Below are 54,333 nucleotides of genomic sequence, written 5' to 3' on the forward strand. Positions count from 1 at the left end.
CACACGCGTCGCGGGCCCGGTCATCATAACGGGCTGATCGGCACCTGCCCACTCGATGGTCAGCTTGCCCCCAGGCAGCTCCAGCTGGACTGGCGAATCCATCCAGCCCTGGCTGATGGCCGCCACCGCCGCTGCACAGGCGCCGGTGCCGCAGGCCTGGGTTTCTCCGGCGCCGCGCTCCCACACGCGCAACTTGGCGCGCTGGCGGTCGAGGATCTGCAGGAAGCCGACATTGACCCGCTGGGGGAAGCGCGGATGGTGCTCAAGCTTCGGTCCCAGTGTCTGCACGGGGGCTCGGTCGACATCATCGACGCGCAGCACCGCGTGTGGGTTGCCCATGGAAACAGCGGCCAGCTCGACCGTTTGTCCGTCGACCTCGACGGCATAGCTCAGCGCCTGCTGCTCGGCCTGGAACGGGATCTGCGCTGGGGCGAGACGGGGCGCGCCCATGTTGACCCGCACCTGGCCATCGGAGCGCACGTCTAGTTCGATGATGCCGCCCTTGGTTTCCACGCGGATCTGCTTCTTCACCGTCAGGCGCTTGTCCAGCACGAAGCGGGCGAAGCAGCGTGCGCCGTTGCCGCACTGTTCCACTTCCGAGCCGTCGGCATTGAAGATGCGGTAGCGGAAATCCACATCCGGGTTGCTCGGCGGCTCGACCAGCAGCAGTTGGTCGAAGCCGACGCCGGTGTGGCGATCGCCCCACTGCTTGGCGTTTTTCGGCTGGATGTGCGCGTGCTGGCTGACCAGGTCGAGGACCATGAAGTCGTTGCCGAGGCCGTGCATTTTGGTAAAGCGCAATAGCATCGGGGTGCCCTTATGCTGGCAGACGGCTTTCGCCCGCAAAGAGTTCGCTGAGCGTTTCGCGGCTGCGCACCTCGAAGGCCTGTTCGCCATCCACCATCACCTCGGCGGCGCGGCCGCGGGTGTTGTAGTTGGAACTCATGACGAAGCCGTAGGCGCCGGCCGAGCGAATCGCCAGCAGGTCGCCTTCGGCCAGGGCCAGTGGGCGATCCTTGGCGAGAAAATCGCCGGTCTCGCAGATCGGCCCGACGATGTCGTAGTGGCGCGGTGCGCTGTCACGCGGCTGCACGGCTACCACGTCCATCCACGCCTGATAGAGCGCCGGGCGGATCAGGTCGTTCATTGCCGCGTCGACGATGGCAAAATCCTTGTGCTCGGTGTGCTTGAGGTATTCGACCTGAGTCAGCAGCACGCCGGCATTGGCAACGATGGAGCGGCCCGGCTCGAACACCAGGGCCAGGTCGCGCCCGGCAATGCGCTCGCGCACGGCCTGAATATAGTCGCCCGCTAAGGGCGGTTGTTCGTCGCGGTACTGCACGCCGAGGCCGCCGCCCAGGTCCAGGTGCTTGATGCGGATGCCGCGTTCGGCGAGGTCGTCGATCAAGGCCAGCAAGCGGTCAAGGGCATCGAGAAACGGCGGCAGCGTGGTCAGTTGCGAACCGATGTGGCAATCGACCCCGACCACTTCAAGGTTTGCCAGCTCGGCAGCGCGGGCATAGACCGCCGGCGCGTCGGCGATGGCGATGCCGAACTTGTTTTCTTTCAGCCCGGTGGAGATATACGGGTGGGTACCTGCGTCGACATCCGGGTTGACCCGCAGCGATATCGCCGCAGTCTTGCCCAGCTCGGCGGCGACCATCTGCAGGCGTTCCAGTTCGTCGGTGGATTCGACGTTGAAACAGTGCACGCCCACTTCCAGCGCGCGGCGCATGTCGTCACGGGTCTTGCCGACACCGGAGAAGACGATCTTGCCCGGCTCGCCACCGGCGGCCAATACGCGCTCCAGTTCACCCCGGGAAACGATGTCGAAACCGGCACCCAAGCGCGCCAGCACGTTCAGTACGCCGATGTTGGAGTTGGCTTTGACCGCAAAACAGACCAGATGCGGCATGCCCTGCAGGGCATCGGCGTAGGCGCGGTACTGCGCTTCGATGTGGGCGCGCGAGTAGACGTAGGTCGGCGTGCCGAAGCGCTGGGCGATGGCGGACAAGGCCACGCCTTCCGCGAACAGCGCGCCGTCGCGGTAGTTGAAGGCGTTCATGAGCTGTCCTTATTCGGCTTGCGCAGGCGCGGGCTTGCTTTCTTCCGGAAGGTACAGCGGGCCTTTCTGGCCGCATCCGGCGAGTAGGGTGCTGACGGCGACAAGCGCGATAAGGGCAGTAAACAGCCGCTTCATGGTGGAATCCTTGTAAAAAAGCATGATTGCGCCGGAGTATACCGACCCCCCGACGGCTTGCCTATGCGCCAGGATTCCCGTCCGGCGGGGCTTTGCCTGTATCTTTCAGCCATCAACGGTCAGTTCGACGGAGCCCGGATGGATAATCCCGCGCCACTTGCCAGCTCGGTCTCGGTTGCCTATCTGCAGGGTCTGCTGGACTACCTGGCGCGCCATGGCGTCGACACCGATGCGTTGCTGCGCCGGGTGCCGCTCAGCCCGCAATTGCTTGCCCAGCGGGATCAGCGCATCGCCGCCAGCCTGTACCTCGACCTGCTCGGCCAGGGCGTGCGTCTGTGCGACGACGACAACCTCGGCCTGCACCTCGGCGAGTCCGTACGGCCGGGGTACTACGGCGTTCTCGGTTACCTGATCATGAGCTGCGCGACCCTCGCCGACGCGCTGCACCGGCAGGCACGTTATGCCGCTCTGGTTGGCAATCTCGGCCAGGTCGACCTGGCTGACGAGCCGGCCAGGCCCGGCATGGAGGCGCAGGTGGCGCACAGCTGGCAACCACTGTTGCCGCAACAGCAGCGTCAACTCAGCGAAGAAACCCTGGCCGGCTGGGTGACGTTCGGCCAGTGGATCAGCGGGCAGAATATCGCGCCGACCGAGGTGCGCTTTCAGCATGCGGCCCCGGTCGATGTTCGCGAGCATCAACGGATCTTTCGCTGCCCGGTGCTGTTCGGTCAGGCGGATAACGCCCTGGTATTTCCCAAACGGCTGCTGGCGCTGCCGCTCGGTCAGGCCGATGCACAGGTGCGGCGAATGCTCGACGGTTACGCCGACCGGCTGCTTGGCGAAATCAAGCAGGGTCACAGCGTGCTTGATCGCGCGCGTGTGGAGCTGGCGCGGCAACTGCCGGAGACCGGCGCCGACCTGCAGCAGATTGCCGCGAGGCTGGCCCTCAGCCCGCGTACCCTGCAGCGGCGGTTGCGCGAGGCCGGCCTGTCCTTCAACCAGCTGGTGGACGAGACCCGCCAGCAATTGGTGCTGCACTACCTGCGCGATCCCGCACTGGAACTGGCCGAGATTGCCTTTCTGGTCGGCTTCGGCGAACCGGGCTCACTGGCGCGCGCGTTTCGCCGCTGGACGGGGCAGAGTCCTGGCGAATACCGCCGACGCCTGGCCGGGCAGGTCACCGCGCCCGACGATTCAGCTTGACCTGATGGCCTGTCCGGCGGCGCGCCGGTGGAATGCTCATGTACACTTCGGCTCTTTCGCCGCGCCGGATGATTGGCCGTTTGCTCTGCGCGGCGCCTCCACCACCGGTTGTGGCTGTCGCTGAGAATCTTGAGGAACCCGTAATGAGTTTGACCGAAGCCCGCTTTCACGACCTGGTTGATGCTACCCAGCAGGCGGTAGAAGATATTTTCGATGACAGCGACCTCGACCTCGATCTGGAAAACTCCGCCGGCGTGCTCACCGTGCGTTTCGAGAACGGTTCGCAACTGATCTTCAGCCGTCAGGAGCCGATCCGTCAGCTGTGGCTGGCGGCCCGTTCCGGTGGCTTCCACTTCGATTACGACCAGGCCAGCGAGCGCTGGATCTGCGACAGCAGTGACGAACAACTGGGCGAAATGCTGGCGCGCATCACCTTGGAACAAGCGGGCGCTGACCTTGATTTCGAAGAGCTCTGACAAGGTCAGCGCGACTTCGGACGAAGTCAGCTCGCCGTGCCGACGTCAATGCTGCCTGGACGACCATGAGGTGTGCCTCGGCTGCGGTCGCTCGCTGCAGGAAATCCTCGAGTGGGGCAAGGCTGACAGTCAACGCCGTCGCGGGATTTGCCAGGCGGCCCAGGATCGCCTGCAGCAGCGCGTCTGACCAGACGGTCTTGTTTATTTGATCGGCTGTGATACGGTCGGGCCAACAACTGAAAAAACCCCGCCTCATTGGTGGGGTTTTGTTTTTTTTGACCCTATATTCCAAGGAGCGCTGCTTTCACCATGACCAGTACCCCACCGATCACCATCACCCGACTCGACCTGCAGCGCCTGGAGCGGTTGCTCGACAGCCTGAGCGATTTCAGCCCTGGTGCCGTCGCGTTGCAGGCCGAGCTGGACCGCGCCGAAGTCGTCGGTCATGACCAGGTGCCGGCCGGCGTGGTGACCATGAATTCGCGGGTGCATTGCCGCGAAGAAAGCAGCGGCAAGGATTACCACCTGACCCTGGTCTACCCGCAGGATGCGGGCGCGGAAGGTTGTGTATCCATTCTCGCGCCAGTCGGCAGCGCGCTGCTCGGGCTCAGCGTCGGTCAGCATATCGACTGGGCCGCGCCAGGCGGCAAGGTGCTGCAGTTGACGCTGCTGGCGGTGGAATACCAGCCTGAAGCCGCTGGCGAATACAGCCGCTGAGCCGAGATGCGTCGGCAGCGTTCCGCTCGAGAGGTTCTGGTCTAGATCTGGTCTAGAGTAGAGGCAGTTCGTTTCGGCAAGGAGGCCCGTATGCCCAGCTTACCCCTGTACTTCCCCCAAGGTTTTTCCCTGTCGCAGGCGCTGCTCTGTGCCCAGCTGGTCAGCGCCGCCTACGCTCAGTACGGGCAGTGGCTGGCCCAGCATCGGCCGCGGCGCCCGCAGGATTTCCAGTGGCAGGCGCCAACCATGCCCGGCTGGCGTTTTTCTGCTCCGGTGTGGAGCATCCTCAGCGAACTGCATTTTCTCAACGAGTCGGAGCCGTTCGGGTTCGCCGCGCGTGACCCCCAAGGCGAGGTCTACCTGGTGTTTCGCGGCACCGACACGGTGCAGGACTGGCTGGACGATCTTGACGTCGATCAGCGCGACTATCCCTGGCAGGCAGGGTTGGGCAAGGTCCATGACGGCTTCCTCAAGCTGTACACCTCGCTGCGCGATCTGGCGTTGCATGAGGTCGATGGCCTGCAGCCGAGTGGGCCGCTGTGGGTCTGCGGTCACAGCCTGGGCTGCACCTTGTCGAGTCTGGCGGTGCTGGATATACGCGAGCGCTGGCCGGACCTGCCGTTGCAGCATTACAACTTCGCCAGCCCGCGTCTGGCCGCGCCGGATTTCGCAGGGCATTACAACGGCCTGCAGGTGCCGACCTACCGGGTGGTCAATGACAGCGACGTAGTACCCGAGGTGCCGCCCGCAGTCACGGATGTCTGGCTGTATCAGCACCTGGGCCTGCCAGTGACCTTCACCGCCAGTTACAACGGGATCGGCGCCAATCACAGCCTGGCCGATTGCTACCTGTATGCGCTGGAGAACCCCCAGACGCCGATGCGCGGCTGAGACGCCGCTCTCCGCGCAGCCGCGCAGACGCGCTCCTGCCGGCCGCGGCCCGTGTTGTTTCTTCGCCTCAATCCTGATAAACGTCCGGCAGCCGCCGTCGACAGGATGGGCAGAACAATAGGGGATTCAAATGCCTGAGCAGAGCGACGACCGCCGCGCAGCTGCCATTGCGGAGCAACTGCGTCTGCATCGCCTGATCGCCCTGAGCTGGCTTCTCGATGGCGTGCTGCTGGCTGCACTGGCGGTCCTTGACGGCATCGGCGCGTTCCTCCCGTTGGTGTATCTGACGATCGGACTTGGCAGCGTTGCCGCCGGCTATTGGCTGACGACCAGCGGCTATTCGGGCCGCTTTGCCGACCCGACGATGTCCTTTCCGTTGATGCTGGTGGCCGTCGCCAATCAGTGCCTCGGCTTGTGGCTCGCGCCTACGGTGGGCGTGTTCTTTCTGATCAATATCTTTCAGGTATTCGCCTACGGCCTGATTTCCCTGAATCTGCGCCATTTTCGGTATTTGGTCGGCGTAGCTGCCGCTCTCTCGGCGGTACCGATCATGGGCGCCGGAAACCTGATCGCGTTTCCGCTCGAAGCCTGGCCTGGGCGGCTGCTGCTGTTTCTCGTGCTGGTGCTGTGCCTCGCGCGCTTCGTCGGTGTCGGCGTGTTCGTCGGCAAGCTGCGCAGGCGGATCGAGCATAAAAGAGCCGAGCTGGAGGACAGCGAAGCGCGCTTCCGCAGCCTGACCGAGCTCTCATCGGACTGGTACTGGGAGCAGGATGTCGATTACCGGTTCATTCGCCTGGCCACTGGCAACCGCAACCGTGGCTTGAACGATGGCGTGCTGCTCAATCGCGCGCCCTGGGAGGTGGGTTTCATCGTTGAAATGGAAGGCGGTTGGGACGCCTACCGCAGCTTGCTCGCGCGCCATCAGCCCTTCCACGATCTGGTCATGAAGCTGCAGCTGGACGGTCGGCCCGAGTACGTTGCCAGCTTCAGCGGCGGCCCGGTGTTCGACCGCTGCGGCAGTTATATCGGCTATCGCGGCGTCACCCGGGAAATCACCGAACGGCGCCTGGCCGAGGAGCGCATTCAGTACCTGGCGACCCACGACGGCCTGACCGGTTTGCCCAACCGCATGCTGTTCAACGAAATGATGGGAACCGCCATTCAGGCATCGCGCCGCTACGCGCGGCCGTTTGCCGTGTTGTTTATCGATCTGGACGGCTTCAAGGGGATCAACGACAGCCTCGGCCATGACGCTGGCGATGCGCTGTTGCAGGAGCTTGCCGCGCGCTTTCGCCACTGCATGCGTGCCAGCGATCTGGTCGCCCGGCTCGGTGGTGACGAGTTCGTGGTGATTGCCAATCAGCTGGAAAACGATCAGCAAGCGGGCGTTGTCGCGCAAAAGCTGGTGGACGCCGCCAGCGCGCCGGTAGTCCTGTGCGAGGCGCAGTACAGGGTTTCTGCCAGCATCGGCATTGCGCTTTTCCCGCGCGACGCGCAGGACGAGCAGGGCTTGCTGAAAATCGCCGACAGCGCCATGTACCAGGCCAAGCAGACCGGCAAGAATCGCTGGCGATTTCATACGGCTACCGACGGCAACGCGCAGTAGCGCCAGAGCAGACTGGCCCTAGGCTTTCTGCAACGCGGTGTTCAGGGCCTCTTCCAGGCGTGCCTTGTGGCGCAGGTAGTGAATGGTCTGCGCCTGACCCTCGGCAAGCACTGCCGACAGATCCAGGTCGGTGATGTAGCACGGATAGCGCTCGCCTTCGCGGCGCTGGGCGAGGATGTGTTCCGCCACGGCGGCGTACAGGTCGCCACCATATTCCAGCTCGGAAAACTCCCGGTGGTTGCAGTAGAGCGTGACATGTACCTGCTTGCCGCCGGCCGGCTCGACGATCGCCTGCACGTCGTAAAACGGGTAGTTCACCGACGACTGCGGCGGCGACCGACGCTCCAGGCGCTGCGCCCGCGATGGCGGTTGCGGCAGCACTTCGTAATAAAGCACCTCGAGCGCCAGCGGCTGCGCGCTATCGAGCGGCAACAGGGCATTGCGCCGGTATAACAGCGACTGGATGAAGCGCTGCAACGGCGTCAGCAAACTGTGTTCGTCATGGAACGGCAACTGCTGGCGCCACAGCGCATTGTGCTCGTCCAGAATGGTCAGCTCGGCAGTGCCAGTGGCCTCGTTCAGTCGATAGAACACTTGAATGCAGCCGGGCCGGCCAAGGGGCAGGATCAGCGCCAGGTCGTCGCCGTCGAGCGCGTTGCGGTCCAGGTGCAGCATGCTGAACTGCGGCTGGTCCGTGCCCAGGTGTTCGAGCAGCGCTGGCAGATTGTGCAGGGCCGTGTGGCTGACCTGGCCGGGCGTCAATTCGAGCACGTGGTAGTGATGTTTGATCTGTAGCAGATAGCGGTTGCGCTGGGCGTTGCCGAAGTTGCTCAGGGTGTCGCGAAACAGCTCTTCCACGCGCTCGGCTATCGCCGTGGCGCGGTTGCGGCAGAAGCAGCGCACCCGCAGGTTGGGTTTGCGGCCGGCCAGCGGCAGACTGTTGAGAAAGTCGCGCAGGCAGTCGAGCAGCGCGTAAGGGCCGTCGTAGCGGCTGATCAGCAACTCGTTCCAACTGTTCAGGCTGACCTGGTCGACGGTCAGGATCAGGTTCTCCCGCACCCCCGAGTAGCCCAGCGCATCGATACGGTCGGTGGTCATGTGCACGTTCATCTGGCTGTGTTGCTTGAGCGGGTCGATGCCCACGTTGACCAGCAGCAGCACTTCGCTTGGCGTGCTCGGGTGCAGCAGCGCGGCTTCGGCAACCGGCGGCAAAGGCAGCGGTATGGCCTGCTGCAGACTGCCAAGCAGATTGGACAGCTCGAACTCGCTGAGGTCGCTGCCGCCCGGGTGCAGCGACAGACGAGTGCTGCTGTCGATCACGCCGTTGCGGTGGCACCAGGCAAGTAGCTCGATCAGCTCGCGGGCGCGCTTGAGCGGTGCAAAATCCTGCCACTCCTGGGCGTTCAGGCTGCCGTTGAACAGCGCCCACTGGGTTTCATGCGGCGCTTCGGGGCTTGGGCACTGCACCAGGGTCAGGGTGTCTTCGGCGATGTCCGGGGCAATGCCGGGGTTGATGAATTCGATCTTGCCGGCCTTGCGCTCGAATGCGGCATACAGGCGCCGGCCCAGCACGCCCAGGTCGCGACTGTTAAGCGAGCTGCCGGCCTGCTCGGTGCGGGCGAACTGCGACAGGAAGCGATAGCTGTAGGTCAGCTCGTTGACCAGTGCGCGGCGTTCTGCGCTGACCTGACGCACCTTCCACTGGCTGCGGCTGTCGAGCATCGCCAGTTGCCGTTGGTCCCAGCGCCAGTCGGCGGTCAGCCGTTCCAGCAGCAGGCGTTGCCAGCTTTTGCTGCGGTTGCGCGGCGGACGGCTGAGCTTCTTGCCGATCTTCAGATACAGGCAGCGGCGGATCAGTTCCAGGCGCTCGGTCTCGCCGCGGGCGATCAGGTACTCCTCGAGACGCCGGTACACGACGATGTAGGGGTCGAGTTCGTCCAGATCGACGCAGCCCTCGAACACCGTCTGCTTGAAGCGCAGCGACAGGCATTCGACGTTCGGGTGTTCGCTGGCGTAGACCTCGGTGAGCAACAGCTTGAGCACCGATTTGTAGGGCGACTCGATGCCCTTGAACAGCTGCCACATGCCGGCGCCGATGAATTCGCTTGGCGGGATTTGCGCCAGATGACCGAGGTCGAGCACATCGTCGGCGCGGATAAAGCGCTTGTTCAGCAAGGTTTCGGTGTAGTGCTGGTAGCGCTGCTCCTCGTACACCGGTACCAGCCACCACAGCGGAGTACGCCCGGCCAGCCAGATCGCCGTGCGATAGAACTCGTCGAGCAGCAGATAATGCTGGGTGGTGCCACAGTCATCGGAGGTCAGCTGCGCTTCACGATCGCCAACGGTGAAACGGCTGGGGTCGATCAGAAAGAAGTGCGCCTCGGCGCCCAGCGTCGCGGCCCATAACTCCAGCAAGTCGCATTTTTTGCGCAGCTCGGCGAGGGCCTGGGCGCCGAGATCGGGCGCGTGACATACCCAGACATCCATGTCGCTTTGCTCATCCTGGGCCAGGGTGCCGAGGCTGCCCATCAGGAACAGGCCGTGGATCGGCAGCACCGGCTTGCCGTGGCGGGCCTTGTAGACGAAGGAGCGGGTCAGACGCTGGGCTTCGGCGAGTAGATCGTCATCCGGCTCGAAGCCGCTCAGACCCGCGGGCGCCAGACCGGACACGTAGCCCGGCAGCAGCGGGTGATTGACATGAAACAGCAGCGGCAGCAGACGCAGCACCAGTTGCTGACGTGTCGACAGCGCCTGCATGGCGCGTTGCAGGCGACCTTGATTAATCGTCAGGAAACGCGCCCGCAGTTGGGTCAGCACCTTGCGGTCGATGCCCTCATCGATATTGGGACGAATTTCCTGGGTACGGCTCATGCTGGGGCTCGGCGCGGCAAACAACGGTCAGGCGGAGGGGGCTGTGTCAGGACGTTCAGGGCAGCGCTGCAATGCCGCCTGGCTGATAGCCTTGTATCGCCCGCGTCGGCCGTCACTTGAGTGGCGACGCAGGCGATTTTGCCGGTCAGGCTGTTTCGCTGACCGTGAGGATCGTCAGCAGACTCTGGGCATGCTCGGCGGCGTCGATGCCGAGGCTGGTCAGGTAGCCGCCATCGGCCTGGGTGATCACACCTTTTTCATGCAGGCGCTTGGCTGCCGCGATGGCCTCGGGCGCGGCAACCTGGTGAACCTTGAGACCTTCCTTGGTATTGGCCAGGTTGTAGAGGGAAAGAAGTTCCAGTTCAGCAACCAACTCAGGGGTAAATGACATAGGTGCTCCGGGTTCTTGGCGAAGGATGGGCGCTGGGCGCCCGATTGGCGTAGCCGGTGTGATCGATCGGATCAGGGCTGTTTGCAGTGTAGCGAGCCATCGGCGCTTGTGCTGCTTTCAACGACCAAGGTCGGGGCTGGGTTCATTCTGCCTCGTCGGGTAGCGACGGTAATGCGCGCAACAGAGCCTCGTAGCGGGCGTTATCGAATGGCCGCTGGTCATCCAGCATGGCCTGGATTTCATCGGCCAGGACCATCGCCATCAGCTGCAGGATCTCGTCGCGCTCGTAACCGACCAAGGTCAGTTTGTTCAGGGTGGCCTGGGCCGCCGCAGGTTCGCCGCTGGCGAGCTGGTTTTCGATGGCCTCGATCAGTACGCCTTCGGCAAAGGTTTCGTCGGTGTCTTCATCCTGCTCGTGCATGGTCGGTCCTGGGTTGCGGGTTGCGGGTTGCGGGTTACGGCGTTGCCGGTTGGCCGACCCTAGCACAGCCGCCGCTCAGATTAACCTGGCGAGGCGGCCGCAGGGTTCAGCGTTTGAGGGGGGTAGAAGCGCTCGGTTAGCGCCTTGCCGTGACGGCGGTTGAGCAGCCTGCGCAGGCTGCCGTCGGCGATCATGGCGCCGATGTGCTGGTGCAGCCAGTCGATGGTCGGCTGCTCCAGCGTCATGCGCGACAGGTACAGGCCGACGGCGAAACCGTCGGACTCCGGAACCTCAATGATCCGCACCTGATTGTTCATCGCCAGATCATCCAGTTCCTTCTGATACAGGCCCGCAGTCATCAGCGTCGCCTGGATGCGTCCGGCCTGCAGTTTGAGGAAGATGTTGCGCGGTTCGGTGGACAGCTCGATGCGTGGGCTGGACGCCAGCGCCTGCAGGCGACGGTCGAAATAGGCACCATTGGCGTGGCCGCGAACCAGACCGATTTTCAGCGTCGGGTCGGCGAGCAACTGCTCGATGTTGTGTATGCGCGGGCTGAGGTTGCGGTGCACGATCAGGTCGTTGCGGTTGCGAAAATACTCGATGAAGTAGCCGTGCTTGTCGCGTTCGGCAGTGCGGATGGTTGGCGAGATGATGTCCAGCTGGCGCAGCTCCGCGTCGTGCCAGGCGCGTACCCGCGGCAGTGGCGACAGCTCGAAGGTGCAGCCGCTGCGCTGGCTGAGTTCGGCATAGAAGTCAAACGCCGAACCTGCCGGCGTGCCATCGGCCTGCACGTAGTAGCTGTAGCCGATCGACGATATGCCGACGCGCAACGGTTGCGGGCAGGGCGCTGCTGCCAGCAGCGAGGTGCTGGCCAGCAGGCAGAGCAGCAGGAAAATCGAGCGCATGGGCACGTTCAGCAAGAGGCGGGAGGGCGGCCGCAGACGAATGAACAGCCGTCCCGTCGCAACGTGCTTAACGACCAGCCAGCAATGCCTGGCCGCGCTTTACCGCGGCGCGCACCTGATTCGGCGCGGTGCCGCCGATGTGGTCGCGGGCGTTGACCGAGCCTTCCAGGGTCAGTACGGCGAAGACGTCCTGTTCGATCTGCTCGCTGAACTGGCGCAGTTCTTCCAGGCTCATCTCGGCCAGGTCCTTGCCGGACTCGACGCCGTATTTCACCGCATGGCCGACGATCTCGTGGCAGTCACGGAACGGCAGGCCCTTGCGCACCAGGTAGTCGGCCAGATCGGTGGCGGTGGAGAAACCGCGCAGCGCCGCTTCGCGCATGATCGTATGTTTGGGTTTGATTGCCGGGATCATGTCGGCAAAGGCGCGCAGCGAGTCGCGCAGGGTGTCGGCGGCGTCGAACAGCGGCTCCTTGTCTTCCTGGTTGTCCTTGTTGTAGGCCAGTGGCTGGCCTTTCATCAGGGTCAGCAGGCCCATCAGCGCGCCGAACACGCGACCGCTCTTGCCGCGCACCAGCTCGGGCACGTCGGGGTTTTTCTTCTGCGGCATGATCGATGAACCGGTGCAGAAGCGATCCGGCAGGTCAATGAACTGGAACTGCGCGGAGGTCCACAGCACCAGCTCTTCGGAGAAGCGCGACAGGTGCATCATGGCAATCGAGGCGGCGGCGCAGAATTCGATGGCGAAGTCGCGATCCGACACGCCATCCAGCGAGTTGCCGCCAACGGCGTCGAAACCCAGCAACTGAGCAGTGACTTCGCGCTGAATCGGGTAGGTGGTGCCGGCCAGCGCCGCCGAGCCCAGGGGCATGCGATTGGTGCGCTTGCGGCAATCCACCAGGCGTTCGTAGTCGCGGCTGAGCATTTCGAACCAGGCCAGCAGGTGATGGCCGAAGGTGACTGGCTGAGCGGTTTGCAGGTGGGTGAAGCCGGGCATGATGGTCTCGGCTTCCCGCTCGGCCTGCTCCAGCAAACCCTGCTGCAGACGGGTGATCTCGGCCAGGATCAGGTCGATCTCGTCACGCAGCCACAGGCGGATATCGGTGGCCACTTGGTCGTTGCGGCTACGGCCGGTGTGCAGCTTCTTGCCGGTGACGCCGATGCGGTCGGTGAGACGCGCTTCGATGTTCATGTGCACGTCTTCCAGATCGACGCGCCAGTCGAACTGGCCGGCTTCGATCTCACGTTGAATCTGCGTCAGACCGTCGATGATCGCATCGCGCTCGGCGTCGCTCAGTACGCCGACCTTGGCCAGCATGGTGGCGTGGGCGATCGAGCCCATGATGTCGTGGCGATACAGGCGCTTGTCGAACTCGACGGAGGCGGTGAAACGGGCCACGAAGGCGTCGACCGGCTCGCTGAAGCGGCCACCCCAGGATTGGTTGGTTTTCTCGGTGCTCATGATTTCGCTCGGCTGATGCGCTAAAACAGGCGGGTCGAAAGCAGGCTTGAGCGGCTCTATGGCTGTTCAGCGCCCGGGACGACCGGCAAGGCGGAAAAAGTCGGCCGATAATAGCAGGCTGACGGGCAAAATCGCCCGCTCGGTTCGCCAGCCGCCAGCCTGGCTGTATCTGGGCAATGTTGCGCCCATCACAGTTTGCTCGTCCTGGCGGCATTTCGGCGCTTTATTTTGCCCGGCTGGAGCGGTCTGCCTTGCCGCTGGCACGGGCCACGGGGAAACTGCAGCGATGAATATAAAAAGTCTGATCGCAGCACCTGCCATCACCCCAGGCGACGATTTCTTCGTTCCCGAACTGTGCCAACCCGAAGCGTTGCTGAGCATGGTGTTGCTGGCCGAGTTGCTGGTGCTAGTGCTGGTGCTGTCCGAACCCATGCTGCCAGGGTTCGACTGGGTGCGCCTGGCCCTGACGTCGCTCTTCGTGCAGTGGATCGTGTTGCTGTCGGCCGCTCTGCTCTGCCGCCTGCGGCCGTTCATGGCGCGGATGCGCGCGGCCTCGGCGGGCACCCTGTGCTGTCTGATCGTGGTCGGCCTGACCATGGCCTGCACCCTGGTGGCGGACTATTACGAACTCGGTGGAACCCTGCCGCGTCTGGGCGAGGTCAACCTGTACCTGCGGCACGCGCTGATCAGCTTGATCATGTCGGCGTTGCTGCTGCGTTATTTCTACCTGCAAAGCCAATGGCGTCGTCAGGAGCAGGCTGAGTTGCGTGCGCGCATCGAATCGCTGCAGGCGCGCATTCGCCCGCATTTTCTGTTCAACAGCCTGAACAGCATCGCCAGTCTGGTGGTGATCGACCCCTACAAGGCCGAGCAGGCGGTGCTCGATCTTTCCGATCTGTTTCGCGCCAGCCTGGCGAAGCCCGGCAGCCTGGTGTCGTGGAGCGATGAGTTGGAACTGGCGAAACGTTATTTATCGATCGAACACTATCGCCTTGGTGAGCGTCTACAGTTGCAGTGGGAGGTTGACGGTGTCCCGGAGGATTTGCCGATTCCTCAGCTAACGCTGCAACCGCTGCTGGAGAATGCCCTGATCTATGGCATCCAACCGCGCATCGAGGGTGGCCTGGTGCGTATAGACGCAACCTATGTCGATGGAGTGTTTCAGTTGTGTGTGAGCAACCCCTATACCGATCATGCTGAGCCGCAGCCCTCGCGCGGCACCCATCAGGCCCTGGCAAATATTGATGCCCGTTTAACGGCACTTTTCGGGCCGCGCGCCAGTCTCAGCGTAGAGCGCCGTGACGGCCGCCACTTCACCTGTCTACGCTATCCTTGTGCGAGACTCACGCAGGAAGCCAGAACAATATGAATGTCCTCATCGTCGATGACGAACCCTTGGCCCGTGAGCGCCTAAGCCGAATGGTTGGCGACCTCGATGGCTACCGTGTGCTCGAACCCGCTGCGAGCAACGGCGAAGAAGCGCTTGTACTGATCGATAGCCTCAAACCCGATGTCGTCCTGCTCGATATCCGCATGCCGGGTATGGATGGTCTGCAGGTTGCCGCCAAACTCTGCGAGCGCGATGCGCCCCCGGCCGTGATTTTCTGCACCGCCCACGATGAATTTGCCCTGGAAGCGTTTCAGGTCAGCGCCGTGGGTTATCTGGTCAAACCGGTTCGCTCCGAAAGCCTCAGCGAGGCGCTGAAAAAAGCCGAACGCCCCAATCGTGTACAGCTCGCCGCCCTGACCCGGCCGGCTGCGGATAGCGGCGCAGGTCCGCGCAGCCACATCAGTGCGCGTACCCGTAAGGGCATCGAACTGATCCCGCTGGATCAGGTGATCTATTTCATTGCCGACCATAAGTACGTGACCCTGCGCCACGCCGGCGGTGAGGTATTGCTGGATGAGCCGCTGAAGGCGTTGGAAGACGAATTTGGTGATCGCTTCGTGCGCATCCACCGTAATGCGCTGGTTTCCCGCGAGCGCATCGAGCGCCTGCAGCGCACGCCGTTGGGCCACTTCCAGCTGTTTCTCAAGGGCTTCAATGGCGATGCATTGATCGTCAGCCGCCGGCACGTCGCGGGCGTGCGCAAGTTGATGCATCACCTGTAACAGCTGGCGACACGCGAAGATTGCGACGGGGCAGGGTGACTTTCCAGGTCTTGCAGCTTGAGGCCCGCGGCGGGTGACCCTGTTATGATCCCCGGCAGTCCGTTTTCTGGAAGTGTCCATGTCCCGCGAAATTCGCATCGCCACCCGCAAAAGTGCCCTGGCCCTGTGGCAGGCCGAACATGTCAAAGCCCGTCTTGAGCAATCCCATCCAGGGTTGAAAGTCAGCCTGGTGCCAATGGTTAGCCGAGGCGACAAGCTGCTCGATGCGCCATTGGCGAAAATCGGTGGCAAGGGTCTGTTCGTCAAGGAGCTGGAAACCGCGCTGCTGGAAAATCAGGCCGACATCGCCGTGCACTCCATGAAGGATGTGCCGATGGACTTCCCCGAAGGCCTGGGCCTGTACTGCATCTGCGAGCGGGAGGACCCGCGCGATGCCTTCGTTTCCAACCGCTTTGCCAGCTTCGCCGACCTGCCTGCGGGCAGTATCGTCGGCACCTCCAGCCTGCGCCGTCAGGCTCAGTTACTGGCCCGTCGGCCGGACCTGAAAATCCAATTCCTGCGCGGCAACGTCAATACGCGCCTGGCCAAGCTGGATGCCGGCGAGTACGACGCGATCATTCTGGCCGCGGCCGGTCTGATCCGCCTGGGCTTCGAGAGTCGTATCCGCGCGTCCATCAGCGTCGACGACAGCCTGCCCGCCGGCGGCCAGGGTGCGGTGGGGATCGAATGCCGCAGCGCCGACAGCGAAATTCATGCGTTGCTGGCGCCGCTGCATCACCGCGAAACGGCGCTGCGGGTTACTGCCGAGCGCGCCTTGAACAAACACCTGAATGGCGGCTGCCAGGTGCCGATCGCCTGCTACGCGGTACTCGAAGGCGAGCAGCTGTGGCTACGCGGCCTGGTGGGTCAGCCGGACGGAACACTGCTGCTCAGCGCAGAGCGCCGTGGCCCTGCCGAGGAGGCCGAGCAGCTCGGCGTCGACGTCGCCGAGGCCCTGTTGGCCCAGGGCGCGGCGGCGATTTTGCAGGCGGTGTACGGCGAGGCCGGCAGCGAGTGAACCCGTGGCGCCTGTTGCTGACGCGTCCGGAGCAAGAGTGCCAGGTGCTGGCGACGACCCTGGCGGAACAGGGCATCGCGAGCAGCAGCCTGCCGTTGCTAATGATCGAGCCGCTGGCGGAAACCGCCGAGCAGCGTGCGACCATCCTTGAGCTGGATCGCTACTGCGCTGTCATAGCGGTCAGCAAGCCGGCCGCTCGCTTGGGTATCGAGTTGCTTGATCGCTACTGGCCGCAACCATTGGCGGAGCAACCCTGGTTCAGTGTCGGTGCCGCCACCGCCGAGCTGCTCCGCGACTATGGTTTAAGCGTTTATTTCCCGGCCGATGGCGATGACAGCGAGGCGCTGCTGGCGTTACCCGAGCTGCGCGACGCATTGCAGGCGGCGCTCGTTCCCAGGGTGTTAATCCTGCGTGGCGACGGCGGGCGCGAGTTGCTGGCCGAGCGTTTGCGCGAGCAGGGTGTGCAGGTCGACTACCTGGCGCTTTACCGCCGCGCACTGCCGGAGTACCCGGCGGGCGAGCTGACGCGGCGGATACAGGCGGAACGCTTGAATGGCCTGGTGGTCAGCAGTGGGCAAGGATTCAACCATATGCTGCAACTGGCGGGTAATGATTGGCCGACGTTGGCGCGGCTACCCTTGTTCGTACCGAGCCCGCGGGTCGCCCAACTGGCCCTGGCGGCGGGTGCCAAGCATGTTGTGGACTGTCGTGGTGCGAGTGCCGCGGCGTTGCTGGCGGCTTTGCAGACGCAGGCCGCTTTCGAACTCTGATGTAAAGGATGGACACGTGAGCGAAGCAACCTCCCCGAAAGAGCAAGAAACCCTCGTGCAGGACACCACCGCTACTCCTGCGAGCCCGCCGGTTGCCCCCGCACCGGTCGCTTCGCGAGGTAACGGCCTGGCGGTGCTGGCGCTGCTGGTCGGCGCCGCCGGTGCGGCTGCCGGCGGTTGGGGGTTGTGGCAGCTGCAGTCAGTGGAGGAGCGGGATCGGCTACACGCCGAGCAATTGGAGAGCATTCGCGGGCAAGCGCAAACGCTGGACCAGGGCAATCAAGCGCTGAACACGCGGCTGCAGGCGCTGCCCAGCGCAGACGAACTGGAAAGCCGACGTCGGCAGCTTGCGCAGTTGCAGGGCGATCAGCAGTTGCTCAATCAGCGGCTGGAAACCGTACTCGGCGCCAGTCGTCAGGACTGGCGTCTGGCGGAAGCCGAGCATCTGCTGCGCCTCGCCAGCCTGCGTCTGTCCGCTCTGCAGGACATCAATAGCGCGACGGCGCTGGTGCAGGCCAGTGACGAAATCCTGCGCGATCAGGACGACCCGGCCGCCTTTGCCGCCCGCGAACAGGTTGCCAGAAGCCTCGAGGCGTTGCGTGCGACTGTCGACCCGGACCGTACCGGGCTGTTTCTCCAGCTCGGTGCGCTGCGTGAGCAGGTGGCGCAGCTGAATGCCCAGGCGCCGACCTTCGATGGCGAGGGTGGCGTGCTCAATGAGCTGGCTGCCAGCAACGGTGCTGAGCAGCAATGGTGGCAGCGCTGGTTGGAAACCCTGTCGCAGTATTTCCGTCTCGACTTCAACGCGGACCGGAATATCCGGCCAATGCTGGCCGGCCAGGCCCTGACGCAGGTGCGTCTGGCCTTGAGCCTTGCGCTGGAGCAGGCGCAGTGGGCGGCTCTGCACGGGCAGACCCAGGTGTACAACCAGGCCCTGCAACAGGCTCGCGACGTACTCGACGCCCATTTCGATTTGGATAACCCGAACAGCCGCGCCCTGCGCACGCGCATCGACGAACTGGCCGAGCGACCCATCGAAGTCAAGGCGCCGGACCTGAGCCAGACGCTCAATGCAGTGCAGGCCTACATTGAAAGCAAGCAGTCGGCCCGCGCGCAGTTTGACGACGAAGCGCAGGCCGAGCAGGCGCTTGATGTGGAGGACGCTCGCCCATGAAGCGTGTTTATCTGCTGCTTGCCCTGTTGCTGATCGTCGCGGCCGTGGCCGGCCTGGTGCTGTTCGGCGTGCCGACGCCCGAGCACAAGGGCTATGTGCTGATCGCATTCCAGGGCTTTCGCTATGAGTCCAGCCTGTGGGCATTCCTGGCACTGTTACTGGTGCTGTGCCTGACCGTTTACCTGGTGCGGCTGCTGATGCGCGTGTTGTTGACCTCCAGTGCGCTGGTTAATCCCTGGTCGCGACTGCATCATCGCCGACGTGTGCGTCAGGCCTCGGAGCAGGGCTTTGTCGACCTGGCCGAAGGCCGCTGGGCACGCGCGTTGCGCCATCTACGCCGCGCTGCTGCTAGCGACCCGCAACCCTTGAGTTATTACCTGGGTGCCGCACGAGCGGCCAATCACCTTAGCGAGTACGGAGAAAGCGACGCGCTTCTTGAGCAGGCCCTCAATCGTCAGCCGCAAGCCGAGCTGGCGATCGCCCTGACCCACGCCGAACTGCAGCTGGCGCGCGGGCAGAGCGACGCGGCGCTGGAAACCCTGCAGGCCATGCGCGCCCGTCATCCGCACCATCATCTGGTGCTTCGTCAGTTGCAGCGCCTGTATCTGCAGGCGGGGGACTGGACGGCGCTGCTCGATCTGCTGCCTGAGCTGCGCAAGGAAAAGGCGCTCGGCAATGCCGAACTGGCCGAGCTGGAGCGCCAGGCCTGGCACGGCCGCCTCCTGCAGGGCGGACACGCTCGATCCGACGACGGCCTGACGGATGTGGCAGCCCTGCAACTGACCTGGAAAGCCATGGGCGCCAAACAGCGCCAGGAACCCGAGTTGCTGGCCCTGTATACCGAGCGACTGCGCATCGGTGGTGCCGAGCAGGAAGCGGAAGAGTTGCTGCGTGGCGCTTTGAAGCAGCAATACGACAGCCGCCTGGTGCGGCTATACGGATTGCTGCATGGCAAGGACCCTGCGCTGCAGTTGCAGACCGCTGAAGGCTGGCTGAAGCAGTACCCGGAAGATGCGGGCCTGCTGCTGACCTTGGGGCGGCTGTGCATGCACAATCAGCTCTGGGGCAAGGCCAAGGGTTACTTCGAAAGCAGCCTGGCGTTCGAGCGTCATCCGGAAACCTGCGCCGAGCTGGCGCGCCTGCTCACCCAGCTCGGTGAGGTCGAGCGCAGCAATGGTCTGTTCCAAGAGGGCTTGAGCCTGCTCGACCAACGGTTTGGCAGCGCCACCTTGCCGGTCGTTTCCGCTCGCTGAATCAGGGTTAACGGGATTGATCGGCAGCGCGTCCGCAGCGGCAGACGCCTGATCCCCGATAGGCGCTGGCGACCCATGAGCATGGTGGTTTGCCTTGAAAGGCCGAGGCGCTTTCCACTACCGTAAGCGACCTCATCGCCACCCCCGGAAACACCATGCCGCTGGCCAGTTCCCGCACCCTGTTCCTCGCCGCTTTTCTTGGTTGCATGATGCTTATGGGCGCCGCGATGTACCTGCAATATGGCGTTGGCCTGAAGCCGTGTCCGCTTTGCGTCATCCAGCGGGTATGCGTGATTGCGTTCGGGCTGATCTGCCTTGCGGCTGCGGTGCATGTACCGCAGCGTACCGGGCGGCGCCTGTACGCGCTGCTCGGGCTGGTATTCGCGGGCGTCGGCGCCGCCATCGCAGTCCGTCAGATCGGATTGCAGCGCATCCCCGCCGACCAGTTGCCGGGCTGCCTGCCCAGCATTGGCTATATGCTCGAAACCCTACCGCTGCATGATGTCGTCCGGCTGCTTCTGCAAGGCACGGCGGCGTGCGCGGAAATAAGGTGGACACTGTTCGGCCTTAGCGTTCCGGAGTGGAGTCTGCTCGGTTTCGTGGCGATGCTGGGCTTTGCCTTGCTGCTGTTGCTGCGCCGTACCTGAATCGTTTGTACTTCGCGGCTGCAGATTGGCACGTCTGCCGTGCCGATTTTTACAAGCCAGGCGTGGTAAGGGCTGCCGATTAAACGGTCGTATGAAATTTATCGGTGCAGTGTCTTGAAGGCATTGGCCAGCGGGCATAATCTGGCTCGCACGCACCGCCGGAAAGTCGCCGTTGAGCGGTTGCCTTCCCAAAACTATGCTCCGACCGACAAAAAACTGTCTCGGTGCAGATGTATAACAGCAATACCGATAAGGGAAGTGAGGGTCATCATGCTCGAGAGTTGTCAGAACGCCCAAGAACGCTGGGGTGGAGTTCACCTGCTGATAGACCGCTGGTTGCAGGAACGCCGTGAGTTGATCGCTGCGTATGCCAGTTTGAAGGGCTCGCCTCAGGCGCCTATCGACACGCAAGGGCTGCAGCCGTTCTGCGAAATTCTGGTGGACTATGTTTCCGCCGGCCACTTCGAGGTTTACGAGCAACTCACCAACGAAGCCAAGGCTTTTGGCGATCAACGCGGCCTCGACCTGGCCAAACAGATTTACCCGCGTATCGAGGCGATCACCGAGGTCGCACTGGCGTTCAATGACCGTTGCGACAACGGCGACTGCACAGACAGCGCGTCCTTAAGCGATGAGCTGAATCGCCTGGGTCAATTGCTGCACGAGCGCTTCGAGCTGGAAGATTGTCTGATCGAAGTGCTGCACAACGCGCACCAGCAACAAGCCGCGGCTACCAGCGCGGTTTGACGCCTGCCCGTTACTTCCTGGTGTCGAGCAGCTCCAGCTCGAACACCAGGGGCGCATAAGGCGGGATCAGATCCCCGGCGCCTTCTTCGCCATAAGCCTGGGCTGATGGTACAACCAGCCGCCAGTACGACCCGACCGGCATCTCCACCAGTGCCGTACGCCACCCGGCAATCACGCTATCCAGGCGATACCACTGCGGTGTCTGGGTTTCATCGAATTGGCTGCCGTCAGCGAGATAGCCGATATAGCGCACCTGAATCCGGCTCTTGGGATCAGGTTTGGCGCCATCACCCTTGCGCAATTCCTGCACCAGCACCCCGTTCTTCAGTACCCGCACGCCCGGCTTGGCTTTTTCGTTGGCGAGGAAACGCTTCTCTGCCGCTATTGCCTGTTCGATTTTCTGCGGGGCGGCCGCCAGCAGCGCTTCATGTTCGGCGAGCAGGCTTTCGATACGGGCTTCGTTCACCTCCAGGGTTTGGTTCAGATACGACTGGCGCAACCCATCCAGCAACGCTTGCACCTCGAGATCAGGCACCTCGTCGCGCAGCCGCTCGCCCAGGCGCACGCCCAAGCTGTAGGCCAGATCATGGGCATCATCGGCCGCCTGAGCAAAGGGGGCGATGGCCAGCAAAAACAGAACGGCGAGGCGCGACATAACGAGTCTCCAGTGAAATATGCGGCGGATTATGCCAGGCGCGGCGTCGGGCTCAATGTGCTAACTGGCGACCGACGAGTCAGGCGTCTAGTATGGGCGTCATCTTCAACCGCCAGGAGGCGCGCTATGTCGGCCACCAAGAACGCAAAAAAGAAATCGGTCACCACGCCATTGCATCTGCTCCAGCAACTTTCCGGCAGCCTTCTCGAACATCTGGAAGATGCCTGCTCGAAAGCCTTGACCGATGCCGAGAAACTGCTCGCCAAGCTGGAAGCGCAGCGTGGCAAGGCCCAGGAAAAACTGCACAAGACCCGTAGCAAAGTGCAGGAGGCCGCCACAGCCGGCAAGACCAAGGCCCAAGGCAAAGCCAAGGGCGCAGTCGCTGAACTGGAAGAGCTGCTGGATACCTTGAAAGCCCGCCAGAGCGAGACGCGCAACTACATTGCGGGCCTTAAGCGCGATGTACAGGAAAGCCTGAAGCTCGCCCAGGGCGTGGGCAAGGTCAAGGAGGCAGCCGGCAAGGCACTGACCAGCCGCGCCAGCAAAGCCGCAACCGCGAAACCGGCGGCAAAACCTGCCGCCGCCAAGACCTCCGTAGCCAAGCCCGCGGCGAAAGCCGCACCGACGAAAACGGCCACTATCAAAACCGCCGCGAGCAAGACAGCCCCGAAAGCTGCGGCCAAGCCGGCCAGCAGAACCACCGCCAAACCGGCGACCGTCGCGGCGGGTAAACCAGCTGCCAAGCCGGCCGGTGCTGCCGGGAAAACCGCTAGCAAGGCAGCTGCCAAGCCTGCGGCGACATCAGCTGCAGCGAGCGGTGCCAAACCAGCAACCGGCAAAGCTGCAGGCAAAGCACCGGCGGCCAAGCTCGCTGCGAAGGCGCCGGCTAAACCGGCAGCGAAGAAGCCGGCGGCCGCTGCTGGCAAACCCGCTACGGCGAGCAAGCCCACCGCGGCCAAGCCAGCGGCGAAAGCAGCTGCCAAACCGGTTGCGAAGCCTGCAGCGGACAAGGCTCCAGCAGCCAAACCCGCTGCCAAGCCAGCTACCCCAAGCGCAAAGCCCGCAGCGAAAAAGCCGCACGTGGCCAAGCCTGCTGCAACCAAGCCTGCGGCCAAACCGGTTAGCGCGCCGGCAAGCCCTGTTGCGGCGACCAGCAACGGCAGCACCCCGCCCAGCGCGTCCTAAGGCGCAAGACGGGTCGCCGCGACGTGCAGCTCTTCCAGCGCGTTGCGGTTGGCGGCAGGCGGGGCCAGTTGCTGTAGCCACTGCGCCCGGCTCGCGGATGGAGCGCTCGGCCAGTCCTGGCTGTGCGCTGCCAGCCGCTGCAGCAATTCACGCTCGGCATCCAGTTCAAGTTGTTTGACCCGCTCGCGCAAAAGCGCGAGCGCCGGATCATGCTGAGCCTGTTCACGCCAGCCTTGACGCAGCTGCCGGAGCGGCACGATTACCTGTGTTTGCCAGGGTTGTGCCAGGCCGCGCAGTGCTTCGGCGCGAGTAACGCTGCATGCCACCTCACGGCTGTCGAGCCAGGCCGCGCAGAGCAGCAGGCAGATATCGGCGCCCTGTTCCTGCAACAGCAGGCATGCCGCTTCGACGCCAGGTTGTTGGTAAAGCGCTTCGGCGAATCGCCACAGATCAGGCTGCATGGTGCTTTCCGAGAATCCCAAAGGGGAGTCTGATAGACTCCGCCGCCATTATGATCCGACTCCAGAACCTGACTTTACAGCGTGGCCCTCAGCGTCTGCTAGAAGATGCCGAGCTGACCCTGCATCCCGGCTATAAAGCGGGCCTTATTGGTGCCAATGGCGCCGGCAAGTCCAGCCTGTTCGCCCTGTTGCGTGGCGAACTGATCGCGGATGGCGGCGACTGCCTGATTCCTGCCGACTGGCGCATTGCTCACATGCGTCAGGAGATCGATGCCGTCGAGCGCCAGGCGGTGGACTACGTACTCGATGGCGATGTGCAGCTGCGCAAGGTGCAAGTCGAACTGGCCACCGCCGAGGCAGCCCACGACGGCGCGGCCATCGCCCGCCTGCACACCGAGCTGGATAACCTCGATGGTTACACCGCCGATGTTCGCGCGCGCAAGCTGCTCGCGGGCCTGGGCTTCGACAGTGCGCAGATGGATCGCCGGGTCGGCGACTTCTCGGGGGGCTGGCGCATGCGCCTGAACCTGGCGCAGGCGCTGATGTGTCCATCCGACCTGTTGCTGCTCGACGAGCCGACCAACCACCTCGACCTCGATGCGATCCTCTGGTTGGAAAGCTGGTTGAAAGGTTATCCCGGTACCCTGTTGCTGATCTCCCATGACCGCGACTTCCTGGATGCCGTAGTGGATCACGTCGCTCACCTCGACCAGCAGAAACTGACCCTCTACCGCGGCGGCTATTCGGCCTTCGAGCGCACCCGTGCAGAACGCCTGGCGCAGCAGCAGCAGGCGTACGAGAAGCAGCAGGCGCAGCGTGCGCACATGGAAAAGTACATCGCCCGCTTCAAGGCCCAGGCGACTAAGGCCCGCCAGGCGCAGAGCCGGATCAAGGCCCTGGAACGCATGGAGGAATTGTCCGCGGCGCACGTCGATTCACCGTTCGATTTCAGCTTCCGCGAAGCCGACAAGATTTCCAGCCCGTTGCTCGATCTGAGCGAAGGTCGCCTTGGCTATGGCGAGAAAGTGGTGCTGGAACAGGTCAAGCTGCAGTTGACCCCCGGCGCTCGGCTTGGCTTGCTGGGGCCGAACGGCGCGGGCAAATCGACCCTGATCAAGAACCTGTCGAACGAGCTGCAGCCCATCAGCGGTCGCCTGCAGCGCGGCGAGAACCTGGTGGTCGGGTACTTCGCCCAGCATCAGCTCGATGCGCTGGATGACAAGGCCAGTCCTTTGCTGCACTTCCAGCGTCTGGCGCCGACCGAGCGCGAGCAGACCCTGCGCGATTTCCTCGGCGGTTTCGACTTCCGTGGCCCGCGTTGCGACGAGCCAGTGCTGAATTTCTCCGGTGGCGAAAAGGCTCGCCTGGCGCTGGCGCTGATCGCCTGGGGCAAGCCCAACCTGCTGCTGCTCGACGAGCCGACCAACCACCTCGACCTGGAAATGCGCCTGGCGCTGACGATGGCATTGCAGGAGTTCAGCGGCGCGGTGGTGGTGGTGTCGCATGATCGCCATCTGCTGAAAAGCACCACCGATGAGTTCCTGCTGGTCGCCGATGGACGTGTGCAGTCATTTGACGGTGATCTGGACGATTACGCCCGCTGGCTAGTCGATTATCGCGCGCGCCAGGCCCCCGTGAGCAGCAACGACGGCGATCCGGACAAGACCGACAAGCGCGCCCAGCGTCAGGCGGCGGCAACCTTGCGGCAGCAACTGGCGCCGCACAAGCGCGAGGCCGACAAGCTGGAGAAGGAACTCGGGCAACTGCAGGCGAAGCTGGCAGCCGTGGAAACCGACCTGGGCGACAGCGCACTCTATGAGGCGTCGCGTAAAGCCGAGCTGCGCGATCTGCTCGCCGAACAGGCGAAACTAAAAAGCCGCGAAGCCGATCTAGAGGAGCGTTGGTTGATCGCGCTGGAAACCCTAGAAGCGCTACAGGCTGAGCTGGAGGCCGCCAGTTGAAATTGGATTTTTTTACCCATCAATGGTTGCTCGCCTATAGCGAGCCGCTGATCCGAGGAGGCCAGGTTCTCCTCATCGTGTTGCTGGCTTGGCTGCTGCAGCGCCTGTTGGCGCGCGGCCTGACCCGCCTGGGCGAACGCTATCCACAACTGCCGGTGCAGGTACTGCTGCCGTTGCGTGGCGTGTTGCGCTGGCTGATCATGGGCAGCGCCTTCATGCTGGTGCTGGAACGCCTGGGCGTGTCGGCGCAGGTGCTGTGGACGGCCCTGACCGGTTTTGTGGCCGTTGCCGCCGTCGCGTTCTTCGCCATCTGGAGCGTACTCTCCAACCTGTTCTGCGCGCTGCTGATCGTGACCCTCGGGCCGTTTCGCATCGGCGACTGCGTCGAGGTCATCGAAACGGCCGACAAGCCCGGTGTCCGGGGTCGCGTGCTGTCGATCAACCTGTTCTATACCACCCTCGAGGATTTAAGCGAGGAGGGGCTCGGCACCTGGGTTCAGGTACCGAACAGCTTGTTTTTCCAGAAAGCCGTGCGCCGGTGGCGCAGTGGCGAATTTCCAACACTACGCAAGACTGAGGTTTAACCCTTTATGGAATGGCTCACCAACCCGGAACTCTGGGTCGCATTTCTTACCCTGACAGCCCTAGAGATCGTCCTGGGCATCGATAACATCATCTTCATTTCGATTCTGGTCAGTCGCCTGCCCAAGCATCAGCAACCCAAGGCCCGCTTCTTTGGTCTGGCGCTGGCAATGGGTACCCGGATCCTGCTGCTGCTGTCGATCAGTTGGGTCATGCGCCTGACCACCGACCTGTTTCATGTGTTCGAGCAAGGCTTCTCGGGGCGCGACCTGATCCTGTTCTTTGGCGGCCTGTTCCTGCTGTTCAAGAGTACTGCCGAGATCTACAACAGCCTGGAAGGCGAGGAAGAGGCCCATGGTGGCGGTGGCAAGACCTATGGCTTCATGGGCATCATCATCCAGATCGCCATCATCGACATCGTGTTCTCCCTCGACTCAGTGATTACCGCAGTGGGTCTGGTGGACAACGTTCCCATCATGGTCGCGGCTATCGTCATCTCGGTCATCGTGATGATGCTGTCGGCTGGCACCATCAGCGCATTCATCGACAAGCACCCGAGTCTGAAGATCCTCGCGCTGTCGTTCCTGATCGTGGTGGGTACCATCCTGGTCGCCGAAGCGTTTGGCGTGCATGTGCCCAAGGGTTACGTCTACTTCGCCATGGCGTTCTCGCTGGCGGTGGAAGCGGTAAATATCCGCATGCGCACTGCGCGTATGGCCAAGCAGGGGCTGGAGCAGGACGCGGTGCAACTGCGCAAGAACACACCGGATTAAACCTCCGGCTGTGCCTGTGACATCCAAGGGGGTAGGCTGACAAGCCTGCCCCTTTTCAATTCAGTTGAGGTACCGCGATGGCACTCGAAACCTGGCTTGCTTTCCTGGTCGCCTGTTGGCTGATCAGCCTTTCACCGGGGGCTGGCGCGATTGCGTCCATGTCCGCCGGCCTGCAGTTCGGATTCTGGCGTGGCTACTGGAATGCCGTGGGCCTGCAGCTCGGGCTCGCCCTGCAGATCGCGATTGTCGCCGCCGGCGTTGGCGCGATCCTCGCCACCTCTGAATTGGCCTTCAGCCTGATCAAGTGGTTCGGCGTGGTTTACCTGCTGTACCTCGGCTACCGCCAATGGCGTGCCTTGCCCAGCGAGCTGGCGACTGAAACGACGCGGCCGATCGGCCGCCCGCTGACGCTGGTATTGCGCGGCTTTCTGGTGAACTTCAGCAACCCCAAGGCGATTGTCTTCATGCTCGCGGTACTGCCGCAATTCATCGATCCGCAGGCGCCGCTGCTGGGCCAGTATCTGGTGATCGGCGTGACCATGGTGTGTGTCGACCTAATTGTCATGGCGGGTTACACCGGGTTGGCGGTGCGCGTGCTGCGGGTGCTGAGTTCGCCGCGACAGCAGCGGCTCATGAACCGCAGTTTCGGCGTGCTGTTCATCGGCGCCGCGGCCTTGCTGGCCACGGTGCGCCGCGCCCCGGCCTGATTCTCGCCATCTGAGTTTCACCAGATGATGGGGTTGCCATCCCAGCCATAGAAGCTGCCGGTGTGCTTGGGGCCGTGGCGATCGATCTGCTCGAGCAGGCATTGCGCGGCAAAGGCCGGGGCAAACAGTTTTTCCGTCGGCACGTTGGCCTGAAAGGGTTTCGACAGGTCGGTATCGGTGGTGCCCGGGTGCAGGCTGAGTACGCAGCTGTTCGGGTTGAGGCGAGTCAGTTCGATGCTGGCGGTGCGCAGCAACTGGTTCAGCGCCGCCTTGCTGGCGCGGTAGCTGTACCAGCCGCCGAGACGGTTGTCGCCAATCGAGCCGACCCGCGCCGACAGCGCCGCCACCGTGCAGGGGTGGCGGCCGCGCAGCAGTGGCAGCAGGTGCTTGAGCAGTAGGATCGGCGCGAAGCTGTTGCTTGCAAAGGTGGCCTGCAAGCCTTGCAGGCTAAGCTGGGCCAGGCCTTTCTCGGCTTTCGCGGCGCCCGTTTGCAACACGCCGACCGTGCACAGTAACAGGTTCAGCTGGGATGTCGCCTCACGCAGACGACTCGCCAGCTGCGCCAGCGCTGTTTCATCGCATACATCCGCGTCATGCACGCGCAGGCGTTCGCCGTGGGCGCGGGCCAGCGTCTGCAATTCGCTGCATGAGCTGGCGTGGCGGGCGATCGCCCAGACCTCGGCCACCTCGCTACGCGCCAACAGCTGCGTCGTCAGCGCCAGGCCGATACCGCGGCTGGCGCCGCAGACGGCGACCACTGCAGGTTGTTCGAGACGTTGCCAAAACCCCATGACGATGACTCCAGCGACACGGCCCCGCATGCGGGTATACGCGGCGGGAGGCCAGCGGGGCGATGATTGGGCATACTAGCCGGCTTAATTCTGCGGAAACAGCGCCATGCGTGTGTGGATCGACGCCGATGCCTGCCCCAGGCCGGCCAAGGACCTGGTGATCAAGTTTGCCCTCAAGCGACGGTTCGACGTGGTCCTGGTGGCCGGGCAGGGCCTGAGCAAGCCAAGTTATGCCTGCGTGCAGCTGATCGTGGTGCCGAGTGGCCCGGATGCGGCCGATGATTACCTGGTGGCGCACGCGCAGCCCGGCGAGCTGGTGATATGCAGCGACATCCCCCTGGCCGACCGGCTGGTGAAAAAGGGCGTTGCGGCCCTCGACCCGCGCGGCCGCGAGTTCGATGAAAACAACATGGGCGACACGCTGGCGGTGCGCAACCTGTTTACCGAGCTGCGCGAACTGGGGCAGCTCGGCGGCGGCCAGGGACCCTACGGCGAGCGTGACCGCCAGGCGTTCGCCAATGCGCTGGACCGTGTACTGACCCGGTTGCAGCGCACCTGACGCTATTGTCGCGCGATTAGCCGCATAGGTAAGTGCCAGTGCCGACGGCGACCAGGGTGCCGTCGTTACTATGCAGCTCGGTGCGCACCACCGCCACCTTATTGCCCGAGCGCAACAGCACCGCGCTGGCGGTGAAGCGCTGTCCCCGGCCGGGGCGCAGGTAATCGATACGCAGGTCGATGGTGCCGAGTTTGGACAGGCGCGCCATACGCTCCTGACCCGGCAGGTGCTGGTGCTTTTCGAATGCGCCGATCAACGCCATCGCCCCGCCCGCGACGTCCAGCAACGATGAAATAACCCCGCCATGCAGGATGCCCTGAACGAAATTGCCGATCAGTTCAGGTTTCATTGGCAGGTGCATGGTGACCCGCTGCGGGCTGAGTTCATCGAGTTCGATGCCGAGCATCTGATTGAACGGGATGCGCTGGAAGAAGCTGCTCACCGCCTGATGCAGCTCGGCGCTGAGTTCGAAGGGTTGCTCGGTCATTGGCCACGACGCCTGTGCGGAAATACCAGCAACCTGCCGTACTGGCACCGGTTTGACCAGAGGCGCGGCTGGAGCGCGGTGGCCATTGGCGGGATTGGCCTGTCGCCGGCGCAGGCGAGTCGCGTGCGCCGGCCTGATCGGCTTCAGGTCGTGTGGGTAAGTTCCAGCACCCGGTCGACCAGTTTGTTGATCCCGGATGCGGCCTCGCTGATCGACTGGGCAAGCATGTAGGCCGGCGTGCTGACCAGTTTGTGCGCTTTATCCTCGACGATTTCGCTGACCACGCATTCGTGATGCTCCACGCCCATCTGGGTCATCGCGTCGGCGGTGTCCGGGTCGTTGCCGATCGTGCAGATGACCCCGCTGCCGAATATCTTCGCGGCGAGCGCCGGGGCGATGCACATCAGCCCGACAGGTTTGCCGGCGGCGGCAAAGGCCTTGGCTGCCGTTAGCACGTCAGGCTGCACGCTGCAGTTGGCGCCGCTGAGGGCGAAGTCGGAAAGATTCTTCGCCGCGCCGAAGCCGCCGGGCAGGATCAATGCGTCGAATTGCTCGACGTGTAACTCCTTGACGTCCTTGATGTTGCCGCGGGCGATCCGCGCGGACTCCACCAGCACGTTGCGCGTTTCGTCCATTTCGTCGCCGCTGTAGTGGTCGACCACGTGCAGTTGCGGCACATCGGGCGCGAAGCACTGAACCTGGGCGCCGCGCTGATCCAAGCGCAGCAGGGTAATCACGCTTTCATGGATTTCCGCGCCGTCGTAGACACCGCACCCGGAAAGAATCACTGCGACTTTCTTGTTCATCCACTTCTCCTGATCTTTGGGTGAGCCTGTTTGGGCATCGTCCGAGGGCGAGCCCATCTGCGGTGACTGAGGGCGTCGACCGCTGTCGTCATATGCCCCTCAGGTTGTCATGGCGCGCCGCGAACGCCTGAAACGCCTGGGCTAGCATCCTGCCCAGCAATCCTAGTCCTTGCCTACGCACAACGATATGGCGCCGATATGAATTATCTTCTCTACGCCGTACCGGCCTTTTTCCTGCTGATCGGCTTCGAGCTGCTGGTGGGTCGCTACCGCGGCATCAGCACCTACCGTTTTGCCGATTCGATCAACAGCCTGAGCACCGGGGTGCTGTCCACCACCCTGGGATTATTGACCGCTACGCTGGGGCTGCTCACCTACACGGTGGCGTGGCAGCACGCAGCGCTTTTCGAACTGCCTGCCCAAGGCCTTGCGGTCTGGGTGTTCGCCTTTCTGTTCTACGACCTCTGCTACTACTGGAACCACCGCCTCGGCCATGAGCGCAATGTGCTGTGGGCGGCGCACTCGGTTCATCATCAGAGCGAGGACTACAATCTCACCACGGCGCTGCGCCAGCCGAGCATGGGCTTCCTGTTCAACTGGCTGTTCTATCTGCCGATGGCCCTGGCCGGCATTCCGCCAGTGGTTTTCCTCACGGTTGCCGGGCTGAACCTGCTCTATCAGTTCTGGGTGCATACGCGCCATATCCCCAAGCTGGGCAGGTTCGAATGGCTGTTTATCTCGCCGTCCAATCACCGGGTCCACCATGCGCGTAATGCTGTTTATATGGATCGCAATTACGGCGGCGTGTTCATTGTTTGGGACCGTCTGTTCGGCACCTTTCAGGAGGAACTGGACGATCAGCCGGTGGTGTTCGGGGTGACCACGCCGCTGGCCAGCTGGAATCCGCTGTGGGCTAACCTGCAAGGCTATGCGCAGCTCTGGCGCGACGCGGCCAGGTCAGCGTCCTGGTGGGATCGCCTGCGCATCTGGTTTATGCCTACGGGGTGGCGCCCGGCGGATGTCGACGCGCGCTACCCACAGTGCAAGGCGTACGCGCCATTTGCGGCGCCGCTGAGCCGGCCGCGGCAGATTTATGTGGCCGTGCAATTCGCCAGCTACGTGCTGGGCGGCAGTTACCTGCTGGCGGTCGGTGCGAGCCTGAGTACCCTGCAGTTACTGGTCGGCTTGCTGTGGGTGGCGTTCGGGCTCTACGTGATAGGCGCCTGGCTGGAGAACCGTTCATTCGCCACGCGCCTGGAAGTGCTGCGAGTGCTGGCCAACCTGCCGGTTGCATGGCTGGTCGCCGAGCAGACTGCGCTGCCGCTTCAGCCGCTGCTGGGCGCACTGGCGGCTTACAGCCTGTGCAGCCTGGCGGCGCTGTGGTGGTTGCCGGGCGAAGGCCATACGCGCGCCATGGAGCAGGTTGTAGCAACGCCCGAGGCATAGGTATTTAGCCCCAGGCATGGCCGCGGCCGTTGCGGCACAGGGTCGCAGCGTTGGTGCGCTGTCATACTTTGGTCATAATGACGGACTATAACGTCACACTCGCCCGTCAAACCGGGCTACGGAGTCCGTCGTGAGTTTCACCCCTGCCAACCGCCTGTTTCCCGCTACCCGTCTGCGTCGCAATCGCCGCGATGAATTTTCCAGGCGCCTGGTGCGCGAAAATCAGCTGAGCGTCGACGACCTGATCCTCCCGGTGTTCGTGCTCGACGGTGAAAACCGTCGCGAACCCATCGCCTCGATGCCTGGCGTAGAGCGCCTGTCCATCGACCTGCTGCTGCAGGAAGCGCAGACCTGGGTTGCGCTGGGCATTCCCGCCCTGGCGCTGTTCCCGGTAACGCCGCTGGAAAAGAAATCCCTGGATGGCAGCGAGGCCTGGAATCCGGACGGTATTGCCCAGCGAGCCATTCGGGCGCTGCGTGAAGCCTTTCCCGAGCTGGGGGTGATCAGCGACGTGGCGCTGGACCCGTTCACCACCCATGGTCAGGACGGCATTCTCGATGCCGATGGCTATGTGCAGAACGACATCACCGTCGATGCGCTGGTCAGGCAGGCGTTGTCCCATGCCGCCGCCGGTGCCCAGGTGGTGGCGCCGTCGGACATGATGGACGGCCGCGTGCAGGCGATCCGCGAAGCCCTGGAGCTGGCCGATCACAGCAACGTGCGGATCATGGCCTATTCGGCCAAATATGCCAGCGCCTACTACGGCCCGTTCCGCGACGCGGTGGGTTCGGCAGCCAACCTGGGCAAGGCGAACAAGGCCAGCTACCAGATGGACCCGGCCAATGGCGACGAAGCGCTGCATGAAGTGGCTGCAGATCTGGCTGAAGGCGCCGACATGGTCATGGTCAAGCCGGGCATGCCGTACCTGGACATCCTCTGGCGGGTGAAGGACGCTTACCGCGTGCCGACGTTCGTTTACCAGGTCAGTGGCGAATACGCCATGCACATGGCCGCGATCCAGAATGGCTGGCTCGGTGAAGCGGTGATCCTCGAATCGCTGACCGCCTTCAAGCGTGCGGGCGCCGATGGCATCCTTACCTATTTCGCCGTACGTGCGGCAGAACTGTTGAAGCAGGGGCGCTAGCCCCTCCGGGAAAGGCAATGAGCACCGAAGCATCCAGCAGCACCGAGTCAACCGACATCCTTCCGCTGGCCGACGAGGTCATGCAGGAGGTCGAGGTCGTGGAAAGCCCGCCGGTTGAAGCTCCAGCGCCGCCGCCTGCTCCGCCGCTGGTGGTGCCGAGCCTGGACGACAGCAGCCTGTACATCCACCGCGAACTGTCGCAGCTGCAATTCAACATCCGCGTGCTGGAACAGGCGCTGGACGAGTCTTATCCGCTGCTGGAACGGCTGAAATTCCTGCTGATCTTCTCCAGCAACCTTGACGAGTTCTTCGAGATTCGCGTCGCCGGCTTGAAGAAGCAGATCAACTTTGCCCGCGAGCAGGCCGGTGCCGACGGCTTGCAGCCGCACCAGGCGCTGGCGCGTATCTCCGAGCTGGCGCACGAGCAGGTCGGCCGTCAGTACGCAATTCTCAACGACGTGCTGTTTCCCGAACTGGCCAAGCACGGCGTCAACTTCATCCGTCGCCGCTATTGGACCACCAAGATCAAGGCCTGGGTGCGGCGCTATTTCCGCGACGAGATCGCACCGATCATCACCCCGATCGGCCTCGACCCGACCCATCCGTTCCCCTTGCTGGTGAACAAGAGCCTGAATTTCATCGTCGAGCTGGAAGGCATCGACGCCTTCGGCCGCGATTCCGGTCTGGCGATCATCCCAGCACCGCGTCTGCTGCCACGCATCATCAAGGTGCCCGAGGAGGTCGGTGGCCCCGGCGCCAATTACGTGTTTCTGTCCTCGATGATCCATGCCCACGCCGACGACCTGTTCCAGGGCATGAAGGTGAAGGGTTGCTACCAGTTCCGCCTGACCCGCAACGCCGACCTGTCGGTGGACACCGAAGATGTCGAAGACCTGGCACGCGCGCTGCGTGGTGAGCTGTTCTCCCGGCGCTACGGCGATGCGGTACGTCTCGAGGTGGTCGACACCTGCCCGCGGCCGTTGCTGGACTACCTGCTCAAGCAATTCAACCTGGGCGAAACGGAGCTGTACCGGGTCAACGGTCCGGTCAACCTGACGCGGCTGTTCAGCATCACCGGCCTCGACAGCCATCCGGAGCTGCAGTACACGCCGTTCACCCCGGTAATCCCCAAGCTGCTGCAGAACAGCGACAACATTTTCAACGTGATCAGCAAGCAGGACATCCTCTTGCTACACCCGTTCGAATCCTTCACGCCGGTGGTCGACCTGCTGCGCCAGTCGGCGAAGGACCCGCACGTACTGGCGATCAAGCAGACGCTGTATCGCTCCGGGGCCAACTCGGAAATCGTCGATGCGCTGGTCGAGGCTGCCCGTAACGGCAAGGAAGTAACCGCGGTGATCGAACTGCGCGCACGCTTCGACGAGGAATCCAACCTGCAGCTGGCCAGTCGCCTGCAAGCAGCCGGCGCGGTGGTGATCTACGGCGTGGTCGGCTTCAAGACCCACGCCAAGATGATGTTGATCCTGCGTCGCGAGAATGGCGACATCGTGCGTTACGCCCATCTCGGCACCGGTAATTATCATGCCGGCAACGCCAGGCTCTACACCGACTACAGCCTGCTTACCGCCGACGTGGCGCTGGGCGAAGACGTGTCTAAGATGTTCAGCCAGTTGATCGGCATGGGTAAAACCCTGCGCATGAAAAAGCTGCTGCATGCGCCCTTCACCCTGAAGAAAACCCTGCTCGATATGATCACCCGCGAAACCAACCTGGCCGCCGAGGGCAAGCCGGCGCATATCATCGCCAAGTTCAACTCGCTGACCGACCCGAAGATCATCCGCGCGCTGTACAAGGCCAGCCAGACTGGGGTGCGCATCGATCTGGTGGTACGCGGCATGTGCTGCCTGCGCCCCGGTATACCGGGCGTTTCGCACAACATTCAGGTGCGTTCGATCATCGGTCGCTTCCTTGAGCACACGCGGGTGTTCTACTTCCTCAACGAGGGCGAGGAAAAGATCTACCTGTCCAGCGCCGACTGGATGGAGCGCAACCTCGACAAGCGCGTCGAGACCTGCTTCCCGGTGGAAGGCAAGAAGCTGATCATGCGGGTGAAGAAGGAATTGGAAGCCTATCTGACCGACAACACCCAGAGCTGGGTGCTGCAGCCGGACGGTCGCTACCTGCGCAACAGCCCGACCGGCAACCAGAACCCGCGCAGCGCGCAGGCCGGTTTGCTGGACAAGCTGACGGGGCCGTTGGTCAGCGCGCGCTGAGGTCGATACCGATGCGCTTGAGCCATTCCGCTTCCTGGGTGAAATCCGCCTGGGTCAGCGGATTGGCGTCCAGCCAGTTGCCCGGGAAGACGATTTCCAGCGACTGATCGCTGGCCAGCAGCTGCACGGTCGGCATCTCCTGCGTGCCGCGGATGTGATGGAACAGGATCGCGAAGCGCAGCAGCACGCACAGGCGAATCAGCTTGATGCCTTCGGGGCCGAAGTCAGCGAACTTGTCCTTGGGGATGTTGCGCCTGTGCCCGCGTACCAGTAGCGCCAGCATCTGCTGGTCCTGGCGGGAGAAGCCGGACAGGTCGGAGTGCTCGATCAGGTAGGCGCCGTGCTTGTGATATTGGTAATGGGCGATGTCCAACCCCAACTCATGCACCCTTGCGCCCCACACCAGCAGGTCGCGGTGCCATTCGTCGTCCAGCTGCCAGGCTTCGGCAACCTGTGCCAGCGCTTCAAGCGCTTTCGCCTCGACCCGCGCCGCCTGCTCCAGATCGACGTGGTAGCGTTCCATCAGTGCGCTCAGGGTGCGCTCGCGCACGTCTTCATGGTGATGCCGGCCGAGCAGGTCGTAGAGCACGCCTTCACGCAGCGCACCTTCGGAATGGCTCATGCGCTGGATGTCGCAGGCGTCGAAGATTGCCTCGAGGATAGCCAGGCCGGCGGGGAAAATACCGCGTCGATCCGGCTTGATGCCGTCCAGGTCGAGCTTCTCTGCTTCGCCTATCTTGAACACCTTGCGCTTCACCCAGGCCAGGCCTTCCGGGTTGATTTCGCCGTTGCTGAGGCCGGCGGCCTGAATGGCCAGGCCAATCGCCTTGATGGTGCCCGAGGCGCCCACCGCATCTTCCCAGCCCTGACGACGCAAGGCGTGCTCGATGCCCATCAATTCCAGGCGCGCGGCGGTGTAGGCCTGGGCGTAGCGCGCAGGCGTGATCTTGCCGTCTCTGAAAAAGCGCTGGGTAAAGCTGACGCAACCCATCTGCAGGCTTTCGCGCAGCAGCGGTTCGAAGCGCTGGCCAATGATGAATTCGGTACTGCCGCCACCGATATCGGCGACCAGGCGTTTACCCGGCGTGTCGGCAATGCTGTGCGACACGCCCAGGTAGATCAGCCGAGCTTCTTCGCGGCCGGAAATGACTTCCACCTGGTGGCCCAGCACCTCCTCAGCGCGGCGGATGAACTCGGCGCGGTTGCGGGCTTCGCGCAAGGCGTTGGTGCCGACGATGCGTACTGCGCCTTCCGGCAGGCTGTTGGTCAGCTGAGCGAAACGGCGCAGGCAGTCGAGCCCGCGCTGCATGGCCTCTTCGCTGAGCAGGCGCTGTTCGTCGATACCGGCCGCCAATTGGACCTTGTCGCCCAGGCGCTCAAGAATGCGTATCTCGCCGTGGTCGGCTTTGGCCAGGACCATATGGAAGCTGTTGGAGCCCAGGTCGATCGCTGCAATCAATGGGAATGACTCGGCAGGGGTATGCGGCATGGCGGAACATCTCGATGCGGAACCGCGTCATCGTGCCACGATAGACCAGGCAAGCCAACGCATAGTGTTAAGGGCCCGGGGCGGTGCACCGGGTTTGCTGCGCACCGACCCATAGAGAAGCTCAATTGCGCTTGCCTTCCTGTGTGGGAAAAGCCGGGCTATGATGTCGGCCATCTTTTGCTTCCGAACACGGAGACTTTCCATGAGCGAATTCATCATCAATGTCAGCGATGCCAGTTTCGACCAGGACGTTATCCAGGCCGAAGGTCCGGTGCTAGTCGATTACTGGGCCGAGTGGTGTGGCCCGTGCAAGATGATTGCCCCGGTGCTGGACGAAATCGCTCAGACCTATCAAGGCAAGCTCAAGGTTTGCAAGCTGAACATCGACGAAAACCAGGACACTCCGCCAAAGTACGGCGTGCGCGGAATCCCGACGCTGATGCTGTTCAAGAACGGCAACGTTGAAGCGACCAAGGTCGGTGCCCTGTCCAAATCGCAGCTGGCAGCCTTTCTCGACAGCAACATCTAAGCGTCCAACGCTGCCGGAAGCCGCTACCGATCAAGGCCTCGCGCACCGCGGGGCTTTTTTCTGTGCGCAGGCTAGACGTATTCGTAAAACCGGTGTTACATTCGGCCTCGCTGCGTTTCCTACGTAGCCCCCTGCAAGCCGTCGCCGACGCATTCCTACTCGAATAAATTCGATACACAAGCAGACGACCCAATCGTCTTCTCCCGCGGCGCGGCTTCCCAAGCTAATAGCTTATTTCTCCCTCCTTCATGATTACGTCATTCCCTATGAATCTGACCGAACTCAAGCAAAAGCCGATTACCGAACTGCTGGAAATGGCCGAACAGATGGGCATCGAGAACATGGCCCGTTCGCGCAAGCAGGACGTGATCTTCTCGCTGCTGAAAAAACACGCTAAAAGCGGTGAGGAAATTTCCGGTGATGGCGTGCTGGAGATTCTCCAGGACGGTTTCGGCTTCCTCCGTTCAGCCGATGCGTCCTACCTCGCTGGCCCCGATGACATCTACGTCTCGCCGAGCCAGATTCGCCGCTTCAACTTGCGCACCGGCGACACCATTGTCGGCAAGATCCGCCCGCCGAAAGAAGGCGAGCGTTATTTTGCCCTGCTCAAAGTTGACACCATCAACTACGACCGCCCGGAAAATGCCAAGAACAAGATTCTGTTTGAAAACCTGACGCCGCTGTTTCCCAACAAGCGCCTGGTCATGGAAGCCGGTAACGGTTCCACCGAAGACATCACCGGCCGCGTGATCGATCTCTGTGCGCCGATCGGCAAGGGCCAGCGCGGCCTGATCGTTGCCCCGCCGAAAGCCGGCAAGACCATCATGCTGCAGAACATTGCGGCCAACATCACGCGCAATAACCCCGAGTGCCACCTGATCGTTCTGCTGATCGACGAGCGCCCGGAAGAAGTGACCGAAATGCAGCGCACCGTGCGCGGTGAAGTGGTTGCCTCGACGTTCGACGAACCGCCGACCCGCCACGTGCAGGTCGCCGAGATGGTGATCGAGAAGGCCAAGCGCCTGGTCGAGCACAAGAAGGACGTGGTCATTCTGCTCGACTCCATCACCCGTCTGGCCCGCGCCTACAACACCGTGATCCCGAGCTCCGGCAAGGTCCTCACCGGTGGTGTCGACGCCCACGCCCTGGAGAAGCCGAAGCGCTTCTTCGGTGCCGCGCGCAACATCGAGGAAGGCGGTTCGCTGACCATCATCGCCACCGCGCTGGTGGAAACCGGCTCGAAGATGGATGAAGTGATCTACGAAGAATTCAAGGGCACCGGCAACATGGAGCTGCCCCTGGATCGACGTATCGCCGAGAAGCGCGTGTTCCCCGCGATCAACATCAACCGCTCCGGCACCCGCCGTGAAGAGTTGCTGACCGCCGAAGACGAGCTGCAACGCATGTGGATTCTGCGCAAGCTGCTGCACCCGATGGATGAAATCGCTGCCATCGAGTTCCTTATCGACAAGCTGAAAGCGACCAAGACCAACGACGAGTTCTTTATGTCGATGAAGCGTAAGTAAAATCTGCTGCGCTTCGGTCCGCAAAAGCCGGGGAAAACCCGGCTTTTGTGCATCTGCAGTTTGCGTCACCTTCTGAAAGACCCACTTCGGCGCTAAACTTTGCGCCCTGATTGGCCCGGCTGACACGAGGCATCTGCATGCAGTATCGCGATCTGCGCGACTTTATCCGCGGTCTGGAACAGCGCGGCGAGCTCAAGCGTATCCAGGCACCGGTTTCCCCGGTGCTGGAAATGACCGAAATCTGCGACCGTACCCTGCGCAAGGGCGGCCCGGCGCTGCTGTTCGAAAACCCCACGGGTTTCGACATGCCGGTGCTCGGCAATCTGTTCGGCACACCCAAACGGGTGGCGCTGGGCATGGGCGCCGAAGAAGTCAGCGAGTTGCGCGAGATCGGCAAGCTGCTGGCCTTTCTCAAGGAGCCGGAGCCGCCGAAAGGTCTGAAGGATGCGTGGTCGAAGCTGCCGATCTTTCGCAAGGTGCTGGCCATGGCGCCCAAGGTGCTGAAAGACGCACCCTGCCAGGAAGTGATTGAAGAGGGCGACGACGTCGACCTCGGCAAGCTGCCGGTGCAGACCTGCTGGCCCGGTGATGTCGGCCCCTTGATCACCTGGGGTCTGACGGTAACCAAAGGTCCGAACAAGGACCGGCAGAACCTCGGCATCTATCGCCAGCAAGTGATTGGCCGCAACAAGCTGATCATGCGCTGGCTCAGCCACCGCGGCGGCGCCCTGGATTTTCGCGAGTGGTGCGAGAAATTTCCCGGTCAGCCTTATCCGGTGGCAGTGGCGTTGGGCGCTGATCCGGCGACCATTCTCGGTGCCGTCACTCCTGTCCCCGATAGCCTTTCCGAATATGCCTTTGCCGGCCTGTTGCGTGGCAATAAGACCGAACTGGTGAAGTGCCGCGGCAACGAGCTGCAGGTGCCGGCCAGCGCCGAGATCGTTCTCGAAGGGGTGATCCACCCCGGCGAGACGGCGGATGAAGGTCCCTACGGCGACCACACCGGCTACTACAACGAGGTCGACCGCTTCCCGGTGATGACCGTCGAGCGTATCACCCGCCGGCAAAAGCCGATCTACCACAGCACCTACACCGGACGGCCACCGGACGAGCCAGCAATTCTCGGCGTGGCGCTGAACGAGGTATTCGTGCCGATCCTGCAGAAGCAGTTCCCCGAGATCACCGATTTCTACCTGCCGCCGGAAGGCTGCTCGTACCGCCTTGCCGTGGTCACCATCAAGAAGCAGTACCCGGGCCATGCGAAGCGGGTGATGCTGGGGGTATGGTCGTTTCTGCGACAGTTCATGTACACCAAGTTCGTTATCGTCACCGACGACGACATCAATGCGCGCGACTGGAACGACGTGATCTGGGCGATCACCACGCGCATGGACCCCAAGCGCGACACGGTGCTGATCGACAACACGCCGATCGACTACCTCGATTTCGCCTCGCCGATCTCGGGCCTTGGATCGAAGATGGGTCTCGATGCGACGCATAAATGGCCCGGCGAAACTACGCGCGAATGGGGCCGGGCGATCGTGCAGGACGAAGCGGTCAAGCAGCGTGTCGATGCGCTCTGGGCAGAATTAGGAATCGATTGATGAAAGTCACCCTCAACCCTTCGGGTGCGGTGCTTGAGGTAAAGGCCGGCGAGCGCATTCTGGATGCTGCACGCCGCCTGGGTTATGACTGCCCGCAAAGCTGTCGCAATGGCAATTGCCACATCTGTGCGGCGTTGCTGGTGGAAGGGCGGGTGCGCCAGGGTGACGGCGAACTTGATCACGGCGAGTTGCTCACCTGCCTGGCTGAGCCGTTGCAGGACTGCGTGCTGCTGTGGGACGGCGTGCTTGCACCGGGCGAGTTGCCCGTGCGCGAGCTGGCTTGTCAGGTGCTGGCCTGTGACCAGGCGGGCGGCGACGTCTATCGCTTGCGTCTGCGAGTCCCGGCTGGCAAATCGCCGCGTTATCACGCCGGTCAGTACCTGCTGCTGCAGCGTGAGGGCGAGGACTATGCAGCCTTTTCCCTGGCGTCTGCGCCCCATGCCGGGCGCGAACTGGAGCTGCATATTCTCGCCCGCGACGAGGCGACGCTTGGCTTGATTGCCCAGCTGCGTCAGGGTGGCCTGGCGCGGGTGAAGATGCCGTTCGGCGATACGCACCTGGCGGAGTTGCCGGATGGGCCGCTGGTGCTGATCGCGGCTGGCACCGGCATGGCGCAGATGCACAGCCTGATCGAGCATTGCCGTGAGCATGGCTTCGAGCATCCGGTGCACCTGTACTGGGGCGCGCGCCGGCCGGAAGACTTCTATGCGCTGCCGCACTGGGACGAATGGCAACAGTTGGACAACCTCATCCTGCACCGAGTGGTAAGTGATCAGTGCGGTTGGGAAGGCCGCTGCGGTCTGCTTCACGAAGCCGTGCGCGAAGACTTCAGCGATCTGCAGTCGCTGCACGTTTATGCCAGCGGTTCGCCAGCAATGGTCTACGCAACGCTGGATGCCCTGGTCGAGGCTGGGTTGGACGCACGGCAGATGCGTGCCGATGTGTTCGCCTACGCACCACGCCCGCCCGTCGAATAATTCCCTTTCTAAGATTCCCCAGAAATGCCCTGATTTGGGGCATTTCACGCCTGTTTTCTGGATAACGCGCGGGCGAAGAGTGACCTGCTCCGGCTATTTGCGCTTAATTTATTAGTGATCGATATAAAATTATTGAGCCTGGCCGTCAGGCTGCGCTAGGATCGGCCCTGCTTTAGGACTAAGCCGCTCTGCGCCGCGGCTGATGGCCTGGGACACCCTCTTTTCACGTCGGTCGCAGGGAGGCAAGTGAAGTTATGACCAGCAGCATGTTTCATTCGCGTAACGACCTAATGAAGCTCCTCGAACTCGCCCAGTGCTGCATCAAGGCCAGCAGTGACAAGGAGGAGGTCGACCAGGTGGTCGAACTCGCCAAAAGCGTCATTCCTTTCTCATCCCTGGTGATCTGCCTCGACAACATTGCCACGGCGGATCCGCAGACCGGCCGGCAGTTGCTCAATTACGGCTACAGCGCCGAGTGGGTCGAACTGTACTTTCGCAAGTCGTTTCAGCTGCAGGATCCGATCCTGAAGCTCGCGCAACAGGAGTCCGGGGCTTTTTCCTGGGCGTTGGGCTACGCCCAGAACGTCGCCAGCAAGGAGTTTCTCGGCTTGTCCCAGGACTTCGTCGGTAACAACGGCATCGCCTGTGCGGTCAGCGGTCGCACGCGTACCAGCACCACATTGATCTCCATGACGTTGCCGGACCACGAGCGGGCCGAGGATTACGTCGATGCCCTCGAATACCTGGCGCCGCACCTGCATGAAATATTCAACCGGCAGGGCAGCCTGAACCGCCACAGCCTGATGGCGCCGGATATTTCACAGCGCGAGCTGGAGGTGCTGCACTGGGCCAAGGAAGGCAAGAGCACCTGGGACATCTCCAACATCCTCAGCATTTCCGAGCGCACGGTGAAATTCCACTTCGGCAACATCTTCCGCAAGCTCGACGTGCTCAACCGCTCCCAGGCCATCGCCAAGGCAATTCATTTCGGGGTGATTGCGGTCTAGTAGGCGCGGGCGAGCGCCGGTTGCGGCTGATCGAGCGCATCGGTGAAGAACGGCGGCGCCACGGCGAGGAACGCCCGCAGGTCGATGCGTAGAGCCAGTGTCTGCACCCCGTCGGGCATCTGCACTTGCGGGCCGAGGCGATCACAAGGCAGGCCCTTGCTCAACAGCAGGCGATAGACGGGTTCCGCCACTACCACGTACCAATAGCGGGTTGCGGTGGCGAGCGACTGGTCGACGATGCCTTTGATCAAGAGGTCGAACACGCCGAAGCCACCGAGCTGCCGATGCCCACGGTAATTACGCGCGACCGCCAGGCGCGACACTTCCAGACTGTCCGGTTCGAAACGCGCCGCAACGCCGGGCTCAAGCAGGAAGTCGAAGCACTCGCTGAGCATCCACGGCGCACCGTATGGGGTGATGCGCAGGTAGCCGGCCGGTAGCCAGCGGTGGATGACAGCCACATGCACGCTGAAGGAATCGAAGCGATCGCGTTCCTGACCGTCCGCGCTGGGTGTCACCCAGCGCAGTTCGTGGGCGAACACCGCCTCGCGCAATTGCCGACAGGCCGGCAACTGGCTCAGGCGGTCGCTGACCAACAGCTTGAAATCCCGTGAATGAGCGGCTTGCGAGTGTGCGTGCATGATCGTCTCCCCGGCGCTGGAATGTGCTGGGGAGGGACTGTAGAAGCGCTTTTACGCAACCGGCAGCTGTCTGATCGGGCAGTTGCCGGTTATTTCCAAATAACCCTACCGCGGGTTCAAGGGCGGTCGATCGGGTAGTTCGGGAAGGGGTTCTTGAACTGGATGTTCGGGCTCAGCTGGGTCAGCAGCGGGTCAACCTTGAGCAGGGTGATGCGCCATTTGCCTGGAGCCACGGCTTTCAGGCCGAGGGTGTTGTTACTGACGAACAGCTGAGGGCCGGGTGTCGGGTCGAACGGCTTCGGATCGCCGGAAACCGCGGTAATGTTTTGGTGCACCATGACGTTGAAGTTCAGCTCGATGGTGCCAGTACCGGCCAGCCGCCCGCCGTTGTACTTGCTCATGTAGGGCGCGCTCAGGGAAAACGAAGCGCTGTCGCGAATGCTCGCCAGACCCTGGGTGGCGATTGCCAGTGCGGCGGCGCGGCCATTGGAGATGTTGCCGCCGATATTGATGTGGATGCCGTTGTCGACGGTTTCATCGAAGCACTTTTCCACCTTTTCCAATACGCCCGGTTGCAGCTTGTGGTTGGACGCCTCTGGAATGCACAGGAAGAACCGACGAACCACTTGGTTGGCCTCGAAGTAGGCACTCTGCCGGGTCAGGCTGTCGCTGATGAACGTCAGGTTGGCGAGCTTCTCCATCAGCGGCGGTTGGCCGCGTAACGAATCCGCCTGGGCGAACGAGGGGCTGGCCAGGCCAACGGCGAACAGCACAAGGGTGGCGCGAAGGGTCGGGTGCATGGTGTCTCCTCAGGATGGTGTTGATGGGGTGTGGGGTTTGTCGGCGAGTGGATAGGCGCGGGTGGAACCAGGCTCCTGGCGGGTCCAGTTGCGCACGTCATGCTCGAGGGTGGAGTCCTTAAAAATGGTGAAGTCCGGGCAGGCAAAGCGGATGCTGCCGACCCGCGTCAGAATCGGCTTGTAGCCTTGCAGACCCGCGTTGTTGAGCACGCAGCCGATCTGCTTGACCGCGCGGAACAGCTTGACGTTGAGCTGTGCCTGGCTGTCGCCGATCATCTTGTGCAGGTGCTCGCGCTCGACCCAGCCGAGGCTCATCGGGTCGGTTGCGGCATCGCCGTTGAGTGTCTGGCGCGCCTGTTGCTGCTGGCAGAACTCGCGGGCCAGCAACAGCAGTACGTAATGGTGCACGCGCTCGCCCAGGTCGAGCTGGCGGTCGCCCAGGTCGATCAGCAGCTGAACGTGCCAGTCGTCAGCGCTGACCTTGAAGATGAAACGTGGCGCGGCGACCTCGGCCAGGCGCTTTGCAGGAGCCGGCACCTCGGTCGTGTTATCAGGCGCGTGGGTGTCGAAGGAGTACGCCGCGGCAGTGGTTTCGCCGCTGACTGACAGCCCCGTCAACTGGCTGATCGCTTCGGCGTAGCGGCTGGCCTTCTGCGCATGGGGAATGGCGTAGTTGCTCAGCAGTTGATTGAGCGCCAGCGGGTTGCCCTGGGCAGGACCGGAGAAGACCGCGCCGTGGACGAACTGGATGCCGTTGGCGATCGCCGACATGCTGTTCGCCAGGGCAAAGCCATGGCGGTCATTGCCCTTGAAGGCGAGCGCCGGGCCGGTCTGCGGCAAATCGGGAAACTGCTCGAGCAGGTGGTTCAGCAGATTGCGAACGCCCAATGGCGTGAGGCGGGCTTGCTGGTCACAGAGCGTGATGCGGGCAATGCCGACGTGCTGGGCGAACTCGACGCATACCTGCAGCTGCTGCGGCGACGCGCCCGGGGCGTCCTGCAGCACCAGGCATTGCTTCAGCCCGTGGCGCTGCAGGCAGTGCGCGGTGTCGATCAGCGCTTCCAGTTGCTCGCCAATCTGCTCGCAACTGCGTCCGCCAAGCTGCACGCGTAACTGAATGCCGCATTGCGGATGGCGCTCGGCCAGACGTATCAGCCGCTCGAGGTCCGGTTGTACCGGTGCGTCCAGCCAGGGCGTGAGGCGCGGGGCGCGTTCGCGCAGCTCTAACAGCAGCTCGTCCAGATCGGCTTCGTGGCCATGCAGTCGGCCCAGCACCAGGTCGGTGACGGGCGACTGCGCCAACTGGTCGACGACCGCCAGCCAATGCGCGCGGCTATCCGCCGCGAGCAGGCAGGGGGTGTGGTCCACGCAGCCGCGAAACGAAGCAGGCAGCGGGAAGCGGTTCCAGTCGCTAAATTCGGCGAAGTGGGCCGTGGCGGTGGGTTGCCGGTTCATGCCTTCTCCCTTGGCGAGTCAGACAACACGGGTGGATGCCGGCACGGGCGTGGCGTGACCGCGCCAACCGAGCGCTTTGCTCAGCAGCAGACCCAGCAGCGCGCACCAGATCACCACGAAGCCGGCCAGGGCGAAGCTGCCGACCGGCTCGGCGAACAGCAGCACCGCGAGCAAAAACATCAGGGTCGGGTTGAGGTATTGCAGGAAGCCCACGGTGGTCAGCGACAGCGTCTTTACCGAAGCGATGTACAGCCACATCGGTACCGTGGTGATCAGGCCCAGCGCGATCAAAAGGCCCCAGTCGCCGAGCGAGTACGCGATTTGCGGCCCGGCCTGCAGGCTGTAAATCAACAAGGCACTGGCGGGAATCGCGGCAATCATGGTTTCCATGCCCAGGCCGATCAGCGCGGGCACCGTCGAACGTTTCTTCACGGCGCTGTACAGCGCGAAACTGGCCGCCACGGTCAGACCAACCCAAGGCACCTGCAGCACCGGGTTGGAGCAGACGATCAGCAGCACGCCGACCAGGCAAAGCCCGCCGGCTAGCCATTCGCGGCGGCCGCTGGGTTCGCCGAACATGCAGTGGGCAAGCAGCACGCTGAGCAACGGCGACAGGTAGTAGCCGAGGCTTGCGTCCAGCAGGCGATCGTTGGCCACCGCCCAGATCACCAGAAACCAGTTGCAGGCGATCAAGCCGCTGCTCACCAGCAGCAACCCCAGCTGGCGGGGGCTGCGTAGCACCTGCACGGCCTGGCCCAGGGCGCCGCCCAGGGCGAGAAAGAGCATGCACCAGACCAGCGAGCCCAGCACCCGGTAGGCGAACACGTCCCATACCGGCAGGTGGGCGAGCAGCTTGAACAGCAAGGTGGCCGATGCCCAGAGGACGAAGGCGCTGACGTTCAGCAGCAGCGCCCGCCGTGGGCAGTCAAGCGAGGCGTGCGGCGCGAATGGATTGGGCATGCTCGGGCTCACTCAGTCGCGCGTCAGGCTGACCTTGCCCAGCGCCTGGCCGGATTCGGCATAGGCGTGGGCAGCGGCGATCTCGCGGTAGGCGAACCGGCGCGGGTCGACCAGGGCGCGCAGCTGCCCGCTTTCCGCCAGCTTGGTGGCTTCGGCGAGGATGAAACCGTGATGTTCCATGCCCACCCCGGTCGCCATCGGCCAGGTCATGTTGACGCAATGCACCGTCTGCTTGCGCGCCCAGGCGACCGTCATGTCCAGCTTGCCCATGGCCAGCACGGTGACCACGGTGCCGCCGACGCGGGTGGCCAGCAGGCTCTGCTCGAAGGTTTCGCCGCCCACGGTGTCGACCACCAGGTCGAAGCCGACGCCCTCGGTGCAGCGCTCGACGTACTGGGCGACATCCTGTTCGCGGTAGTTGATGGTCTCGTCGGCGCCGTATTCGCGCGACAGGGCGGCTTTCTCGGCACTGCTGACGGTGGTATAGACCGTGGCGCCTTTCCACTTCGCCAGTTGCGCGGCGACATGGCCGACCCCACCGGTGCCGCCATGCACCAGTACGCGGTCGCCGGGCCTGATCGACGCCTTGTCGATCAGGCCTTCCCAGGCGGTGATCAGCACCAGCGGCAGCACCGCGGCTTCGGCCATCGACAGGTTGCTCGCCTTGCGGGCCACCAGGGCGGCGTCCACCACCATGAAATCCGCCAGCGCACCCTGCCGCCCGCGTATGCCACCGGCGCAGCCGTAAACTTCATCGCCCACGGCGAAGCCCTGCACGCCCTCGCCAATGGCTGTCACGCGGCCGGCGAAGTCGCCGTGCAGGATTGCCGGAAAGTCGTGGGTGAAGGTCGGGAAGTCGCCGCGCCGCAGTTTGTAGTCCAGCGGATTGATGCCACTGGCCGCCACCTTTACCAGCAATTGGCCGGGGCCAGCCTGCGGCGCAGGTAATTCGACTTCTTCAAAGATGTCGGCGGGGCCGAAGCCATTGATCACGAATGCTTTCATAGCGAATACTCACAGGTGTGGGTGATGAAACTGTCCATCAGGTCATTGAAGCGGGCGGGGTCTTCCACGTGCGGGCAGTGGCCGCAGCCGTCGAACAGCACCGTCTGCAGGCTGCCTGGGGCGAACGTCGCCGGGCGCGCGCAGGCGTCGGCATCGATAAAGGCGTCCTCGCGGCCTTGCACCAGCAGCACCGGTACCGGGCTGACTGCCAGCAACGCGACTTCATCGGCGAACGCACCGCTGCCGAGGCTGGCGCCCAGGGCGCTGCGCACCTGCGGGTCGGTGCCGCGAATGAGATTTTCCACGTGGTGCAGCTGGTGCTGATCCAGGCGCGCCGGGTTGACGAACGCGCGGGCCAGACGCATCACCTCGGCGTCATCGAGTTCAGCCTGGAACACCAGGCCATCCGCCGGGTTGGGGTGAAACAGCTGGCCGGCATTGCTGGCGTTAAACGGCGGCGCGCCGATCAGCGCGAGCCCGCGGATGCCATTCAGGCGCGGCAGTGCTTCGAGCGCCGCATGGCCGCCGAGGCTGTGGCCGAATACCAGGTAGTCGCGCAGCTGGGCCTGTTCGATGAACTCCACCAGCGCATCGGCATACCCGGCGAAGCTGTACTGGCTGGGCGTCAGCGGCGCCGACTGACCGTGGCCAGGCAGATCGAGGGCGATCAGCCGATAGCGCGCACCGAGTGCCTCGAACTGCGCGGCGAAGGCGACAGCGGCCGATGAGTTGCCATGCAGCAACAGCACGCAGGGGCCGTTGCCGTCGCTGACGAGGTAATGCAGCGGGCCGGTGGAAAGCTGGATATGGGCAGATTTCATGAAACCACCTCTGCGGCTGAAATGAAGTCGAGCAAGCCCTGATGCAGCTTGCGTTGCAGAAGGCCGATGCACGCCTCGTCCATCAGCGGTGTGGGGAAGGTGAAACACAGCGACAGCGATTCGCCAAAGCCGGTGATGTGCAGCGCCACGGCAAAGTTGCCGGCCACCCGCGAGGCAGCGTTGGCGTAATCGAACAGCTGAAACTCGCGGTACTGCGGAAAGCGGATTTCGCCGTGGTTGGTCAGCGCGATGCCGTGGAGAAAACCCTGTTGTGAACGCAGCGACTGAATACGCGAGCGCATCGCTTCCAGGCCTTGCCCGGGCTGGCGTTCGGCCTGGGCCGGTAGGCTGGCTTGCAGCTGGCGTTGATAGTCGATGGCCAGGCTGAGCAACGAACGGCCTTCCACCTGCAGGCACTGGTTGGCCACGCCGATAAAGCAGCCAATGGCCTCATGACCGATGGGCCGAGCGGCCCGCCGACGCAGCGACACCGCGGTGTTGATGCGAATCTGCGTGCCGAAGTCGAGCTCGCCGGCGGCTTTGAGTAGCGCGCCGGCGAACAGCGAGTTGAGGCTCAGGCCCTGGGCTTTGGCCAGCTGGCGCAGCTCGCGGCTGGTGGCGCTGTCCAGCACCAGGCGGCGCACGCCGGTGCGCCGGCGTGCCAGGGGTTCGTTATGGAAAAAGCCGACAGCTGCGGGTGTCACGCACGGCTGTATCGGTTCCCGCGCGGGGGCGAGATGGTCTTCCAGGGCGGCCGCCAGTGGCACCTGCTGCTCGCTCGGGTGGGCGCCGAACTGCTGGCTTTCGCACAGGCTGAGCAGCTCGCCGAGCAACTGGGTCAGGCTGACGGCATCGGTGATCGCGTGGTGACAGGTCAGCAACAGGTGATGGTGGCTGCGGTCCGGCGTGGACAGCAGCAACAGCCGCCAGAGTTGCCGCTGCGCATCCAGCACGCTGTCGAGCTGGCGCTGCAACAGCGTCGCGGGCGAATGACCGGTGGGCAGGGTATGGCTCTGCACGCGAATCTGGCTGAAGGGTACATCGGCCTTGAAGTGCAGTGCCTGCGCCTGTTCGACGATGCGGCTGTGCAGCAGCGGGTGGCGCAGGTGCAGGGTCTGCGCGGCAGCGTGCAGGGTGGCCGCCGACAACGTGCCGGTGAAACTCAGCAGGCTGACGGTCTGCGTGCTGCCGTTGAGCTCGTGCATCAGCGCCATGCTGGTTTCGATCTGGCCGAGCGGGCGGCTCTGCACGGTGGGTGTTGGGGTCGCGATCATCCGGCCAGTTGCTCCACCTGGGCCTGGCGCACGCTTGGGTAGTGGCGTTCGAGCAGGGCTTCGAGGCTGCGGGTATCGCCCAGATGGCCGCGGCAATCGACAAACAGGTCGGGACGTACCAGCAGGAATTCGCCTTCGACCAGCTGCCAGGCGTCGCGCAGTTGCTGTTGCGGGTCGGTCACGCAGCTGGCAAGCGCAAGCCCGGCCACCGGTTGCCCCAGCCAATGAATGCGCAGGCGCGAATGCAGCGGCTGCACCAGGGCCAGCAGGCGTTCGAGCGCCTGCTCATCCGGCTGTTGCGGCGCCACTATCAGCAGGCTGTGCTGCGCCTGGCCAAGTAGCTGCAGGTCTTTCTGCGCTTCGCTATAGGGCAGTTGGCAGCCGGCCTGCATGTCGCTCAGCGGCGTGCCGTAGTGCAACGTCAACCCGGCGGTCTCCAGGGGAAAGCGGCGGATGAAGGCGCGGTTGGCCACGCGTGGCAGGTAGGCCTGCTCGTCCACGGGCTGGTGGCGGTTCAGGCGGGCAATCAGCGACGTGGATTTGTCGGTCTTGGCCAGCAGGTTACGGGTGTTCTGCTCGCGCTCTTCGACATAGGACTGCAGCAGCGCATCGTTGCCCAGGCCACTGAGGCGATAGCCAAGCTTCCAGCCGAGGTTGAACGCGTCAGCAATGCCGGAGTTCATACCGAACCCGCCAATCGGGCTGAACAGGTGCGCCGCGTCTCCGGCGAGAAACACGCGACCGCGGCGAATGGTGCTCGCCGAGCGGTTGTAAAAAGGGGCGCTGGACAACCAGATAGGATCGCTGACCCGCAGCCCAAAAATCTCGTAGCGCGCGATGTAGGCGCGGATTTCCTCCAGGCTTGGCTTGTAGCCGGGCGCGCACTGTTCGTTCACCTTGATGACAATGCGGTGATAACCGTCCTTGAGCGGCAGCAGAATCAGGAAGCCGTCGTCGCGGATGAAGTAGAAGCCTTGCTCCTTGGCGCCATCCCATTCGATCCGCAGGTCGGCAAGGATGAAGTGCATGTCGTAGTCGTAGCCGCTGAACTCCAGCCCCAGCTCGCTGCGCACCTTGCTCAGGCCGCCGTCACAGCCGACCACGTAGCTGAAGCGCTGGCGCTCGACACCGCGCGGAGTGCGCAGCTCGACACTGACATGATCGTCCTGCTGGCTCAGGCCGAGCAGTTCGCACTCACGCTCGAGCGAATGGCCGAGGCGCTGCAGCTGCGCTTCCAGCACCCGCTCGGTTTCCGGCTGCGGCAGCATCAGAAAGAACGGAAACTTGCTCGGCAGGCGCGCGAAGCGCGCGCGCATCAGCGGCCGGTTGTCGTAGACCAGGTTGATCACTTCGGTTTTGTGGCCCAGGCCGACCAGGGTTTCGGCGACACCCAGGTCGTCCAGCAGGCTCAGCGAAGCGGGGTTGATGCTCAGTGCCTTGGAGCCGGACGGCTCCTTCGCGCGCTTCTCGATCAGCCGAAAGCCGATGCCGAAGCGTTGCAGTTGCAGGGCCAGGGTCATGCCGGTCGGGCCGCCCCCAACGATCAATACATGCGGTTTCATCTACGCGATTCCTCTTTGCCGGTGGGTGGTCGGCGGCTCCAGCCGAGCCGCCGACGCCGTGCGACTCAGATGTTGGTGCCCTTGAGGATGGCGTCCGGGTAGCGTTTGCCGGCGATGGCCTGGGGCGCGAAGATCTTGCCCAGCATGGCCGAGGCGGCGACGTCCAGTTGCAGGTCCTGCGCGGCGAAGTTGCCGGCCAGATACTTGATCCGCTTGGTGCCGGGAATCACATGGAGGTTTTCGTACTGGTCCAGCAGCCAGGCCAGCGCCAGCTGTGCAGGCGTGCATTCCAGTTCGCCGCTGAGCTCTTCGAGCGCCTTGACCAGCTGCAGGTTGCTGTCCAGGTTTTCACCCTGGAAACGCGGCAGCTTGGCGCGGAAGTCGCTGTCGGCGCTGGCCTGTTCGATGTGCTCCTTGGTGATGGCGCCGGTGAGGAAGCCGCGACCCAGCGGGCTGTAGGCGACCAGGGCAATGTTCAGTTCTTCCAGGGTCGGCAGGATCTGTTCTTCCAGGTCGCGGCTCCACAGCGAGTATTCGCTCTGCAGTGCGGCGATCGGGTGCACCGCATGGGCCTTACGCAGGGTCTCAGCCGACACTTCGGAGAGGCCGATGGCTTTGATCTTGCCTTCCTGCACCAGCTCGGCGAGTGCGCCGACGGTTTCTTCGATCGGCGTGTTGGGGTCGCGACGGTGCACGTAGTACAGGTCGATGCAGTCGGTGTTCAGGCGCTTCAGTGATTCCTCGCAGGCCTTCTTGACGTATGCGCGGGAGCCGTCGATCAGCAGGTTGTACTTGTCGCTCGGGTCGCGGTAGATGCCGAACTTGGTTGCCAGGAGGAGCTCGTCGCGGCGGCTGCCGAGCTGCTTGATGAACTTGCCCAGCAGTTCTTCGTTATGGCCGCGGCCGTACATGTCCGAAGTGTCGAAATGGCGGTAGCCGAGATCGAGGGCAGCGTGCAGGGTTTCCAGGGATTGCGCGTCATCGGTTTCGCCGTAGAACTCGCTCATACCCATGCAGCCCAAGCCGACTGCCGGGACGCTCTTGTTCGCCAGGATTCTGTTCATATCGCTCTCCAAATAAGGGGTACGCGCCGCGATGCCAGCGGCCAGGGTTGAAGTTGCACGTTACCGAGCCTGCCGCGTGGGCATCACTGTTCGAACGGACAGGTCGGGGCAGGTAAAAGAAAGGGAGACCGGCGGGCCGGTGCTCCCTTCAAGGGGAATGGGCGAATCGCGCCGCTTTCAAGCGGCTTCGATGATGTTCCAGTTGCGTTGCTGACACAGGTCGCGGGTCGCCTGGTCGGGGTTGACCATCGCCGGGTAGCCGACCTGTTCGAGCATCGGCACGTCGGAAATGTCGTCGCCGTAGGCGTAGCAGTGCTGCGGCTGCAGACGGTGCTCGCGGGTGAACGCCAGGACGCCGTCGGCCTTGCCCTGGCCGATGGTCGGGCGACCGAGCAGCCGCCCGGTGTAGCAGCCTTCGCGAACCTCCAGCGGCGCAGCGATCAGAAAGCCCACGCCGAGCTCTTCAGCGAGCGGTTCGAGAATCGCCGCGAAGGAGCCGGAGACCAGCACGGTGCTCGCGCCCTGGCGCTGGTGCCAGCGGATTTCCTCAAGCATGCGGCTGAAGAACAGTCCGTCGTTGCGCCGGACCTGGGCGTACCAGGCACGGCCAAGGCTGCGCACCAGCTCGACGTCGAGGCCAGCGTAGATGCTGTAGTAGAAGCGATTGATCGCCTCGCGCGGCTGGCCCTGGTCGATCATCTGCTGCAGCGTCTGGCGGTATTCCTGCACCCGAGCGGACTCGGCGATGCGCAGGTGGTCGATCAGGTAGTCGAGAAAGCTGAACATGCTCTTGATGCTGATCAGCGTGCCGTCCACATCGAAGAATGCCGACCAGCCATGGGCGTTTTCAGGCGCGCTTTTCATGGCTGACCTCCGGATGCAGCTCGCTGTGAATGGCCGCTACAGCCAGGCCGGCTTCCTTCTGCGCGATGAAGGCATCGGGGTAGGTGGAGAACTTGGTCTTGACCACGCAGCAGGTCTGCTGGGCCTGGATGATCGACATGCGTACCTCGAAGCGCTGTGAGCCGCTGCGTGCGCTGACCTTGTGCTCGAGTACCTCGTAGAGAATGGTCATCGGCAGTGGAAAGACGAAGCGCAGGTATTCGGTGTCCATGGTGTTGATCACGAAATAACTGCTGTGCGGCTCGTTCTGCAGGTAGAACTCTTCGCTGACGGCAAGAAAGGTCTGCCGCGCAGCTTCGGTGAGCACCATGCCCTGGATGTGCTGGCCGGTGATGTGGTCGCTCATCTCGGCGCAGCGTTCGTCGAGCAGCACGTCGACCTCGTAAGAGTTGTGGGTCAGCCGGCGCGGCATGCTGATCATCGAGTTCTGCTGCTGGTGCTTGTGTGCATGGGCGCGGCCCGCTTTGAGCGGTTTGGCGAAGTCCGCCAGCCAGGGCTTTTTCAGCGATGCGGTTTTATCCAGCAGACGCCCGATCTGTTCCTCGGAGACGCCCTGACCCAGTTGAAAACGCAGGTTGCGTTCGTTGAGCAGGTCGCCATCAAGAATGGCCTCCAGCTCACTGACGGCCATCACGTGCGCGTTTTCGGCGAACAGTTTGAATTTGTCGCCGACGATGAAGATTCTTTCCACAGACATAGCGGTTTCCCTTTAGCGAATGGCCTTGAAAAGCATTGGTGCCGGATGATTGAGGACGGCAGTCAAGGAGCCGCTGGCATCCGCGTGCTTCTCCGAGCGCGCTTCGATGGTCGGCGGCGCCAGCTAAGCGCGTGTATTAGCTAGCGATCGCTAAAGTAGTCGTGCGAGTGGTCTCTGTATATTTCAAGACATTTCAGCGCATAACAGCTGGGAAGGGCGCGCGTTGCAGGCGCGCAGGTGGCAGGGTCAGGCGGTTGGCCAACCGGCCATGGCCTGGTTGGCCATGGCGTGCAGCTCGGCTGCATCGGCGCCGTCGCGTGCCTGGATCGACATGCCCTGGATGATCGCGCCGAAGAAGCGCGCCAGGCTGTGGCAGTTGGTGCTGGCGGGCAACTCGCCGCTGTCCTTGGCTTGCTCGAATCGCTGGCTGATGGCGCCGAGGGTGGCAACCCGCAGTTCGCGCATGGTGTGCGCCATCTTGTGGTGCAACGCGGCGCTCGCCACCAGGCCGGTGGAGACGATGCAGCCGGGCGGATGGGTATGGGCGGTGAACTCGTCGGCGGCGTTGCGCAGAATCTGCTGGGCGAAGCTGCGTGCGTCGCTGGCCTGTTCTAACGCGTTTCGAACGAAGTTACCCGGCCCTTGCAGGTACAGCTCAACCACTTCCAGATAGAGTTGTTCCTTCGAGCCGAAGGCGGTGTACAGGCTGGGTGGCGCGATGCCCATGGCCTGCACTAGATCGGCGATCGAGGTGCCTTCATAGCCCTGTTGCCAGAACAGCTGCAGCGCCGTGTGCAAGGCATCCTCGCGATTGAAGCTGAGAGGCCGCCCGCGCCTAGAATTTCCGTTGGTCTTTTTCATAGCGGTCATTATTTAAATCGCGGATATGACTCGTCAAGGGCAGCTGCGCGCGCCGCGCGGTTTACCGGCAACCTTGTTGCGCAGCACTCATGAGCCACCGAGCAGTGGGTACGCATTAACGGATAGGGGTATCTCTGCGGGCTGGCCAGCATGGCGTGGCAGTGCACGCCAAGACGTGCTCAGAGGATTTCGTCGATCTGGATGATGGGCTGCAGGTCGGTGTAGTTGGGGATGTCGCTGAGCACCCATTCACGGTGTTCGCTCATCACCTGGGCGAAGGCTTCCGGCGAGCGGATATGGGTGTTGAGCAGGCACAGGTAGGCGGCAGCAGAGCCGTCTACCGCCTGCAGACCGCGCCGAAGCTCGGTGCGCAATACGTTGTCGCCGAGCAGCTCGAGCATCATCGGGATGTGGCGGTCGCGGTAATAGGCGAAGTCGAATCGACAATCCGGTTGGTTCGGATA

At 63.2% G+C, this 54,333-nt stretch carries 55 protein-coding genes (2 of these 55 running past the window's edge); 28 read left to right on the top strand and 27 right to left on the bottom strand.

Annotation, left to right across the window (positions count from 1 at the left end; genetic code table 11):
* The 3 genes in view from dapF to lptM are tightly spaced (at most 10 nt apart) and all read right to left on the bottom strand, a layout consistent with a single transcriptional unit that may run on beyond the window.
* Positions 1-807: the 5' portion of a diaminopimelate epimerase gene (dapF, locus tag ACX0MV_RS16585; RefSeq protein ID WP_458983624.1), read on the bottom strand. 24 nt of this gene lie to the left of the window's left edge; the window shows 807 of its 831 coding nt (coding positions 1-807); the start codon lies at positions 805-807; its stop codon lies off the left edge, out of view.
* Positions 808-817: 10 nt separating this feature from the next.
* Positions 818-2,065, bottom strand: a complete 1,248-nt coding sequence (gene lysA / locus ACX0MV_RS16590; protein ID WP_458983625.1) for a diaminopimelate decarboxylase — start codon at positions 2,063-2,065, stop codon at positions 818-820.
* A 9-nt stretch (positions 2,066-2,074) separates the two neighbouring features.
* On the bottom strand, positions 2,075-2,200 hold the full coding sequence (lptM, locus tag ACX0MV_RS16595; RefSeq protein ID WP_458983626.1) for an LPS translocon maturation chaperone LptM: 126 nt from the start codon (positions 2,198-2,200) through the stop codon (positions 2,075-2,077).
* A gap of 138 nt (positions 2,201-2,338) precedes the next feature.
* Between lptM and ACX0MV_RS16600 the strand changes: the two genes are divergently transcribed.
* The 6 genes from ACX0MV_RS16600 to ACX0MV_RS16625 all read left to right on the top strand — a co-directional run bounded on the left by ACX0MV_RS16600 (position 2,339) and on the right by ACX0MV_RS16625 (position 7,093).
* Positions 2,339-3,403, top strand: a complete 1,065-nt coding sequence (locus ACX0MV_RS16600; RefSeq protein WP_458983627.1) for an AraC family transcriptional regulator — start codon at positions 2,339-2,341, stop codon at positions 3,401-3,403.
* 143 nt (positions 3,404-3,546) lie between these two features.
* Positions 3,547-3,879, top strand: a complete 333-nt coding sequence (gene cyaY / locus ACX0MV_RS16605; RefSeq protein ID WP_458983628.1) for an iron donor protein CyaY — start codon at positions 3,547-3,549, stop codon at positions 3,877-3,879.
* Entirely contained in the window at positions 3,863-4,066 is a 204-nt protein-coding gene (locus tag ACX0MV_RS16610) for a DUF1289 domain-containing protein (RefSeq protein WP_458983896.1), read from the top strand. Before cyaY ends, ACX0MV_RS16610 begins: the two co-directional genes overlap by 17 nt.
* A gap of 122 nt (positions 4,067-4,188) precedes the next feature.
* Positions 4,189-4,596 carry a nucleoside diphosphate kinase regulator gene (gene rnk, locus ACX0MV_RS16615; RefSeq protein ID WP_458983629.1) on the top strand — a complete coding sequence of 136 codons (408 nt, stop codon included), beginning with the start codon at positions 4,189-4,191 and terminating at the stop codon, positions 4,594-4,596.
* Between the two features lie 90 nt (positions 4,597-4,686).
* A complete protein-coding gene (locus ACX0MV_RS16620; RefSeq protein ID WP_458983630.1) occupies positions 4,687-5,487 on the top strand; it encodes a lipase family protein in 801 nt (266 codons plus the stop codon).
* 130 nt (positions 5,488-5,617) lie between these two features.
* Entirely contained in the window at positions 5,618-7,093 is a 1,476-nt protein-coding gene (locus tag ACX0MV_RS16625) for a diguanylate cyclase domain-containing protein (RefSeq protein ID WP_458983631.1), read from the top strand.
* Positions 7,094-7,111: 18 nt separating this feature from the next.
* Here the strand turns inward: ACX0MV_RS16625 and ACX0MV_RS16630 are convergent, their stop codons facing one another.
* From ACX0MV_RS16630 to argH, 5 genes are all read right to left on the bottom strand, one after another.
* The gene (locus ACX0MV_RS16630; RefSeq protein WP_458983632.1) at positions 7,112-9,964 is read right to left on the bottom strand and encodes a class I adenylate cyclase; all 2,853 of its coding nucleotides are present in this window, start codon (positions 9,962-9,964) and stop codon (positions 7,112-7,114) included.
* A 145-nt stretch (positions 9,965-10,109) separates the two neighbouring features.
* Positions 10,110-10,355, bottom strand: coding sequence for a TIGR02647 family protein (locus ACX0MV_RS16635; RefSeq protein WP_458983633.1), 246 nt, complete (start codon positions 10,353-10,355; stop codon positions 10,110-10,112).
* 142 nt (positions 10,356-10,497) lie between these two features.
* A complete protein-coding gene (locus ACX0MV_RS16640; protein ID WP_458983634.1) occupies positions 10,498-10,776 on the bottom strand; it encodes a hypothetical protein in 279 nt (92 codons plus the stop codon).
* Positions 10,777-10,856: 80 nt separating this feature from the next.
* Positions 10,857-11,681, bottom strand: a complete 825-nt coding sequence (locus ACX0MV_RS16645) for a substrate-binding periplasmic protein (RefSeq protein ID WP_458983635.1) — start codon at positions 11,679-11,681, stop codon at positions 10,857-10,859.
* A gap of 67 nt (positions 11,682-11,748) precedes the next feature.
* Positions 11,749-13,143, bottom strand: a complete 1,395-nt coding sequence (gene argH / locus ACX0MV_RS16650) for an argininosuccinate lyase (protein ID WP_458983636.1) — start codon at positions 13,141-13,143, stop codon at positions 11,749-11,751.
* A gap of 286 nt (positions 13,144-13,429) precedes the next feature.
* Between argH and ACX0MV_RS16655 the strand changes: the two genes are divergently transcribed.
* The 8 genes from ACX0MV_RS16655 to rsd all read left to right on the top strand — a co-directional run bounded on the left by ACX0MV_RS16655 (position 13,430) and on the right by rsd (position 20,903).
* On the top strand, positions 13,430-14,512 hold the full coding sequence (locus ACX0MV_RS16655; RefSeq protein WP_458983637.1) for a sensor histidine kinase: 1,083 nt from the start codon (positions 13,430-13,432) through the stop codon (positions 14,510-14,512).
* Complete coding sequence (locus ACX0MV_RS16660) at positions 14,509-15,255, top strand: LytR/AlgR family response regulator transcription factor (protein WP_458983638.1); 747 nt, start codon at positions 14,509-14,511, stop codon at positions 15,253-15,255. Before ACX0MV_RS16655 ends, ACX0MV_RS16660 begins: the two co-directional genes overlap by 4 nt.
* Before the next feature lie 118 nt (positions 15,256-15,373).
* Positions 15,374-16,312, top strand: coding sequence for a hydroxymethylbilane synthase (gene hemC / locus ACX0MV_RS16665; RefSeq protein WP_458983639.1), 939 nt, complete (start codon positions 15,374-15,376; stop codon positions 16,310-16,312).
* Entirely contained in the window at positions 16,309-17,082 is a 774-nt protein-coding gene (locus tag ACX0MV_RS16670) for a uroporphyrinogen-III synthase (RefSeq protein ID WP_458983640.1), read from the top strand. The genes hemC and ACX0MV_RS16670 overlap by 4 nt, the downstream gene beginning before the upstream one ends.
* Positions 17,083-17,098: 16 nt before the next feature.
* Entirely contained in the window at positions 17,099-18,256 is a 1,158-nt protein-coding gene (locus ACX0MV_RS16675) for a uroporphyrinogen-III C-methyltransferase (RefSeq protein WP_458983641.1), read from the top strand.
* Positions 18,253-19,509 carry a heme biosynthesis HemY N-terminal domain-containing protein gene (locus tag ACX0MV_RS16680; protein ID WP_458983642.1) on the top strand — a complete coding sequence of 419 codons (1,257 nt, stop codon included), beginning with the start codon at positions 18,253-18,255 and terminating at the stop codon, positions 19,507-19,509. Before ACX0MV_RS16675 ends, ACX0MV_RS16680 begins: the two co-directional genes overlap by 4 nt.
* A 155-nt stretch (positions 19,510-19,664) precedes the next feature.
* Positions 19,665-20,156 (top strand): disulfide bond formation protein B, encoded by a 492-nt coding sequence (locus ACX0MV_RS16685; protein WP_458983643.1) that lies wholly within the window; start codon positions 19,665-19,667, stop codon positions 20,154-20,156.
* A gap of 270 nt (positions 20,157-20,426) precedes the next feature.
* A complete protein-coding gene (gene rsd / locus ACX0MV_RS16690; RefSeq protein WP_458983644.1) occupies positions 20,427-20,903 on the top strand; it encodes a sigma D regulator in 477 nt (158 codons plus the stop codon).
* Between the two features lie 10 nt (positions 20,904-20,913).
* On the opposite strand, the gene ACX0MV_RS16695 is transcribed toward rsd, so the two are convergent.
* Positions 20,914-21,558 carry an FKBP-type peptidyl-prolyl cis-trans isomerase gene (locus ACX0MV_RS16695; protein WP_458983645.1) on the bottom strand — a complete coding sequence of 215 codons (645 nt, stop codon included), beginning with the start codon at positions 21,556-21,558 and terminating at the stop codon, positions 20,914-20,916.
* 126 nt (positions 21,559-21,684) lie between these two features.
* On the opposite strand from ACX0MV_RS16695, the gene ACX0MV_RS16700 reads away from it, so the two are divergent.
* Entirely contained in the window at positions 21,685-22,743 is a 1,059-nt protein-coding gene (locus tag ACX0MV_RS16700; protein ID WP_458983646.1) for an AlgP family protein, read from the top strand.
* Here the strand turns inward: ACX0MV_RS16700 and ACX0MV_RS16705 are convergent.
* On the bottom strand, positions 22,740-23,204 hold the full coding sequence (locus ACX0MV_RS16705) for a TIGR02444 family protein (protein ID WP_458983647.1): 465 nt from the start codon (positions 23,202-23,204) through the stop codon (positions 22,740-22,742). The genes ACX0MV_RS16700 and ACX0MV_RS16705 overlap by 4 nt on opposite strands.
* A 50-nt stretch (positions 23,205-23,254) precedes the next feature.
* On the opposite strand from ACX0MV_RS16705, the gene ACX0MV_RS16710 reads away from it, so the two are divergent.
* From ACX0MV_RS16710 to rhtB, 4 genes are all read left to right on the top strand, one after another.
* Positions 23,255-25,165 (top strand): ATP-binding cassette domain-containing protein, encoded by a 1,911-nt coding sequence (locus ACX0MV_RS16710; RefSeq protein ID WP_458983648.1) that lies wholly within the window; start codon positions 23,255-23,257, stop codon positions 25,163-25,165.
* A gap of 2 nt (positions 25,166-25,167) precedes the next feature.
* A complete protein-coding gene (locus ACX0MV_RS16715; RefSeq protein ID WP_458983897.1) occupies positions 25,168-25,749 on the top strand; it encodes a mechanosensitive ion channel domain-containing protein in 582 nt (193 codons plus the stop codon).
* A 6-nt stretch (positions 25,750-25,755) separates the two neighbouring features.
* Positions 25,756-26,520: a TerC family protein gene (locus ACX0MV_RS16720; RefSeq protein WP_458983649.1), complete on the top strand. Its 765-nt coding sequence runs from the start codon at positions 25,756-25,758 to the stop codon at positions 26,518-26,520.
* A gap of 77 nt (positions 26,521-26,597) precedes the next feature.
* Positions 26,598-27,227, top strand: coding sequence for a homoserine/homoserine lactone efflux protein (rhtB, locus tag ACX0MV_RS16725; protein WP_458983650.1), 630 nt, complete (start codon positions 26,598-26,600; stop codon positions 27,225-27,227).
* Between the two features lie 17 nt (positions 27,228-27,244).
* Here rhtB and ACX0MV_RS16730 read toward each other — a convergent pair whose 3' ends face one another.
* Entirely contained in the window at positions 27,245-28,018 is a 774-nt protein-coding gene (locus ACX0MV_RS16730) for an SDR family NAD(P)-dependent oxidoreductase (protein ID WP_458983651.1), read from the bottom strand.
* 106 nt (positions 28,019-28,124) lie between these two features.
* Between ACX0MV_RS16730 and ACX0MV_RS16735 the strand changes: the two genes are divergently transcribed.
* Positions 28,125-28,577 carry a YaiI/YqxD family protein gene (locus ACX0MV_RS16735; RefSeq protein WP_458983652.1) on the top strand — a complete coding sequence of 151 codons (453 nt, stop codon included), beginning with the start codon at positions 28,125-28,127 and terminating at the stop codon, positions 28,575-28,577.
* 16 nt (positions 28,578-28,593) lie between these two features.
* Here the strand turns inward: ACX0MV_RS16735 and ACX0MV_RS16740 are convergent, their stop codons facing one another.
* On the bottom strand, positions 28,594-29,064 hold the full coding sequence (locus ACX0MV_RS16740; RefSeq protein WP_458983653.1) for a thioesterase family protein: 471 nt from the start codon (positions 29,062-29,064) through the stop codon (positions 28,594-28,596).
* 143 nt (positions 29,065-29,207) lie between these two features.
* A complete protein-coding gene (gene elbB / locus ACX0MV_RS16745) occupies positions 29,208-29,870 on the bottom strand; it encodes an isoprenoid biosynthesis glyoxalase ElbB (RefSeq protein ID WP_458983654.1) in 663 nt (220 codons plus the stop codon).
* Positions 29,871-30,068: 198 nt separating this feature from the next.
* Between elbB and ACX0MV_RS16750 the strand changes: the two genes are divergently transcribed.
* The 3 genes from ACX0MV_RS16750 (at position 30,069) to ppk1 (ending at position 34,694) form a co-directional block, all read left to right on the top strand.
* Positions 30,069-31,316: a sterol desaturase family protein gene (locus ACX0MV_RS16750; protein WP_458983655.1), complete on the top strand. Its 1,248-nt coding sequence runs from the start codon at positions 30,069-30,071 to the stop codon at positions 31,314-31,316.
* 130 nt (positions 31,317-31,446) lie between these two features.
* Complete coding sequence (gene hemB, locus ACX0MV_RS16755; protein ID WP_458983656.1) at positions 31,447-32,460, top strand: porphobilinogen synthase; 1,014 nt, start codon at positions 31,447-31,449, stop codon at positions 32,458-32,460.
* Positions 32,461-32,540: 80 nt separating this feature from the next.
* A complete protein-coding gene (gene ppk1 / locus ACX0MV_RS16760; RefSeq protein WP_458983898.1) occupies positions 32,541-34,694 on the top strand; it encodes a polyphosphate kinase 1 in 2,154 nt (717 codons plus the stop codon).
* Here the strand turns inward: ppk1 and ppx are convergent.
* Positions 34,681-36,183: an exopolyphosphatase gene (gene ppx / locus ACX0MV_RS16765; protein ID WP_458983657.1), complete on the bottom strand. Its 1,503-nt coding sequence runs from the start codon at positions 36,181-36,183 to the stop codon at positions 34,681-34,683. The genes ppk1 and ppx overlap by 14 nt on opposite strands.
* Positions 36,184-36,385: 202 nt before the next feature.
* Here ppx and trxA point away from each other — a divergent pair, with 202 nt between their 5' ends.
* The 5 genes from trxA (at position 36,386) to ACX0MV_RS16790 (ending at position 41,826) form a co-directional block, all read left to right on the top strand.
* Positions 36,386-36,712, top strand: coding sequence for a thioredoxin TrxA (trxA, locus tag ACX0MV_RS16770; protein WP_458983658.1), 327 nt, complete (start codon positions 36,386-36,388; stop codon positions 36,710-36,712).
* Positions 36,713-36,978: 266 nt separating this feature from the next.
* On the top strand, positions 36,979-38,238 hold the full coding sequence (gene rho, locus ACX0MV_RS16775) for a transcription termination factor Rho (protein WP_458983659.1): 1,260 nt from the start codon (positions 36,979-36,981) through the stop codon (positions 38,236-38,238).
* A 137-nt stretch (positions 38,239-38,375) separates the two neighbouring features.
* On the top strand, positions 38,376-39,842 hold the full coding sequence (gene ubiD, locus ACX0MV_RS16780) for a 4-hydroxy-3-polyprenylbenzoate decarboxylase (protein WP_458983660.1): 1,467 nt from the start codon (positions 38,376-38,378) through the stop codon (positions 39,840-39,842).
* Positions 39,842-40,819: a CDP-6-deoxy-delta-3,4-glucoseen reductase gene (locus ACX0MV_RS16785; protein WP_458983661.1), complete on the top strand. Its 978-nt coding sequence runs from the start codon at positions 39,842-39,844 to the stop codon at positions 40,817-40,819. Before ubiD ends, ACX0MV_RS16785 begins: the two co-directional genes overlap by 1 nt.
* Positions 40,820-41,073: 254 nt before the next feature.
* Positions 41,074-41,826, top strand: coding sequence for a helix-turn-helix transcriptional regulator (locus ACX0MV_RS16790; protein ID WP_458983662.1), 753 nt, complete (start codon positions 41,074-41,076; stop codon positions 41,824-41,826).
* Here the strand turns inward: ACX0MV_RS16790 and ACX0MV_RS16795 are convergent.
* The 13 genes from ACX0MV_RS16795 to ACX0MV_RS16855 form a co-directional block, all read right to left on the bottom strand.
* On the bottom strand, positions 41,823-42,467 hold the full coding sequence (locus ACX0MV_RS16795) for an acyl-homoserine-lactone synthase (RefSeq protein ID WP_458983663.1): 645 nt from the start codon (positions 42,465-42,467) through the stop codon (positions 41,823-41,825). The two genes, ACX0MV_RS16790 and ACX0MV_RS16795, sit on opposite strands and share 4 nt — an antisense overlap.
* A 116-nt stretch (positions 42,468-42,583) precedes the next feature.
* The gene (locus ACX0MV_RS16800; protein WP_458983664.1) at positions 42,584-43,267 is read right to left on the bottom strand and encodes a hypothetical protein; all 684 of its coding nucleotides are present in this window, start codon (positions 43,265-43,267) and stop codon (positions 42,584-42,586) included.
* A 9-nt stretch (positions 43,268-43,276) separates the two neighbouring features.
* Complete coding sequence (locus ACX0MV_RS16805; protein ID WP_458983665.1) at positions 43,277-44,722, bottom strand: hypothetical protein; 1,446 nt, start codon at positions 44,720-44,722, stop codon at positions 43,277-43,279.
* A gap of 18 nt (positions 44,723-44,740) precedes the next feature.
* Complete coding sequence (gene rarD / locus ACX0MV_RS16810; RefSeq protein ID WP_458983666.1) at positions 44,741-45,682, bottom strand: EamA family transporter RarD; 942 nt, start codon at positions 45,680-45,682, stop codon at positions 44,741-44,743.
* A gap of 12 nt (positions 45,683-45,694) precedes the next feature.
* Complete coding sequence (locus tag ACX0MV_RS16815) at positions 45,695-46,687, bottom strand: zinc-dependent alcohol dehydrogenase family protein (RefSeq protein WP_458983667.1); 993 nt, start codon at positions 46,685-46,687, stop codon at positions 45,695-45,697.
* Positions 46,684-47,508 (bottom strand): alpha/beta fold hydrolase, encoded by an 825-nt coding sequence (locus tag ACX0MV_RS16820; protein ID WP_458983668.1) that lies wholly within the window; start codon positions 47,506-47,508, stop codon positions 46,684-46,686. Before ACX0MV_RS16820 ends, ACX0MV_RS16815 begins: the two co-directional genes overlap by 4 nt.
* Positions 47,505-48,782 carry a condensation domain-containing protein gene (locus ACX0MV_RS16825; protein ID WP_458983669.1) on the bottom strand — a complete coding sequence of 426 codons (1,278 nt, stop codon included), beginning with the start codon at positions 48,780-48,782 and terminating at the stop codon, positions 47,505-47,507. Before ACX0MV_RS16825 ends, ACX0MV_RS16820 begins: the two co-directional genes overlap by 4 nt.
* On the bottom strand, positions 48,779-50,344 hold the full coding sequence (locus tag ACX0MV_RS16830; protein ID WP_458983670.1) for an FAD-dependent monooxygenase: 1,566 nt from the start codon (positions 50,342-50,344) through the stop codon (positions 48,779-48,781). Before ACX0MV_RS16830 ends, ACX0MV_RS16825 begins: the two co-directional genes overlap by 4 nt.
* Positions 50,345-50,409: 65 nt before the next feature.
* A complete protein-coding gene (locus ACX0MV_RS16835) occupies positions 50,410-51,408 on the bottom strand; it encodes an aldo/keto reductase (protein ID WP_458983671.1) in 999 nt (332 codons plus the stop codon).
* Positions 51,409-51,585: 177 nt separating this feature from the next.
* Positions 51,586-52,272 (bottom strand): HAD family hydrolase, encoded by a 687-nt coding sequence (locus ACX0MV_RS16840; RefSeq protein WP_458983672.1) that lies wholly within the window; start codon positions 52,270-52,272, stop codon positions 51,586-51,588.
* The gene (locus tag ACX0MV_RS16845; RefSeq protein ID WP_458983673.1) at positions 52,256-53,008 is read right to left on the bottom strand and encodes an AfsA-related hotdog domain-containing protein; all 753 of its coding nucleotides are present in this window, start codon (positions 53,006-53,008) and stop codon (positions 52,256-52,258) included. The genes ACX0MV_RS16840 and ACX0MV_RS16845 overlap by 17 nt, the downstream gene beginning before the upstream one ends.
* Positions 53,009-53,254: 246 nt before the next feature.
* Positions 53,255-53,878 carry a TetR/AcrR family transcriptional regulator gene (locus ACX0MV_RS16850; RefSeq protein WP_458983674.1) on the bottom strand — a complete coding sequence of 208 codons (624 nt, stop codon included), beginning with the start codon at positions 53,876-53,878 and terminating at the stop codon, positions 53,255-53,257.
* Between the two features lie 170 nt (positions 53,879-54,048).
* Positions 54,049-54,333: the 3' portion of an EthD family reductase gene (locus ACX0MV_RS16855; RefSeq protein ID WP_458983675.1), read on the bottom strand. The gene runs 21 nt beyond the window's last position; 285 of the gene's 306 nt are visible here — the last part of the coding sequence; its start codon lies off the right edge, out of view — the gene reads right to left on this strand; its stop codon occupies positions 54,049-54,051.

The sequence above is a fragment of the Pseudomonas cistanchae genome, assembly GCF_054483635.1.

Bases quoted from the DNA above. Each gene is read 5' to 3' on its own strand.
- argH (WP_458983636.1), bottom strand. From the start codon at position 13,143: ATGAGCACCGAGAAAACCAACCAATCCTGGGGTGGCCGCTTCAGCGAG.
- trxA (WP_458983658.1), top strand. From the start codon at position 36,386: ATGAGCGAATTCATCATCAATGTCAGCGATGCCAGTTTCGACCAGGAC.
- ACX0MV_RS16655 (WP_458983637.1), top strand. From the start codon at position 13,430: ATGAATATAAAAAGTCTGATCGCAGCACCTGCCATCACCCCAGGCGAC.
- ACX0MV_RS16695 (WP_458983645.1), bottom strand. From the start codon at position 21,558: ATGTCGCGCCTCGCCGTTCTGTTTTTGCTGGCCATCGCCCCCTTTGCT.
- ACX0MV_RS16720 (WP_458983649.1), top strand. From the start codon at position 25,756: ATGGAATGGCTCACCAACCCGGAACTCTGGGTCGCATTTCTTACCCTG.
- ACX0MV_RS16635 (WP_458983633.1), bottom strand. From the start codon at position 10,355: ATGTCATTTACCCCTGAGTTGGTTGCTGAACTGGAACTTCTTTCCCTC.
- cyaY (WP_458983628.1), top strand. From the start codon at position 3,547: ATGAGTTTGACCGAAGCCCGCTTTCACGACCTGGTTGATGCTACCCAG.
- ACX0MV_RS16600 (WP_458983627.1), top strand. From the start codon at position 2,339: ATGGATAATCCCGCGCCACTTGCCAGCTCGGTCTCGGTTGCCTATCTG.
- ACX0MV_RS16620 (WP_458983630.1), top strand. From the start codon at position 4,687: ATGCCCAGCTTACCCCTGTACTTCCCCCAAGGTTTTTCCCTGTCGCAG.
- ppx (WP_458983657.1), bottom strand. From the start codon at position 36,183: ATGCCGCATACCCCTGCCGAGTCATTCCCATTGATTGCAGCGATCGAC.
- ACX0MV_RS16835 (WP_458983671.1), bottom strand. From the start codon at position 51,408: ATGAACAGAATCCTGGCGAACAAGAGCGTCCCGGCAGTCGGCTTGGGC.
- ACX0MV_RS16790 (WP_458983662.1), top strand. From the start codon at position 41,074: ATGACCAGCAGCATGTTTCATTCGCGTAACGACCTAATGAAGCTCCTC.
- ACX0MV_RS16815 (WP_458983667.1), bottom strand. From the start codon at position 46,687: ATGAAAGCATTCGTGATCAATGGCTTCGGCCCCGCCGACATCTTTGAA.
- ACX0MV_RS16805 (WP_458983665.1), bottom strand. From the start codon at position 44,722: ATGAACCGGCAACCCACCGCCACGGCCCACTTCGCCGAATTTAGCGAC.
- ACX0MV_RS16795 (WP_458983663.1), bottom strand. From the start codon at position 42,467: ATGCACGCACACTCGCAAGCCGCTCATTCACGGGATTTCAAGCTGTTG.
- ACX0MV_RS16820 (WP_458983668.1), bottom strand. From the start codon at position 47,508: ATGAAATCTGCCCATATCCAGCTTTCCACCGGCCCGCTGCATTACCTC.
- ACX0MV_RS16750 (WP_458983655.1), top strand. From the start codon at position 30,069: ATGAATTATCTTCTCTACGCCGTACCGGCCTTTTTCCTGCTGATCGGC.
- ACX0MV_RS16660 (WP_458983638.1), top strand. From the start codon at position 14,509: ATGAATGTCCTCATCGTCGATGACGAACCCTTGGCCCGTGAGCGCCTA.
- ACX0MV_RS16630 (WP_458983632.1), bottom strand. From the start codon at position 9,964: ATGAGCCGTACCCAGGAAATTCGTCCCAATATCGATGAGGGCATCGAC.
- ACX0MV_RS16705 (WP_458983647.1), bottom strand. From the start codon at position 23,204: ATGCAGCCTGATCTGTGGCGATTCGCCGAAGCGCTTTACCAACAACCT.
- elbB (WP_458983654.1), bottom strand. From the start codon at position 29,870: ATGAACAAGAAAGTCGCAGTGATTCTTTCCGGGTGCGGTGTCTACGAC.
- ACX0MV_RS16825 (WP_458983669.1), bottom strand. From the start codon at position 48,782: ATGATCGCGACCCCAACACCCACCGTGCAGAGCCGCCCGCTCGGCCAG.
- ACX0MV_RS16850 (WP_458983674.1), bottom strand. From the start codon at position 53,878: ATGACCGCTATGAAAAAGACCAACGGAAATTCTAGGCGCGGGCGGCCT.
- ACX0MV_RS16700 (WP_458983646.1), top strand. From the start codon at position 21,685: ATGTCGGCCACCAAGAACGCAAAAAAGAAATCGGTCACCACGCCATTG.
- rsd (WP_458983644.1), top strand. From the start codon at position 20,427: ATGCTCGAGAGTTGTCAGAACGCCCAAGAACGCTGGGGTGGAGTTCAC.
- ACX0MV_RS16735 (WP_458983652.1), top strand. From the start codon at position 28,125: ATGCGTGTGTGGATCGACGCCGATGCCTGCCCCAGGCCGGCCAAGGAC.
- ACX0MV_RS16730 (WP_458983651.1), bottom strand. From the start codon at position 28,018: ATGGGGTTTTGGCAACGTCTCGAACAACCTGCAGTGGTCGCCGTCTGC.
- lysA (WP_458983625.1), bottom strand. From the start codon at position 2,065: ATGAACGCCTTCAACTACCGCGACGGCGCGCTGTTCGCGGAAGGCGTG.
- ACX0MV_RS16740 (WP_458983653.1), bottom strand. From the start codon at position 29,064: ATGACCGAGCAACCCTTCGAACTCAGCGCCGAGCTGCATCAGGCGGTG.
- rnk (WP_458983629.1), top strand. From the start codon at position 4,189: ATGACCAGTACCCCACCGATCACCATCACCCGACTCGACCTGCAGCGC.
- ACX0MV_RS16640 (WP_458983634.1), bottom strand. From the start codon at position 10,776: ATGCACGAGCAGGATGAAGACACCGACGAAACCTTTGCCGAAGGCGTA.
- ACX0MV_RS16685 (WP_458983643.1), top strand. From the start codon at position 19,665: ATGCCGCTGGCCAGTTCCCGCACCCTGTTCCTCGCCGCTTTTCTTGGT.
- rhtB (WP_458983650.1), top strand. From the start codon at position 26,598: ATGGCACTCGAAACCTGGCTTGCTTTCCTGGTCGCCTGTTGGCTGATC.
- ACX0MV_RS16785 (WP_458983661.1), top strand. From the start codon at position 39,842: ATGAAAGTCACCCTCAACCCTTCGGGTGCGGTGCTTGAGGTAAAGGCC.
- ubiD (WP_458983660.1), top strand. From the start codon at position 38,376: ATGCAGTATCGCGATCTGCGCGACTTTATCCGCGGTCTGGAACAGCGC.
- ACX0MV_RS16845 (WP_458983673.1), bottom strand. From the start codon at position 53,008: ATGTCTGTGGAAAGAATCTTCATCGTCGGCGACAAATTCAAACTGTTC.
- hemC (WP_458983639.1), top strand. From the start codon at position 15,374: ATGTCCCGCGAAATTCGCATCGCCACCCGCAAAAGTGCCCTGGCCCTG.
- ACX0MV_RS16840 (WP_458983672.1), bottom strand. From the start codon at position 52,272: ATGAAAAGCGCGCCTGAAAACGCCCATGGCTGGTCGGCATTCTTCGAT.
- ACX0MV_RS16830 (WP_458983670.1), bottom strand. From the start codon at position 50,344: ATGAAACCGCATGTATTGATCGTTGGGGGCGGCCCGACCGGCATGACC.
- ACX0MV_RS16625 (WP_458983631.1), top strand. From the start codon at position 5,618: ATGCCTGAGCAGAGCGACGACCGCCGCGCAGCTGCCATTGCGGAGCAA.
- ACX0MV_RS16680 (WP_458983642.1), top strand. From the start codon at position 18,253: ATGAAGCGTGTTTATCTGCTGCTTGCCCTGTTGCTGATCGTCGCGGCC.
- rho (WP_458983659.1), top strand. From the start codon at position 36,979: ATGAATCTGACCGAACTCAAGCAAAAGCCGATTACCGAACTGCTGGAA.
- rarD (WP_458983666.1), bottom strand. From the start codon at position 45,682: ATGCCCAATCCATTCGCGCCGCACGCCTCGCTTGACTGCCCACGGCGG.
- ACX0MV_RS16645 (WP_458983635.1), bottom strand. From the start codon at position 11,681: ATGCGCTCGATTTTCCTGCTGCTCTGCCTGCTGGCCAGCACCTCGCTG.
- lptM (WP_458983626.1), bottom strand. From the start codon at position 2,200: ATGAAGCGGCTGTTTACTGCCCTTATCGCGCTTGTCGCCGTCAGCACC.
- ACX0MV_RS16800 (WP_458983664.1), bottom strand. From the start codon at position 43,267: ATGCACCCGACCCTTCGCGCCACCCTTGTGCTGTTCGCCGTTGGCCTG.
- ACX0MV_RS16710 (WP_458983648.1), top strand. From the start codon at position 23,255: ATGATCCGACTCCAGAACCTGACTTTACAGCGTGGCCCTCAGCGTCTG.
- ppk1 (WP_458983898.1), top strand. From the start codon at position 32,541: ATGCAGGAGGTCGAGGTCGTGGAAAGCCCGCCGGTTGAAGCTCCAGCG.